Source organism: Microbispora sp. ZYX-F-249, from assembly GCF_039649665.1.
GTDB classification, from domain to species: Bacteria; Actinomycetota; Actinomycetes; order Streptosporangiales; family Streptosporangiaceae; genus Microbispora; species Microbispora maris.
This window is the reverse complement of the sequence record NZ_JBDJAW010000030.1, coordinates 1-56,321: the sequence shown is the minus strand read 5'-3', so window position 1 is coordinate 56,321 and position 56,321 is coordinate 1. Positions and strand designations below refer to the sequence as shown.

Here is a 56,321-nt window from a genome sequence, read left to right as displayed (position 1 = left end):
CAGCTCCGTTACGTGGTCGCCACTGCGGAGCACCGCACCATGACCGATGCCGCCAGATCGCTCTATATCGCGCAGCCCGCGCTGTCCCGCGCGATACGCGACCTGGAACGCGAACTCGGAATGACGCTTTTCGCGCGCTCGGGCCGCGGGGTCGTCGTGACGGCCCAGGGACGCCGGGTCGTGAAGCTGGCCCGCGAGGCCCTCGACGCGGTGGCCGAGATCGAGGCCCTCGCGACGCAGGGCAACTCCTCCGGCGCCGAACTGCGGATCGCGTCCACTCCGAGCCTGGAGCCCGGTCTCGCCGGGCGCCTGCTGCCCGCCTACGCCGCGGAGCATCCCGGGATCCGGGTGCACATCGTGCGGTGCGAGGGCCGGGAGGGGGTGGTCAGCGCGGTCCGCGAGCAGCGCGCCGATCTCGGGCTGACCGATCTCCCGGTGCCCACCGACCTGGTGAGCCACCCGCTCGAACGCCAGGAGATCGTGCTGATCTCCCCGCCCGGCCTCGACCTGCCCGATCCCGTCCCCGTGGCCCGGCTGGACGGCATGCGGCTGGTGCTGCCCGCCCCCGGCAGCCCGCGCCGCAGGGAGTTCGACCAGATCTTCGCCACGTACGGCGTCCGCCCGATCCCCGCCGTCGAGTCCGACGAGCGCCGGGGCTGGCTGCGGGCCGTACGGGAGGGGCGGGCCTCGCTGCTGTGGTACCGGAGCATGGCTGAGCAGGCGGCCAGGGCCGGCCTGGTGGTCCGATCGCTGGATCCCTCACTCCGGAAGATCATCGCGGTCGTGCACGCCCGGCGGCGGCTGCCCGCGATGGCGCAGGACTTCGTGGCCCTGGCCGAGGGCGGCTCCGCGGCGTGAGCGTATGCCCGCGTTTTGGACCGTTCCATCGGCGTGGGCGTCCGGCGGGCACGGATCGGACGACTCTCACCTAGTACGCTGGCGGGCGATGTCCACTACGCCGATGCCCGCCGAGGCGCCCGGCCCTCCGTCCGTCCTGCGCCTGCGCGGCCGCGCCTTCGGTCCCGGTGACTTCGCGGTCATGGCCGTGGTCAATCGGACCCCCGACTCCTTCTACGACAGGGGATCGACCTACGCCTTCTCCGCCGCCGTGGACGCCGCCTCCCGCCAGATCGAGGGGGGCGCGGACATCGTGGACATCGGCGGCGTCAAGGCCGGTCCCGGCACGGAGGTCGACCCGGCCGAGGAGATCCGCCGCGTGGCCGAGGTCGTCGCCGCGGTGCGCGAGCGGCACCCCGGCGTGATCATCAGTGTCGACACCTGGCGGTCGGAGGTCGCCAAGGTCGTCGCGGAGGCCGGGGCCGACCTGCTCAACGACACCTGGGGCGGTGTGGACCCCGAGCTCGCCGAGGTCGCCGCGGCGTACGGCATCGGCCTGGTGTGCGCGCACGCCGGGCGGGTGGAGCCGCGCACCCGGCCCCACCGCATCGCGTACGACGACGTGGTGGCCGACGTGATCACGTACACGACGGACCTCGCGGAGCGGGCGGTCGCGGCGGGGGTCCGCCGCGACGCGATCCTGGTCGACCCGGCGCACGACTTCGGCAAGAACACGTGGCACTCGCTGGAGGTCAGCAGGCGGCTCGGCGAGCTGACGGCCACGGGGTGGCCGGTGCTGGTGGCCGTCTCCAACAAGGACTTCGTCGGGGAGACCCTGGGCGGCCTGCCCGTGGAGGATCGCCACGCCGGCACGCTGGCGACGCTCACCGTGTCGGCGCTGCAGGGCGCCCGGGTGTTCCGCGTGCACGACGCGGCGAGCGCCCGTACGGCTCTCGCGGTGGTCTCCCGCCTCGGCGGCGCGCCCGCCTGAGCGAGGTGCCTCATCTCCGCGGGCGGCGGAGGCGTGCCGAGACGGAGGTCAGCTGACCTCGCGCTCCGGTCCCGACCAGGTGTCGCACGAGCCGGGCCTGCCGCTGCGCCATCCCCTCTCGAACCAGCGCCGCTGTGTGCTCGGGCGGCCGTGGTCACGCACCCACTGTGCGGGGAGCCGGCCGGTGTAGAGGTCCTGGAACCGCGTCAACGGCGGCAGGCCGCCGCGCGCCGCCTTGAGAGCCACTCCGGACAGGCACTCGGCCTGGAGCTCGAGCCGCCGGCTGTCGAGGTCGATCGCTCGTTTGGAGGCGGATTCGGACCGGAAGTCGGCGTAGTCGAGGATGTTCGTCATGTACTGCACGTGATGCCCGTACTCGTGGGCGGTCAGCTGCGCCGCCCACGCCGCCCCCCACGGTCCGATGACGTCCCGGGGCACGAGGATGTAATAGGTCGAGGTGAGCGGGCAGTAGGTGCCGGAGGCGCCCTTGGCGGGCATCGTCCCGCACTGGGGATCGCGCGTGTGGTGCCGGACGTACCTGCGCCGGGGCGGGGAGTAGAAGACCCGCACCGCGGCGAACTCGCGCGTCCAGACGCGGTCCAGGCAGGCCGACGCCGATCCGAGGTACCTCTTCATCGAGCCCCAGTGGTCCGGCTTGATCGCCGGCATCTCGCAGCGGGCGCTCGTCCGCGGCGCGGCGTATAGCGGGCTTTCGAGGGCGGCGCTCTCACCTGTGGGCACCGAGACCAGCCGGGGCCCGGACGGCGCCGGGGGCGAGGGTGAGGCGGGCGCCGGCGACGCGAGCGCCCCGGTCGACGGTGCGGCCGGCACGGGGGTCGCCCTGGCGGTGGGATCGGCGATGCAGGCCGTCGCGAGAAGACAGACCAGGAGCAAGGGGGGATAGCGTCGCATTGTGGGCAAATGGTAGCTGCGTCCGGCGACGAGAAGATCCCGCCGGAGGGGACTCCAGGTCGCCCGGAGGGCTCGCGCGGTCCCGGTCGCGCTGCCGGAACGCCGGACGTTTCCGGAGATGTGACAACTGGACCGGTTGTCAGGCTCCTCCGTACCATTGGCCCGTGCGGCTGAACGTCCTCGGGCCCATGGAACTCGTCGTGGACGGGCAGGCCGTACCGGCCGGACCGCCGAAGCAGCGAGCCCTCCTGGCTCTCCTCGCGATGCACGCCGACCGCGTGCTCCCCGTGGACCTCCTTGCGGACCGGCTGTGGTCGGGCAACCCCCCGCCCAGCGCCCAGGGGAGTCTGCAGGTCTACGTCTCCAACCTGCGCCGCCTGCTGGAGCCCGGCCGGCGGCCGGGTGCGACCTCGGCCGTCCTGGTCAGCGCCGCCGACGGGTACGGCCTCATGACCGGGGGGCTCGGCCTCGACACGAGGGACTTCGAGACGCTCGCGTCGGCAGGGGCCGGCCATCTCGCCGGGGGACGGCACGAGGTGGCGGCCACCGCCCTCGCCGAGGCGCTCGACCTGTGGCGAGGCGACCCGTACGCGGACGTGCGGTCCGAGGAGTGGGCGCAGCCGGAGATCGGCCGCCTGGAACAGGTGCGGCTGGACGCGGTGGAGGGGCTGGCCGCGGCCCTGCTGGAGCTCGGCCGCCACACGGACGTGGTCGCGCTGCTGGACTCGTTCGTCCGCGAGCATCCCCTGCGGGAGCGTGCCTGGGAACTGCTGGTGCTGGCCCACTACCGGGCGGACCGGCAGGCGGCGGCCCTCGAATGCCTGCGCCGGGTGCGCGAGGTGCTCGCCGGGGAGCTCGGCATCGACCCCGGGCCGCGGCTGCGGGGGCTCGAAAGCGCGGTGCTGCGCCAGGACCCCGCGCTGCTCCCTCCGCAGCCCCCGCAGCGGCCTTCGGCGCGGTCGCCGAAGGAGACGACGGTGCGCAGGGCTCCCGAGCCCGCGGCGCAACAGCCGGTCTTCGTCGGCAGGCAGAGCGCGCTGGAGTTCCTGTACGAGGCGGCCGAGGCGTCGTCCGCCGCCGGGCAGGTCGTGCTGGTGGACGGCGAGCCGGGCGTCGGCAAGACGAGCCTGCTGAAGCGGTTCCGCGCGACCGCCGACGTGCCCGTGGGCTGGGGGTCGAGTCCCGACCACGAGACCGCGCCCGCCCTGTGGCCCTGGGAACGGGTGCTGTGCGACCTCGCCGCCGCGGCCCCGGAGGCCGCCCTGCCCGGCGAGGTGAGCACGTTCCTGTCGGGCGGCGTGGAGGCGATCCCGGCGTCCGACGCGCAGGGGGCGCGGCTGCGGTTCTTCGAGGCGGTCGGCACGTTCCTGGCCGGCATCGGCCCGGTGATCGTCGTTCTGGAGGACATCCACGCGGCCGACGACGCGACGCTGCGGCTGCTGGTCCACGTGGCGTCCACCGCCCGGCCGGGCCTGCTGCTGGTGGCGACCTTCCGGCGGCACGAGGCGTCGGCGCTCACCGGCACGCTGTCGGCGCTGTCGCGGCTCGGCGCGCGCAGGTTCGGGCTCGACGGGCTCGCCACCGAGGAGGTCCGCGCGCTCGTCCGGGAGTTGTCCGGCCGCGACCCGGGCAGCCGCAGGGCCGAGGAACTGCGCGGGCGCACCGCCGGGAACCCGTTCTTCCTCGCGGAGCTTGCCCGGGCGGGCGAGGAGCTGCCGCGGGGCGTGCTGGACGTCGTGCTGCACCGGGTGGCGGGCCTGGGGGAGGAGGCGGCCCGTGTGCTGGAGCTCGCCGCGGTGATGGGTGACGAGTTCGACGCGGGCGTCCTGGCCCAGGTCGCCGGTGTCACGGTCGGCGACCTGCTGCCGCCGCTCGACGCGGCCCTCGACGCGGGGCTGATCCGGGAGTCGTCGTATCGGCTGGGCGGGTACGAGTTCGCCCATGCCCTGGTGACCGACGCGCTGCTGTCGCGCCGGTCGCGGCTGTGGCGGGCGCGGGTGCACGAGCAGGTCGCGGGCGTCCTCACCCGCGTCCACGGGGACCGGGACGACCGGGCGGCCGTGATCGCGCGGCACTGGCTCGCGGCCGCGGAGCTCGGCGTGGACAACGCCCGCATGGCGATGGACTACTCCGCCCGCGCCGCGCGGGCGGCCCTGCGGCGGCACGCGCCCGACGACGCGGCCATCTCGTGGCAGGAGGCGCTGGCGGCGGCCGAGCCGGCGGGGGCCGGCGCGGCCGAGCGGTTCGAGCTCGCCGTCGGGCTGGCCGGGAGCCGTTACGCCGCCGGGCGGTTCGACGAGGGTTACGAGGCGGTCGAGCAGGCGCTCGACCTGGCCGGCGCCGACCTGGAGAAGGCGGTAAGGGCCGCCGACATCGCGATGGGGCACGGCGTCTGGGTGCCGTTCCGCTACGGCCTCGACGTGGCCGCCCTGCGGGAGGCGATGGACCGGGCCGTGCGCGAGCTGCCCCCGGACACGGCCGCGTGGGCGACGGCGCAGGCCGTCCGGGCCGTCGTGCACGCCCAGACCGGTCACGAGGACGAGGTCGACGCGGTCTCGTCGCGGGCCGTGGCGGCGGCCGAGCGCGTGGGCGACCCCGCCCTGCTGCGGCGCGTGCTCCACCTGCGGCTGCTCGCCATGCAGGGACAGGACTTCATCGAGCAGGTCGCCGGGACCGCGCGGCGCCTGCTGGCCGAGCCGGACCTGTCGTCCCAGCTCAGGGTGATCGCGCAGCTCCACCTCGTCGCCCACCACGTCGAGCACGGCAGGGTGGGGCAGGCCCGCGCGCTGCTGGCGGAGACCGACGCGCTGCTGCGCGACCTGCACAATCCCACGCTGGCGCTGCAGGCGGCGATCGCACACGTGGGTCTCGACCTGTTCCAGGGGGTGCCGGACCCGGCTCGCCACTTCGAGCCCGTCAGGGCGACGCTGTCCTTCTCCGACCTCGCGTACTTCGAGGTGGGCATGCTCGCCGTGCGGGCCGAGACGCTCATCCAGGAGGACCGCTTCGGCGAGGAGGCGGAATGGGTCGAGGAGATGTTCCGGCGGACGGGCATGGCCGGGCTCGGCTACGTCCTGGCGTACGCGCTGGCGGACCGGGGCGAGCACGAGCGCGCCCGGCGGCTCCTGCGTGAGACCCCGCTGCCGCCGCGCGACTACCACTGGGCGATGGCCGCCATGTGCCGGCTGCACGCGGCGATCCGGCTCGGCGAGCCGGACATCGTCCGGGAGGTGTACGACGCCTTCCGTCCCTTCGCCGGGCTGCTGCACGTGAGCGGCACCTGCACCACGATCGACGGCGCGTACGACGGCCACATGGGCGAGGCGCTGCTGGCGCTGGGGGACCGCGAGGGGGCCCGGGCCCACCTACGGGAGGCGGTGCGCCTGCTGGAGCAGGCGGGCGGGGGCTACTGGCTGGCAAGGGCCCGCCAAGCCCTCGACAAGTGCACGTAGGGCCGGGTCGCTCAGTCTGTTGCCGACACGTTCGACACGTGAGGAAACAGACCGATGATCACACCGGAACACCTGACCGGCTTCCTGATGATGCACGCCGGTTTCCGCGCCGAGTTCGGCCGCCTGGCCGAGGCGTGCGCGAACCCGCGTGACGACGCGCACGAGGAACTTCTGGAGGAGCAGCTCGCGCTCGTGCTGGACATGCTGCACGCCCATCACTCGCACGAGGACGCCGGCCTGTGGCCCATGCTCGCCGAGCGTGCACCGGAGGCGGCGGAAGCGCTGAGCGAGCTGGAGTCCGAGCACTCCGCGCTCGATCCGCTCATCGCGGCCGCCGCCGATCGCGGAGTGCCCCTGGCCGGGCGGGCGCGCACTCTGCGCCGGCTGCACGAGCTCGTCAACGAGCACCTCGACCACGAGGAGCGGACCGCCGTGCCGCTCATGCTCCGCCACCTCACCGTCGAGGACGTCGAGGCCGACAAGCGCCGGGCGCTGGACGACTTCGGCCGCCGCCGGGTCCCCCTCGTCTTCGGCTGGCTCGCCTCGAGCGCGGACGCCGACCTGCTCGCGAGGTCGTACGCCGACCTGCCCGCCGTGGCGCGGCTCCTGTTCCGCCTGTTCTGGTGGCCGGCCTACCGGCGGCGCTACAGCCGCCTGTACGGCGCCGCCATCCCCGCGAGCGCTGTCCTGGAGTCGTGATGACCGCATCCGCACCGATCACGTGGCCGCGCGAGGCCGCCGAGCTCTTCGGCCGCGCCATGGTCTGCGAATACGCCTCGCTCACCCGCGTCGGCCGGCCCGTCACCTGGCCCGTCACGCCGTACATCGGCGCGGCCGGCACGCTCGATGTGAGCACCGGGCTCACCTACCCCGGCAAGGCCGAGCGCGCCCGGCGCGACCCGCGCGTCGCGCTGCTCTTCTCCAGCGCCGGCGCGGAGGGCACGGGCAGCGGGCTCGATCGGCCGCCGATCGTCCTGGTACAGGGCCGGGCGGCCGTACGCGACGCCGATCTGCAGGCCGGCACCGACCGGTACGTCCGCGAGTCGCTCGCCAAGACCGGCGCCGGATTCGCCGGGATGCCGTGGTTCCTGGTGAAGCGGCTGGGGTGGTATTTCGCTCGCATCTGGGTGGAGGTCACCCCCGAGAGGATCGTCTGGTGGCCCGAGGGCGACCTGTCCGGGACGCCCGAGGTCTGGACGGCCCCCGGAGGCCTCGCGGTCCCCGCCTCCGACCCCGCCCCCGCGGGTCCCCGGCTGCCGGGCCGATCGGCCCCGCCGCCGGACTGGCGGCTCTTCGCCGACCGCGCCGCCCGCCTGGGCGAGCCCGTCGTCACGATGGTCGCCGGCGGCATGCCGCTGCCGGTGCGCGTCCGCTCGGCCGCACGGACCGAGGCCGGCTTCGACCTGCGGTTGCCCGCCGGGGTCGAGGCGGCGCCCGGGCCCGTGTGCCTGACCTTCCACCGGCACGGCCCGGGCATGGAATGGCAGGAGAACGTGGTGCTCGTCGGGACCGCGACCGGAGCGGACGACCGGCTGAGCGTGCGGGTCGAGCGGGCCCTGAACGACTGGAGCCTGTCCGGCGACCGCCGCGAGCGGATCCGGTCGTTCCTCGGGCAGGGCCGCATGCTCAGAAAGCGCCTGAAGGCCGAGGCCGCGCGCCGCGGCCAGCCCGTCCCCCGCGTCCGCCGCCCCCACCCGTGACGGCCCGCGGCGGGTGCGGCCGGCGTCGGCGGGCGATGTCATCCGTGCAGCGGGACGCTCCATTCGAGGTGGGCGCCGCCGGTGGGAGGTGAGGTGACGGTGAAGGCGCCGCCGAGTCGTTCGGCGCGGTCGGCGAGGTTGCGCAGGCCGCTGCGGCGGCCTTCGGGCGGGATGCCGACGCCGTCGTCGTGGACCAGGAGGGTCAGGTGCCCGTCGGCGGCCTGGACGGTGACGTCGGCGCGGCGGGCCTTGGCGTGGCGGACGAGGTTGGACAGGGCCTCGCGGAGCACGGCGAGCAGGTGTTCGGCGACCTCGGGGGGCACGTCGTTGTCGAGGCGGCCCTCCAGGCTGAGGCCCGGCATGAAGCCCAGGTGGCCGCGCGCGCCTTCGACCAGGTCGACGATCTGGGCGCGCAGGCTGGGCGCGGTGTCTTCGCGGGGAGTCTGCAGGGCGAAGATGGTCGAGCGGATCTGGCGGATGGTGGTGTCGAGTTCGTCGATCGCGTTCTGCAGGCGGGAGGAGGCTTCGGGGCGTTCGACCAGGCGCACCGCGCTCATCAAGGTCATGGCGACGGCGAACAGGCGCTGGATGACGACGTCGTGCAGGTCCTTGGCGATGCGGTCGCGGTCTTCCAGCAGGCCGAGTCGTTCGGCGTCGCGGCGGGTCTCGGCCAGTTCCAGGGCGACGGCGGCCTGCCCGGCGAAGGCGTGCAGCGTCCGTAGTTCGGACTGGCTGAACGGCATCCGTCCCGAGCGTTTGACCAGGGCGAGCACCCCGCGCACGGCTCCCAGCGCACCCAGCGGCACGGCGCCGGCCGGGCCCACCGGCGGGTCGTCGGCCCAGACCAGGCGCACCTGGTTGTGGTCGAGATCGTCCAGTGCGAGCGGTTCACCGCTGAGGAACGCCCGGCCGGCCAGGGACCCCTCGACCGCGACCTCGTCGCCGACGAGACGGACGCCCGGCTGCCCGTCCTCGGCCGGCGCGCCGTCCTCCAGCGCCACGTGCAGGGTGTCGCCGTCCTTGCCCGGGAGCAGGATCGCCGCGGCGTCGGCGCCGGCCATCTCACGGGCCCGCCGCGCGATCAGCGTCAAGACCTCCTGCGGCTCGCCCCCGGACAGCAACCGCGTCGTGATGTCGGCCGAGGCCTGCAACCAGGTCTCCCGCCGCCGGCTGTCCTCGTACAACCGCGCGTTCTCGATCGCGACACCCGCGGCCGTGGCCAGGGCCACCACGATCGCCTCGTCGTCCTCGTCGAAGTCCCCGCCGCCGCGCTTCTCGGTCAGATACAGATTGCCGAACACCTCGTCGCGCACGCGGACCGGCACGCCCAGGAAACTGCCCATCGGCGGATGCCCCGGCGGGAAACCATAGGACTCGGGGTGCTCGGAGATGTGCGACAACCGCAGCGTCTGCGGCTCCTTGATCAGCAGGCCGAGCAGGCCCAGCCCGTGCGGCCAGTGCTCGATCCGGGCGATCTCCTCCTCGCTCAGCCCCACCGGCACGAACTGGATGAGCGTGTTCTCCTCCCCGATCACGCCCATCGCCCCGTAGGTCGCGTCCACCAGCGTGGCGGCGGTCGCCACGATCCGCCGCAGCACCACCTCCAGGTCCAGATCGCTGCCGATCGACACGACCGCCTCCAGCAGCGCGTGCACCCGATCACGCGTGGCCAGCACCGCCTCCAGACGCGTCTGCAACTCGGCCAGCAGATCGTCCAACCGCATGCTGGGAACCAGCGACCGCTGCTCGTTCTCCCTCATGCCCCAGAGTTTGGCAGCATCGGCACACCCGTGCCCACCCCCGGCGGACCCGGGGCGTTCACCGCGGCCAGGGCCCTCCTACGGCGAGAGGCGGCTCAGGCGTACAGGACCGACAGGAACCGGACGAGGACCGCCTCGCGGGACGCGGCCGGCAGCGCGTCGAGCACGGCGTTCACCACCGCCATCCCGGGCTGCCCGGTCGCGGTGAGGTCGATCCCCACCGACGCGGCGAGCTCGGCGAACGTGGCGTCGTCCAGCGCGTCGAGGTCGAGGGACGCGATCAGCTCGGGCAGCCCCTCGGGCACCTCGGCAGGCCCCCGCTTCCGGGCGGCCTCGGCCGCCTCCGCGATCACCTCCAGCATCGCGTCCACCCCGGCCAGCGTCACGCCGGTGACCGTCACGTGGATGTTGGCCGGGATCCCGGCGTACGACAGCTGCGGCTGGAGGAACCAGCCGAGCCGGCGCGCCTCGTCGGCGAGCACGAAGACGTCCACCTCGGCGGAGCCGGCGATGGCGACCAGCGCGGCCTCCGGCTCGCCGAGCACCCGCAGACCGGGGATCTTCCCTACGCCGTCGGTCAGCCTCCGGGTCGCCTCGAGCGTCCTGCGGCCGAGCTCCAGGTAGCCCTCCCGGCCGAGGGCCTGCAGGGTCGCCCAGGCGCCGCCCAGCGGCCCCGCCGAGCGCGAGCTCTGCACGGTCGCGTTGATGATCGTGTAACCGGGCCAGGCCGCCGAGGCGAAGTAGGCCCGGCGGCGCAGTTCCGCGTCGCGGAACAGCAGCACCGACGCCCCCTTCGGCGCGTACCCGAACTTGTGCAGGTCGCAGGAGATCGAGGTGACGCCGGGCACGCTCAGGTCGAAGGGCGGGATCGCGGCCCCGGCCTCGCGCAGCCACGGCAGCAGCCAGCCGCCGACGCAGGCGTCCACGTGGCACGGCACGCCGCGCGAGGCGGCGAGCGCGGCGACCTCCTCGACCGGGTCGACGACGCCCTGCGGGTAGGACGGCGCCGAGACCACGGCCAGCGCGGTCCGGTCGTCCAGCGCGTCCTCGAACGCCGGGACCGAGGCGCGGTAGCCGGCCGGGTCCACCGGGACCGGCACGATCTCCATGCCGAGGTAGTGCGCGGCCTTGTGGAACGCCGGGTGCGCGGTGACCGGCAGCACGACCCGGGTGGCGCCGGGGCGGGCGTCGCGGGCCGCCTTCACCGCCAGCATGATCGACTCGGTGCCGCCGCTGGTGAAGATCCCGGGCGCGCCGGGCCGTCCGAGCAGCTCGGCCACCGCCCCGACGACCTGGCGCTCCAGCGCGACCATGCTGGGGAAGGCCGTCGGGTCGAGCATGTTGACCTCGAGCATCTCCGCGTACGCCCGGTGCGCGGCCTCGTGCACCTCCGGCAGGCCGGTGTCGTAGACGTAGGCCGTCACCTTGCCGCCGCGGACCGGCAGGTCGGCCGCCTTCAGGGCGGTGAGCTCGGCGAGCAGTTCGGCGACGGGCCTGCCGTGGTCGGGAAGCATGGAACTCCTCAACGTGCCAGGGGGATCCGGACGACGGCGCGCAGTCCGGGGGAGGCGTCCTCCAGATGGACCGTACCGCCGTGGGCCTCGACCGTGGTGCGCACGATCGCGAGACCGAGCCCGGCGCCGCCGTCGTCGCGGCTGCGCGCGTCGTCGAGCCGGGTGAACCGGTCGAAGACCCGCTCGCGGTCCTCCGGCGGGATGCCCGGCCCGTCGTCGGTGACGGTCAGCTCCGCGACCGCCCCGTCGGCGCGCACGCCGATCCGGACCGTGGACGCCGCGTGCCGCAGGGCGTTGCCGACCAGGTTGGCGAGCACCCGCCGCAGGTCCAGGGCGTCGCCCACCACGACGGGAGACGGGCCGGGCCCGAGGTCGAGGGCGAGGCCGTGCCGCTCGGCCGTACGGCGGGCGAGCTCGGCCAGGTCGACCGGCTCCCGCCGGCCCAGGCGTCCCTCGTCGAGCCGGGCGAGCGCGAGCAGGTCCTCGGCGAGCCGGGACAGCCGGAGGGTGTCCTCGAGCACCCCTTCCGCCGTCTCCTTCCAGTCCTGCCCCTCCGGGTGGCTGAGCGCGACCTCCAGCTGGAGCCGCATGCTCGCGAGCGGGCTGCGCAACTCGTGCGCGGCGTCGGAGACCAGCGCCCGCTGGCGCGCGTCGGCCTCCTCCAGCCGCCCGAGCATGTCGTTGAGGGTGGTCGCGAGCGCGTGCACCTCGTCGCGGGCCTCGGGCACCGGCAGCCGCCGCGACCGCGCGGTCGCGCCCACCTCGGCCGCGCCCCGCCGCAGCAGCGCGATGGGCCGCAGCGTGCGCCCGACGACCAGCCACGAGACCGCCGCCAGCAGCGCGAGCAGGAGCGGCATGCCCGCGATCAGCACGTGCCCGGTGGTCACCAGGCTGCTCTCCACCTCGGCGAACGAGCGCGCCACGATCACCGTCACGCCGCGGTCCGCGCCGAGCACCCGCACCCGCAGCGTCCCCGGCAGCGCGTACGGCCGGCCGTCCAGGAAAAGGGGCTCGCCGGCGCGTACGGCGGCCTCCCGCGCCGGCGCAGGCAGCAGGGGGACCAGGCGGTCGGTGTTCGGCGTGGCGTCGACGACGCGCCCGTCCCGGTCGAGCACCTGCACGATCGTGTTGTCCGCCGAGACGACGGGATCGGACAGCCGGTCCGCGTCCGACAGCGCGACGATCTCACGCGCCCGCTGGTAGACCTGGTCGTCGATGCGGCGGACGAGCGCCTCGCCGAGCACCGCGACGAACACGTACGCCGACACGGCGAGGGCGAGCGCCAGCACGGCGGTCGCGGCGGCGGTCACCCGGAACCGCAGGCTCTGCCGCCGCCACCACGTCACGGGGCGCGCGAGGACGGCGGGATCGGGCAGGCGCACGGGTCAGCCGCCGTCGCTCGCGAGCCGGTATCCGGCTCCGCGCACGGTCTGCAGGGCGGCTCGCCCGAACGGCGTGTCGATCTTCCGGCGGAGATACCCGACGTAGACCTCGACCACGTTCGGGTCGGTGTCGTAGGTGTCCCACACGTGCTCCAGGATCTCCGGCTTCGACACCACCTCGCCCGGCCGGCGCATCAGATACTCCAGCAGCGCGAACTCCCTGGGCGTCAGCTCGACCGGCTCCTCGCCCCGCGCGACGTGCCGTGCCGCGGGGTCGAGCGACAGGTCGCCCGCGCGGAGCACGGCGGGCCTGCGGCCGCCGCCCCGGCGCAGCAGGGCCCGGAGCCGGGCCACCAGCACGACGTACGAGAACGGCTTGGTGAGGTAGTCGTCGGCGCCGAGGTCGAGCCCGTCGGCCATGTCGTACTCGCCGTCCTTGGCCGACAGCATGAGGATCGGCACCCAGTTCTCCTCCGCGCGCAACTGCTTGCACACGTTGTAGCCGGACAGGCCGGGCAGCATGATGTCGAGCACGACCACGTCGTAGTCGCCGACGCGGGCCAGGTGCAGGCCCTCGTGGCCGTCGTGCGCCAGGTCGACGGCGAAGCCCTCCGCCTGCAGCCCGCGGCGCAGCGCCGCCGCCATCCGCCGCTCGTCCTCCACCACCAGAACCCGCATTGCCCCAGTGTGGCCCCTTTCGCCGGTGCGGGTGCGGCGTGCCTGAGAGGCCTCTCAGCCCGTCTCAGCGTCGGCACAGGATCGTCCCGGCAGTCTTCGAGTCGTCAGGTTTCCGCCCATAGTGGGAGATGTGAGATGGCGAAGAGAGCCCGAGCCGTGAAGTGGGGAGTGCCGGTGGCGGCGGTGGCCGTGGTGGCGGCGGCCGTGGGGACCGGCCCGGTGATCGCGGCGGTGCGCAGCGACCCGTCGCTGCCGGACCGCACGGCGGAGCAGTTGCTGACCGAGGTCGCGCGCACCTGGCAGCACGGCCGCATGCCGCAGATGTCCGGCACGATCGTCGAGACGGCGTCGCTCGGCCTGCCCGCGCTGCCCGGCCTGTCGGGCCTGTCCGGGCCGCCCGGGCCGGCCGGGGCCTCGCCGTTGTCGCTGCTGTCGGGGTCGCACCAGCTCAAGATCTGGTACGCGGGGGAGAACCGGTTCCGCCTCATGCTGCCGGGGGAGATGAGCGAGACCGACGTCATCGCGAACGGCGACACGGTGTGGCTGTGGGACAGCGCCGCCAACAAGGCGACCCGCCTCACCGCCCCGGCGGCCACCGGCGGCAGGCCGGACGGCGCGTTCCCGGCGCGGCCTTCGACGCCGTTCAAGACGCCGTTCAAGACGCCGTTCAAGACGCCGTTCAAGACGCCGTTCGAGACGACGTTCGAGACGCGGTTCGCGACGCCCGAGCAGGCCGCGCGGCAGGCGCTGGAGGCGGCCGGCGCCGACACCGCGATCGGCGTCGGCGAGAACGTCACGGTCGCGGGCCGCGCGGCCTACCAGCTCGTGCTGACGCCCAAGGCGGCGGACTCGCTGATCAAGGACGTCCGGGTGGCGCTCGACGGTGAGAAGCTGATGCCGCTGCGCGTGCAGGTGTACGCGAAGGGCGCGGCCGAGCCGGTCTTCGAGGTCGGCTTCGAGTCGTTGTCGTTCACCGCTCCCGCCCCGGAGAACTTCTCCTTCACGCCACCGCCCGGCGCGAAGGTCGAGGAAGGGACGGCCACGCCTCCCGCCGGGCACCGGCCGGAGGCGGCGGCCGAGGCCCGCGACCGGGGCCGCGTCGCCGGGTCGGGCTGGGACAGCGTGCTCGTCACGTCCCTGCCCGACGTGACCGCCGGGCGGTCCGGCGAGCGGTCCGGCAAGCGGGACGGAGAGGGGGACGGCGTGGATCTCGCCGCGCTGCTCGACGGCGTGCGCTCGTCGGCCACCCCGGTCAGCGGGGCGTGGGGGAGCGGCAGGCTGCTGCGCACCAAGGTGGTGTCGATCCTGATCACCGACGACGGCCGCCTGCTCGCCGGCGCCGTCACCCCGGAGGCCCTCTACCGGGCGGCGGGTGAGAAGAGGTGACCGGGCCCACGCACCGCGGACGGACGTCGCGGCGGACGGCCGGGTGGACGTCACGACGGACGTCATGGTGGACGCGGTGACGGTGGGCACGCGCGCGGGGGCGCTCCGGGACGACGCCGGGGCACCCTCGCCCTCCTCAGGGGGCGCGGGCGCGCACGCCATCGTCACGTCCGGTCTCACCAAACGCTTCCGGGGCGGCCAGGTGGCGGTCGACGACGTCGGCCTGGCGGTGCCGCGCGGCGCCGTCTACGGCTTCCTCGGCCCCAACGGCTCGGGCAAGACCACGACGATCCGCATGCTGCTCGGCCTGGTCGCCCCGACCGCCGGCACATGGTCGCTGCTCGGCACGCCCATGCCCGCGGGGCTGGCGCGGGCGCTGCCGCGCGTCGGCGCGGTGGTCGAGGGGCCGGCCTTCTATCCGTACCTGTCGGGCGAGGCGAACCTGCGCCGCCTCGACGCGGCAGGCCCGGGGGCCGACCCGCGTACGGCGCGGGCCAGGATCGGCGCGGCGCTGGAGCGCGTCGGGCTGACGGCGGCGGCAGGCAAGCGCTACCGGAACTACTCGCTCGGCATGCGCCAGCGCCTGGCCATCGCCGCCGCGCTGCTGGTCCCGAGGGAACTGCTCGTGCTGGACGAGCCGACCAACGGCCTCGACCCGCAGGGCACCAGGGAGGTGCGCACGCTGATCAGGAGGATCGCCGAGGACGGCACGACCGTCTTCGTCTCCTCCCACCTGCTGAGCGAGGTCGAGCAGATGTGCACCCACGTCGGCGTCATGCGCACCGGCAGGCTCGTCGCCCAGGGGCCGATCGCCGCCCTGCGCGCGTCCGGCGGACAGCCGCGCCTGCGCGTGGAGACCCCGGACGCCGGCACTGCGGCGGCCGTGCTGTCCCGCGCCGGGCTGCGCGAGGTGCGCGCCGGGGACGGCGAGGTGACGGCGGTCGCCGGCGAGGAGGCGCCGGAACGGCTCTGCGCGCTGCTCGTCGGCGAGGGCGTGGCCGTACGTGGGTTCGGCGTGGTCCGGCCCACGCTCGAGGAGATCTTCGTGGGGCTGACGGGGGAGGGGTTCGATGTCGGTGCGTGAGAACGCGACAGCGGTGTCCGAGACGGCGCCCGGGACGGCGCCCGGGACGGCGCCCGAGGCGGTGTCCGAAACCGTGTCCGAAACCGTGTCCGAAGCCTTGTCCGGGGCCCGGCCGGGGGAGGAGGAGCGACCGTCCGCCCACGCCGCGGCGCCCGCACCGGGCGGGCCGCCGGCGGGAGGGACGACGCGGCATCTGACGAGGCTGCTGGCCTCCGAGATCGGCCTGACGTTCCGCCGACCGCGCAACCTCGCGATGCTCGGGGTGCTGGCCGTGGTGCCGGTGCTGGTCGGCGTCGCGGTGCGGGTCGCGTCGGGCGAGGACGTGGGCGGCTCGATCGTCGGGCAGATCGCGGGCAACGGCCTGATGCTGACGTTCGCCGCGTTCGTCGCGATGATGCCGATCGTGCTGCCGCTGACCGTGGCGGTCGTGGCGGGCGACGCGATCGCCGGCGAGGCCGCCCAGGGCACACTGCGCTACCTGCTCGTCGCCCCGGCGGGCCGCACCAGGCTGCTCGCGGTCAAGTACGCCAACATCGTGGTCTTCTGCCTCGCGGCGTGCGCGGTGGTGGCGTTGTCGGCGCTGGCGGCCGGGCTGCTGCTGTTCCCGGCCGGGCCGGTGACGCTGCTGTCCGGCACGACGATCCCGGCGGCCGGCGCCCTGCTGCGCGTGGGGGTGGTCGTCCTGTACGCCGCCGCGGGGATGGCCGCGCTCGGCGCGGTCGCGCTCGCGGTGTCCACGCTGACCGAGGCGCCGATCGGGGCCGTGGCCTCGAGCGTCGTGCTGGTGGTGGTGAGCCAGGTCCTGTCCGCGATCCCGCAGGTCGCGGCCGTGCGGCCGTTCCTGCTGACCTCCTGGTGGAGCGCGTTCGACGGGGCGTTGCGGGCGCCGGTGGCGTTCGACCAGATGGGACAGGGGCTGCTCGTCTTCGCCGCCTACGCCCTCGTCGCCGGCTCCGTCGCCTGGGCGCGCTTCACGAGCAAGGACATCACGGCGTAAGTGCTGCCCTTTACCGTTCTTTGTCGCTAGTGTTGCCGCGGACCTCTCACCCAAGGCGGTGTTCATGCGGCACTTCTTCGGGCTGCTCCTGGGCGTTGTCGTCGCGGCGGCTCTGCTCCTCGGCGGCGGATGGGCCTCTCAGGAGGCGGTCCGGGGAGCGGCCCAGAGCATCGACCCGGCCAAGGACACCCGCATGCTGATCGCCCTGGGCGTGATGGCCGTCGTGGGCCTGCTGCTCGGGCTGGTGCTGGTCGGCCGGGTGTCCCCGCTGGCGGCGTTCGTCCCGTCGATGGCGCTGCTGGCCTGGACCGTGGTCTACGTCCTCGACGTGTCGCGCGCCGCGAGCCTCGTGCCCGCCGGGCCGTCGGTGCAGGCCGAGCTCCTGCAGGCCGGCCGGGGCATGCTCACGCTGCTGTCCACCGGCGTGTACGGCCTGCTCGGCGTCGCGTTGTTCCTGCCGGTGCTCATGCCGTCCCGCTGGGCCGGTCGCGAGCGGGAAGAGGAGCAGGAGGAGGAGTACGAGGAGTCCCTCGGCTTCTGAGATAGAGGTCGGCCACCACGTCCTCGATCGACGCGCGTTCCGGCACCGTCGCGCGCAGGTCGTCCACCGTGCCGTCGAAGGCGAGCCGGCCGTGGTCGATCAGCAGCACGCGGCGGCACAGCCGCTCCACGTCGCCCAGGTCGTGGGTGGTCAGCAGCACGGTCGTCCCGCGCTCGGCGTTCAGCCGCCGCAGGAAGTCGCGCACTTCCGCCTTGCTGACCACGTCGAGCCCGATCGTCGGCTCGTCGAGCACCAGCACGGCGGGATCGTGCAGCAGGGCGGCGGTGATGTCGCCCCGCATCCGCTGGCCCAGGCTGAGCTGGCGCACCGGCGTCCGCAGGAAGGCGCCCAGGTCGAGCAGCTCGCACATCTCGTCCAGCCGCTCCCGGAACACCTTCCGATCTACTTTGTAAAGGAGCCGGACCAGTTCCAGGCTGTCCCGCAGCGGTAGGTCCCACCACAGCGTGGTCCGCTGGCCGAAGACGACGCCGATCCTGCGGGCGAGAGCCGTACGCCGCCGGGAGGGGTCGAGACCGGCCACGGTGACCCGGCCCGACGTCGGGGTGAGGATCCCGGTCAGCATCTTGATCGTGGTGGACTTGCCCGCGCCGTTCGGGCCGAGGAAGGCGGCGAACTCCCCGGCCGCGATGCGGAAGGACAGGTCCCGTACGGCGTGCACGACCCGGCGGCGGACCGTGAAGGTCCGGCCGGCCCCGTCTGCCTCGATCACTGGTCAGCTCCCCGTCGATCGGTAGCGGCGGATCCCCGCACGCCAGGCGAGCGCGGCGACGGCGGCCAGCGCGAGCGCGGCGGCGGGGGACAGCAGGCCCGTCCAGGACGGCAGTCCGAGCGGGTCGGGCCGGCCGAGCACGTACAGGCCCGGCTGCCAGTTGACGAACGCCAGGGGCAGCACGAAGGTCAGCCCCCGGACGATGCGGGCGTCGTAGACGCTCAGCGGATACTGGTTGAGCATCGCCCCGCCGTAGGTGAACGCGTTGGCCACCTCGGGGGCGTCGGTGAGCAGGAACTGCAGCGCGCCGCCCAGCGTGAACAACGCCGTGAAGATCACGATCCCCGACGCCACCATGACGGGCACCATCCAGACGCGGCCGATGGGGATCTCCAGCCGCGCCAGGGCCACGCCCAGCACCACGGCGGCCTGCGCGGCCCGGCCGATCCGGTGCGGGGTGAAGCGGTCGGCCGCCACCTGCACGAAGAGAGACGCGGGCCGGATCAGCATGACGTCGAGGGTGCCCGCCCTGATGTGCCGGCTGATCCGGTCGACGTTGCCGAACAGCATGTCGGCGAGCGCGAAGGCCAGCTCCGACGCGCCGTACAGGAACATGACCTCGGCCAGGCCGAAGCCGGCCAGCGTGTCGGTGTTGGCGAAGATCACCCAGATCACCGCGATGTCGAGGCCGCCGACGACGAAGGCGCCCGCCGTCGTGAGCGCGAAGGAGAGCCGGTACTGCGCCGCGGCCCGCGTCCAAGCCCAGGCGAGCAGCGCGTACGTCCTGATCACGACCGCTCAGCCACCCTGGATCACGACCTTCCTGCGGGCGGCGCCGGTCATGAACGCGCCCAGGGTCAGCAGGACGGCGGCCCACAGCGCCTGGAAGCCGAGGGCGCGGGCGGGCTCGGCCGTGCCGAGGTAGACGTCGGCGGGCACCTGGGCCATCGCCGACCACGGCAGCGCGCGGGCGAGCTCGCCGAACCACCCGGGAAAGATCGTCAGGGGCAGCATGAGCCCGCTGAAGAACGTGGTGAGCACCATCGACAGCGTCGCGAGGCCCCGGTCGTCCAGGATCCAGCACGTCGCCAGCGCGATGATGTACCGCCATCCGAAGCTCACCACCACGCCGAGGGCGACGCTCGCGAGGAACGCGGCCGGCGCGCGCGGGGCGACGATGCCGAACAGCAGCGCGCCGACGAGGGCCGGCGGCGCGCCGCGGACGACGAACAGGTACGCCGCCCGGCCGAGGTCCTCCGACAGGCACCAGGCCTGCAGGGACGCCGGGCGGACCAGGTCGAGCGCCACGTCGCCGCTGCGGATGCGCTCCGGCAGGTCCAGGCCGCCGCCGAACAGCTGCATGGGCCCGATGAACGCCTGCGTGAGGAACGTGAAGGTCACCGCCGCCGCGACGTCGTACCCGCCGAGCCCCGGCCGGGCCTGCCAGAGCGCGATCAGCACGTACGCGCGGAGCACCCCGAAGACGGTGTTGGTGAAGGCCCCGGCCAGTGCGGCGCCCCAGTAGGTCGCGTGCCTGCGGAAGCCGTACCAGGCGAGCCGCGGATAGAGGGAGACGGCGGCGCCGTGGCCGGGGATCACCGGTCGGCGAGGCGGCGGACGAAGCGCAGCCCCGACCACACCTCGTCCACGGCGCACACCTTGTTGTCCACCAGGCCCTCGCCGAGCCCGAAGGCGCGGACGACGTCGCCGGACAGATCGGTGGCGACGCCGCTCGCCTTCTTGGGCCAGCTCACCCAGAGCCCGCCGTCCCGGGCCAGGCGCTCGCGCGCCCGCGGGAACGCGGCCGTCAGGGTGGCCTCGTCGGGGCAGAAAATCACGATCACGTCATACGGCGCGGGATTTCCGTCGTCCTCTTCGTCGCCGTCTATACGGATATTTTGCGGAGCGTTTACCAGCAACACCCGGTGGCCGGGCTTGACACCCAGCTTCCGGGGCAGCGGAGCCGCCGAATATCCATGCATGGGTGCCTCATGACCTCCGGTCGTTACCTGCTCGTAACACCCCTGTAAGGGGAGTGAAACATGCCAACCGGTAGAACGGATGACCTAATGGGGAATGTCCCTTTTGGGAGGCTTGCATGGAGCATGAGCTGAATGTAGACATCCGTCCGGAATATCCGGTCAGCTGGCAGGCCGCCGCGATCAACGGGGTTCTGCGGGGCACCATGAAGCCGATCTCCACCATTCTCGTGCGCAACACCGCGGGGATGGCCGTCGCCAGCCGCATCATCTGCCTCGGAGAGCGGGTTCCCGGCATGCTCCCCAAGCACGTGTCCATCGTTCCAGACGGATTCGGCTCGTGCACCGGGGAATGGGTGCACGGCGGGACCGGCCTGGACGAGGGCAAGGTGGTGCTCTACTTCCACGGCGGGGCCTACTTCGTCTGCTCCCCGGCCACCCACCGGCCGATCACCTGGCGGCTGTCGGCCGTGGCCCGCCGCCCGGTGTTCTCGCTCGACTACCGCCAGGGGCCGGTCCACTCCCTCGCCGAGTCGCTGACGGACGCGCTCCAGGCGTACGAGTGCCTGCTCGGTCTCGGATACGCCCCACAGGACATCGTGCTGGCCGGGGACTCCGCCGGAGGTCACCTCACCCTGGCCACGCTGCTGTCCCTGCGCGACCGCGGCATGCCCCTCCCCGCCGCCGGGATCTGCCTGTCCCCCTGGGCCGACCTCAGCTCCAGCCGCCGCCGCGTCAACGTCTGGGCGGACCCCATGCTCCCCGCCGGCCGTGTCGACTGGCTCGCCCGCCGCTGGACCGACGGCCTCGACTGCTTCGACCCCCTCGTGTCCCCCGTCTACGGCGACTACACCGGCATCCCCCCGCTGATGATCGTCACCGGCTCCACCGAGGTCCTGCGCGACGAGGCCCGCCATGTCGCCCTCAGCGCCCGTGAGAACGGCGTGCAGGTGACCTACGAGGAGTGGAACCGCATGCCGCACATCTTCCCCCTCCTCGCCGACGTCCTCCCCGAGGGCCGCCTGTTCTTCGATCACGTCTCCCGCTTCCTCGACGCCGTCGACGTCCACCGCTCCGCCGCGGGCGCCGAGGCCGCGTAGGGGTCATTTTGGGGTTAATGGGACCAATGTGACCTGGGGTTTCTCCGGCTGACCTTACCTAGAGGTGCCATTGGGCTTACCTCTCATGCCGCTTGGCGCTAGTTGAGCGCGTGGCGCGTTCCAACCGGCCACAGTGGCTGTGCGGCACTTCGAGAGAGGTAGCTTCCGTATGGCACGTGGCGGAACGGCCTTCCAGAACGGCATGCCTCCCGGTGTGCGCCCGCTGACCGTGGGCGACCCGGTCGTCGTCGGGCGCTACCTGCTGCTCGGCCGGTTGGGCAGCGGCGGAATGGGCGTGGTCTACCTGGCCGAGCATCCCGGCGGGGGGTACGCCGCCCTGAAGACGCCGCATCCGATGCACCTGGGCGACCCCACGCTGCGGGCCCGGTTCGCGGAGGAGATCGCGCTTTCCCGCCGCGTGACGCCGTTCTGCACCGCCGCCGTCATCGAGGACGGCTTCGACGGCGACCGGCCCTACCTCGTCACCGAGTACGTCCCCGGCCCCGCGCTCTCGCAGGTCGTCGCCGCCGGGGGGCCGCTCACGCCCGACCTCGCGTACGGCGTGGCCCTCGGCACCGCCGCCGCGCTCGTGGCGACGCACGAGGCCGGGCTGGTCCACCGCGACCTCAAGCCCGGCAACGTGCTGCTGTCGCCGCGCGGGCCGTTCGTCATCGACTTCGGGATCGCCCGCGACCTCGACGTCGCGATGGCGCACACGCAGGCCGGGCAGATCATGGGCAGCCCGGGCTGGGTGGCGCCCGAGCGGCTGCGGGGCCACCACGCCATCCCCGCCTCGGACGTCTTCTCCTGGGGCTGCCTGGTCGCGTTCGCGGCCACCGGGCGGCATCCGTTCGGCGCCGGCGACCTCGACGTGCTCACGCGGCGCATCCTGGTCGAGGAGCCCAGGATCGACGCCGTGCCGAAGCCGCTGTGGGACGGCGTGGCGGCGGCGCTGCGGCGGGAGCCGGCCGACCGCCCCGACGCGGCCCGGCTGCTGGCCTTCCTGCTCGCCGCGGGCGGGGTCCACGCGGCGGCCGACCCCCGGCGCGCGGTGGCCGCGGTGCTCGACGAGATCTGGCAGCCCGTGCCGTACCCGGCGGGCACCGCCCCCGGCCGGGCGGCCGTACGCGCCGCGCGCACCCAGGCCGGCGCGGCGCGGGGAGCGGCACCGGGAGTGCCGCAGGAAGTGGCACAGGCGGCGGCACAGGGGGCGGCACAGGGCAGGGTGGCCCGGCGCCGCGCGGCGCGCTCGGGGGCGCAGATGTCCCACGCGGGCTTCACCGCGCTCGCCACCGTGACGATCGCCGCGATGACCGTGGTCGCTGCGGGCACCGGGGCGGCCCGCATGGAGAGCACGGCGGATCCGCCGCCCGCGCTGCCCGTGGTCGTCCCCGGCGAGGACGGCGCCCTGCCGCCGCAGGACGTGCCCGGCACCTCGCGGCCTCCGGTGGTGCCCATCGCGGACGCCGCCCGGCCGAGGGTGACCGTGACGGCCACCCGGACCATGCCGCCGCCCGGGCCGGCGACCCCGGACGGCGAGCCGACCACCACGGCGCCCTCGCCGCCGTCGGCCGGGGTGACGCTGCGCCCACCGGCGGACGGGCACTGCGGCACCGGGCGGCCGAGGGACTGCCGCCCTGCCCGTCCGTCCCCGCAGGCCCAGTCGGGACAGTCCGGCCAGCCCGGGCACTCCGGCCAGCCGGGGCACCCCGGCCAGGGGCATTCCCCGGCGCCGTCGACGGGGGTCACCGCCGAGCCGCAGTGGGGGGACGGGGAGTCGCCGCCGCCCAGCCCGGCCCCGCCGCCGGTGAGCGAGTCGCCCGGTGTGGTGTCCGTTCCGGCGCCGTCCATCCCCTGATACGCGGTCGTGAGCAGACGCGTTCATGCAGCATGCTGGGTGCCCATGGACGTGATGGACGCAGCTCTCGAACTCGACGACGTGACCGTCCGCGTGGTCGGCCGGACCCTGGTGACCGGGGCCGACTGGCGGGTGGAGCACGGCCAGCACTGGGTGATCCTCGGCCCCAACGGCGCCGGGAAGACGACGATGCTCTCGGTCGCCGCGGCCGTACGCCACCCGAGCTCGGGGACGGCCACGGTGCTCGGGCGGCGGCTCGGCCGGGTCGACCTGCGGGAGCTGCGCCGGAGCATCGGACTGGTGGCGGCCAGCCAGCGGCTCGTGGACGAGTCGCTGCTGGAGGAGGAGGGCGCCACCGCGCTGACCGTCGTGCTCACCGGGCACACCGCGACGAGCGCGCCCTTGTGGGACCGGTACGGCGACGAGGAACGGGATCGGGCCCACCGGCTGCTGGCCGACCTCGGCTGCAAGGACCTCGCCGACCGGCGCTTCCAGGTGTGCTCGCAGGGGGAGCGGGCCCGGATCCGGGTGGCGAGGGCGCTGATGGCCGACCCGGCGATCCTGCTGCTCGACGAGCCGTTCGCGGGCCTCGACCTGCCGGCGCGGGAGGACCTGATCGAGGCGCTGGAGGACCTGGCGCGCACCCGGCAGGGGCTCACGACCGTGATGGTCACGCACCACCTGGAGGAGGTGCCGGCCACCACCACGCACGCGCTGCTGATGCGGGACACCCGCATCGTCACCGCCGGTCCCGTGGACGAGGTGCTCACCGGTCCGAACCTGTCGGACTGTTTCGGCCGGCGGCTGCGCATCGACTCGCTGGACGGCCGCTGGTACGCCCGCGCGCTGCGCGTCTGACCCCCGCGCCGGGCACGGCGAGGCCCCGCCGCCGATCCGTCAGACCCCCGCGGGGGTGGCCTGCGGATCGGCGGCGGGGCCGCCGTCGACCTGGGTCCGCTGTGGTCAGTGAGCCCCGGCGAACTGTGCCTCCTCCGTCGAGCCCTTCAGGGCCGTCGTGGAGGAGTCCGGCGCGATGGCCGTGCTGACCAGGTCGAAGTATCCGGTGCCGACCTCCCGCTGGTGGCGGGTGGCGGTGTAGCCGAGCCGTTCGGCGGCGAACTCGGCCTCCTGGAGCCCGACGTACGCCGTCATGCCCTCCTCGGCGTAGCCGCGGGCCAGGTCGAACATCGAGTAGTTCAGCGAGTGGAAGCCGGCCAGGGTGATGAACTGGAACTTGTACCCCATGTGGCCCAGCTCGCGCTGGAACTTGGAGATCGTCGCGTCGTCGAGGTGCTTCCTCCAGTTGAACGACGGCGAGCAGTTGTAGGCGAGCATCTGGCCGGGGTACTCCCGCTTGATCGCCTCGGCGAACTCGCGGGCCACGTCGAGGTCGGGCGTGGAGGTCTCCATCCACAGCAGGTCGGCGTACGGCGCGTAGGCCAGGCCACGGGCGATGCAGGCGTCGACGCCGTTGCGGACCCGGTAGAAGCCCTCGGCGGTCCGATCGCCGGTGCAGAAGGCGCGGTCGCGGGGGTCCACGTCGCTGGTCAGCAGCGTCGCGGCCTGGGCGTCGGTCCGCGCGATGACCAGAGAGGACACGCCCGCCACGTCGGCCGCGAGGCGGGCCGCGTTCAGGGTCTTGATGTGCTGGCCGGTGGGGATCAGCACCTTGCCGCCGAGGTGGCCGCACTTCTTCTCCGAGGCGAGCTGGTCCTCCCAGTGCACGCCCGCGGCGCCGGCCGCGATCATGGCCTTCATCAGCTCGAACGCGTTGAGCACGCCGCCGAATCCGGCCTCGGCGTCGGCCACGATGGGTGCCAGCCAGTGCGGGGCGGCCTCGTCGCCCTCCGCCCAGCTGATCTGGTCGGCCCGCAGCAGCGCGTTGTTGATCCGGCGGACCACGGCGGGGACCGAGTTGGCCGGGTAGAGGCTCTGGTCGGGGTAGGTGTGGCCGCTGAGGTTGGCGTCGGCCGCCACCTGCCAGCCCGACAGGTAGATGGCCTTGAGGCCGGCCTTCACCTGCTGGACCGCCTGGTTGCCGGTCAGCGCGCCCAGCGCGTGGACGTAGTCCTCGTGGTGCAGCAGGTCCCACAGGCGCTCCGCGCCGAGCCGGGCCAGCGTGTGCTCCTCCTGCACCGAGCCGCGCAGGCGGACGACGTCCTCGGCCGTGTAGGTCCGCTCGACGTCGCTCCATCGCGGATTGGTGTCCCAGTCCTGCTGCAGCCGCTGGGCGGCGGCGGTGAGGCGATCCGACATCTCCGGTCACTCCCTTGTTGCGTACGTTGTCGTCACCTGGGGCTTGCTTCCGAGTTTGTGTCGATATCAAGACACTCACAAGGCGGCACCTCTCGAAAGAACGTCAAAACTTCTGTTGGAAGCAAGACTGGTGGGTATTTAGCGGTGAAGAAACGCGAAGTTTTCGATGTGGACTAGACCAATCCGCGTGAGGTGGATCACGTACTGCTGGAAGAAGCGCCGATTTTCCGCATAAGATCGAGTCATGACCTCCGTCCTGGGCGAAGAACCGCTGTCTTTGACGCACGAGCTCGATCTCCTGGCCTTCGGCCAGCGGCTCAAGCACCTGCGCAAGCAGCGCGGTCTCACGCTCTCCGAGCTCGGCGACCGCGTCGGGCGCGCGCCCAGCCAGCTGTCGCTGCTGGAGAACGGCAAGCGCGAGCCCAAGCTCTCGCTGCTGAAGTCGCTGGCCGCCGCGCTGAACGTGCCGGTGGAGGAGCTGCTGCGCAGGCAGGCGCCGAACCGGCGGGCCCAGCTCGAGATCGCCTTGGAGGAGGCCCAGCGCGACCCGCTCTACGCGGGGCTCGGGCTGAGCCGGCTGAAGGTCTCCGCCCGGGTGCCCAACGACGTGCTTGAGCACATCCTCGGCCTGTTCGAGGAGCTCAAGGCCAGGGAGGCGAAGGGCACGGCCACGCCGGAGGAGGCGCGGGCCGCCAACGCCGAGCTGCGGCGCAAGCAGCGCGAGCTGGGCAACTACTTCGAGGAGATCGAGAAGGCCGCGGCCGAGGCCCTGACCGCCGTCGGCTACCGGACCGGCGCGCTGTCGGAGAGCACCGTCCAGGCGCTGGTGTCGCACTTCGGGTTCACCGTGCACACCGCGCCCGACCTGCCGCGTTCGGCGCGTTCGGTGACCGACCTGCGCAACCGGCGCATCTACGTCAAGCGCCAGCAACTGGGCATGCACACCCCGCGTACCGTGCTGCTGCAGACGCTCGGGCACATCGCGCTCCAGCACCACAAGCCGCGCGACTTCGCCGACTTCCTGCGCCAGCGGGTGGAGGCCAACTACTTCGCCGCGGCCGTCCTCGTCCCCGAGGCGGCGGCCGTGCCGTACCTGCGGGAGGCCAAGCAGGACAAGGCGCTGTCGGTGGAGGACCTGCGCGACGTGTTCGCGGTGTCGTACGAGATGGCGGCGCACCGGTTCACCAACCTGGCCACCCGCCACCTCGACCTGGTGTGCCACTTCGTCCGCAACGACGCCGGCGGGATCATCTACAAGGCGTACGAGAACGACGGGATCGTCTTCCCCGCCGACGAGCAGGGCGCGATCGAGGGGCAGCGGCTGTGCCAGCAGTGGTCGGGCCGCCAGGTCTTCCTCTCACCCGACCGGTTCTCGCTGTACTACCAGTACTCCGACTCGCCCACCGGCACGTACTTCTGCGTCGCCCACGTGGACCCGTCCCAGGAGAAGGACTTCGCGATCACGCTGGGCGTGCCGTACCGGGAGTCGCGGTGGTTCCGGGGGCGCGAGACCACCCACCGCACCAAGTCGAACTGCCCGAACGGCGAGTGCTGCCGCCGCCCCCCGGCCGAGCTCGCGCAGCGCTGGGAGGGCTACGCCTGGCCGTCGGCGCGCGCCAACTCCCACGTGCTGGCCGCGCTGCCGCCCGGGTCGTTCCCCGGCGTCGACGAGGCCGACGTGTACGCGTTCCTGGAGCGCCACGCCGCCCACGGCTGAGCCGCCGGCGCAATGGCGCTCAGCGCGATGGGCCGGCTTCCCGGCGGCGGTCTTCGCCACATCGGGCGAGAGCCGGCACCACATGTCCGGGTGGCCGGTGCGGAGCCGGCGCGGCGACGCCTCTGACGTCTGCCGGAGGCCGGCGCCGTCGGTTCCCGACGGCGCCGGTCGTTCCCGCCGGTGCTGGTCGGTCTCGACGGCCGGATCAGTTGCCGACGGCGGCACGGACGAACGCCACGAGGTGCTCGCGCAGCGCCTCGCGTCCCTCGGGGGTCGCCGCCTCCTCACCTACCGTGATCCGGGCGAGCTGTGGCATGACGCTCGGCCACATCGCCATGCCCACCAGCGAGAACACCATTCGGGCGACAGAGTCGTCCGGCTCCCGGCCGAGGCCCTCGGCGAGCGACTCGGTCTTTGACCGGCACTTGTCCACCCGGAGCTCCTGGCCGGGCAGCAGGTCGTCCTCACCCCTGTAGTGCAGCGCCTCCCACATCAGCAGGCGTACCAGGTCGGGGTGGGCGGAGTAGAAGTCGAAGAGGTTGCCGACGTAATCCGCCGGGTCCTTGCCCGGCATCGCCACCGCCGCGGCGACCTCGTCGAGCGCCGCCTTGATGACGGTGTCGAACAGCTTCTCCTTGCTGCCGAAGTGCCCGTAGATCCGCTCCTTGTTGACCCCGGCGCGCTCGGCGATGCGGTCCACCCGGGCGCCCGCCACGCCGTACGCCGCGAACTCCGTCCGCGCGGCCTCCAACAGGGCGGCCTTGGTGGCGGCGGTGGGGTCCTTGGCGTTTTTGCGGGGCGACATCGGCTTCCTCCGTGTTCACGAACGGGCGGGGGCTCAGGGACGGACCCTCAGCATACTCATCCTGCCACCAACCAGTTGGTTGACATCCAACTGGTTGGTTGGTTACCGTCGCCGCCATGGACATATCGACTTCCGTCGTTTCCCCACCTGCGGCACCGGGGGCACCGGACGCCTCTGCGGCATCATCCGAGACGTACGGGCCGACGTGGCGCACCGTGGCCGCGTTCGTGCCGGCCGGGCTCCTCGCCACCGGGCACCTCTATGTCGTGATCCCCCTGCTGACGCATATGTCGGCCGACTGGGGCGCACCCACCGCCGTCCTCACCTGGCTCGTGAGCGCCTTCGGTCTCGGCTACGCGGGCGGCTTCCTGCTGTTCGGCCCGCTGTCCGACCTGTACGGCAGGCGCCGCGTGATGACCTGGGGCATGGCGGCCACGGCGGTGACGACCGCGCTGGTCGCGCTGAGCCCCGGCCCGGGGGCGGCGCTCGCCCTGCGGGTGGCCGAAGGCATCACCACCGCCGTCTTCGCCCCCACCGCGTTCGCGTACATCGCCGAGCGCGTCGAACCCCGCCGCCGGGCCGTCACGATGACCGCCGTGGTCAGCGCGCTGTTCGCCTCGGCTGTGGTCGCGCAGCTCGCCGCCAAGGCGCTCGTCGACCTGCTCGGGTGGCGGCCCGTCTTCCTGCTCGGCGGCGCCGCGTTCGCCGTCGTGGCCCTGGTGCTGCGCCGGGTGATGCTGCCCGACGCCGACCGGCGTGCCGGAGCGAACCCCTACGCCGTCGTCCCGGCGCTGCTGCGCAACCCGCGCCTGGTGCTGGTGTACGCCGCGACGCTGACGATTCTCGGCGCGTTCGTCGCCCTCTACACCGCGTTGCAGCTCGAGGGCCCCGTGGGCATCGCCGGCGATCCCTCCGCGCTGCTGACGCTGCGGGCCACCGCGTTGCCGGCGATCGTGGCGATCCCGTTCGCCACGCCGTACCTGGCCCGGATCTCCCCGGCCCGCAGGGCGGCGCTGGCCGTCGTCATAGCCGCAGTGCTCGCGCTGGTGGTCGGGCTGGCCGCCCCCGGTGTCGCCGCTCTGGCGGTGCTGCTGGCCGTCTTCGCCTTCGCGATCGGCGTCGCCGCTCCCGCCGTGATCGAGACCGTGGGCCTGCTGGCCGGTCCCGCGCGGGGCACGGCCGTCTCCCTGTTCACCTTCTTCCTGTTCACCGGAGCCAGTATCGGCCCGGTCGTGGCCTCGGCCGCCGCGCCGTACGGCTTCGCCGGCCTCATGTACGGCGTGGCGGGGGTGCTGGCGCTCGGAGGGGGGCTCGTGCTGATCGCCTCCTCCGGCCGCCGCATAAGGTGATGCCAGTGAAGCCGGTGGACAGGGGGAGGACGGGCGTGCTGCCTGAGGTGGAGGCCTGGCTGAGTCGGCGTACCTCGTCGGCGGCCGACTGGCCGGCCCGCGCCCTGCTGTCCGCCAAGGCGGACGCCTCGATCTCGGTGGTGCTGCCCGCGAGGAACGAGGAGGAGACGGTCGGGGAGATCGTCTCCGCCGTGCGCCGCGACCTCGTCGAGGCCGTGCCGCTGGTGGACGAGCTGGTCGTGATCGACTCCCGGTCGTCGGACGACACGGCGGCCCGGGCGTTACGCGCCGGGGCGAAGGTCTTCGCGCAGGACGAGATCCTGCCCGAGCTGCACGAGCCGCGCTACGACGGCAAGGGCGAGGCGCTGTGGAAGTCCCTCGCGGTGACGACCGGCGACCTGGTGGTGTTCGTCGACGCCGACCTGCGCGAGTTCCGGACCTCGTTCGTGACCGGCCTGCTCGGGCCGCTGCTGGCCGACCCCGCGGTCGGATACGTGAAGGCGTGCTACGACCGGCCGCTGCTCGGCGCGGCGGAGCCGAACGCCGGGGGCAGGGTCACCGAGCTGGTCGCCCGGCCGCTGCTCAACCTGCACTGGCCGCTGCTCGCCGGGTTCGTGCAGCCTCTGGCGGGTGAGTACGCCGGCCGCCGCGCGGTGCTCGAACGGGTGCCGTTCGTCACCGGGTACGGCGTGGAGCTGGGGCTGCTCATCGACCTGCTGGACCTGGTGGGGCTCGACGCGCTCGCGCAGGTCGACCTGGGCCGCAGAGTCCACTCCCACCAGTCGACGGAGGCGCTCGGCGGGATGGCCGGGCAGATCATGCACACCGCCTGGGCGCGGCTGGAGCGCCATCACAAGGTCGTTCCGCTGCACGAGCCGTCCACGCGGCTGGTCCAGTTCGAACGCGGTCCCGCCGGGCACCGCCCGCTGACGCGGCACGTCGGAGTGGCCGAGCGCCCGCCGATGGCCACGGTCCCGCAGTACGCGTCCCGGTTGCGCTGACCGGCTCCCGCCGAGGTGTTACCGTTGGTAACACTTAAGGAGAGGAGAGCCTGAGATGACCTTCTGCCCCGAGCTGAACGACGACGTCCGCGAGGTGCGCGACTGGGTCCGCGAGTTCGCCAGGGACGTCGTCCGCCCGGCGGGTGCGGAGTGGGACGAGCGTGAGGAGACGCCCTGGCCGGTCATCCAGGAGGCCGCCAAGATCGGACTGTACTCGCTCGACTTCTTCGCACAGCAGTGGTTCGAGGAGTCGGGGCTCGGCCTGCCCGTGGCGTTCGAGGAGTTGTTCTGGGGGGACGCGGGCATCGGCCTGTCGATCGTGGGCACCGGCCTGGCCGCCGCCTCCATCGCCGCGAACGGCACCCCCGAGCAGATGGGGGAGTGGCTGCCCCAGATGTTCGGCACTCCCGACGACGTCAAGCTCGGGGCGTTCTGCTCCTCCGAGCCGGACGCCGGCAGCGACGTCGGCGCGATCAGGACGCGGGCCGTCTACGACGAGGCCAAGGACGAGTGGGTCGTCAACGGCGTGAAGACCTGGGCCACCAACGGCGGCATCGCCAACGTCCACGTCGTCGTGGCCTCGGTCGACCCGTCACTGGGCACCCGGGGCCAGGCGTCCTTCGTGATCCCGCCCGGCACCCCGGGTCTGTCCCAGGGGCAGAAGTTCAAGAAGCACGGCATCCGCGCCTCCCACACCGCCGAGGTCGTCCTGGAGGACGTACGGGTGCCGGGGCGCTGCCTGGTGGGCGGCAAGGAGAAGCTCGACGAGCGGCTCGCGCGGGTGCGCGCCGGCGCGCGCTCGGGCGAGCAGGCCGCGATGCGGACCTTCGAGACCACCCGCCCCCTCGTCGCCGCCATGGCGGTCGGCGTCGCCCGCGCGGGCTTCGAGTACGCCCGCGACTACGCGCGCGAGCGCGAGCAGTTCGGCCGCAAGATCGGGGAGAACCAGGCCGTCGCCTTCCTGCTGGCCGACATGGCCACCCGCGTGGACGTCGCCCGGTTCATGACGTGGCGGGCCGCGTGGATGGCCCGGCACGGCCGGCGGTTCGAGCAGGCCGAAGGCTCGATGAGCAAGCTGGTCGCGAGCGAGACGGCGGTCTGGGTGACCGAGCAGGCCATCCAGATCCTCGGCGGGGCCGGCTACACCCGCGAGCACCCGGTGGAGCGCTTCCACCGCGATGCCAAGATCTTCACCATCTTCGAGGGCACCAGCGAGATCCAGCGCCTCATCATCGGCCGCTCCGTCACCGGCCTGCCCGTCCGCTGAGGGGCCAGTCATATGAGTGAGGAGCAGGCCACCTGGGCCAACCGGGTCCGTGGCCTCGTGCTGGGCCTCGCGCTGGGCGAGAGCGTGAGCCGTGACGCGGTGCCGGCGTCGGGGCCCATCCGGACGGGAGTCAGTACGCAGCTGGCGGCCTTCACGATCGACGGCGTCATCCGGGCGTCGGTCCGCGCGGCGCACAGGGGCATCTGTCACCCGCCGTCGGTGGTGTGGCACGCCTACTGACGTACGGCGACCCGCGCGCGTACGAGGCGACGGCGGCTGTGGTCCTGACCGGGCGGTGCCTGTCCACGCGTTCCCTGGACGAAGCGGCGGAGCCCGATGACGGTCTGCTCCGGCCGCCGGAGGTGGGGACGTTTCTCGATGAGGCTCGTGCGGTCCTCGCCCATGCGCGGGAAACTCCCCGGCAGAAGGCCCGGCTGGCGCGGATCGCGCCCGATGCCACCGCGCCCTCCGCTTTCCTCGGCGGCTTGTACGCCGCGGCGTCCTGCTCCGAGGCGACCGAGGCGATGGAGGCGCTCACCTTCGCCGCCGCGGCGCCCGACGCCGATTCCGTCGCCGCCGTCGCCGGCGCCATGCTGGGGGCACTGCACGGCGCCGGCGTGTGGCCGGTCGAGCTCCTCAGCAGGCTGGAGTCGACCTGGGTCATGGACACCCTCGCACGCGACCTGGTCGCGGAGGTGACCGACAGCCCGAGCGGCAGCGAATACACGCCTCCGGAGGACCCGTTCTGGCTCGACCGCTACCCGGGATGGTGATCTCGCCGGGTTACAGGGCCTGCGGTCGCCGTGGTCAGCGGGCTGGCTCGCCGGTCAGGAACTCGTTCAGGGCCGCGATGATGACCTCCCGGGACTCCGGACGCGCGAGGGCGGCCGGCTGGAGCGAGGGGTATTTCGCGTAGCCGGCGGATTCGAGCTGATCGCGGAGGTGGCCCGATCCCGGGAGGACGCCGAGCCTCTCGGCGAGCCGTGCCATGCGCTGTCGTGATGCGCCGTGGTTGTGCATGGACCCGAAGTTGACGGCCATCACGGACTTGGCCGGGCCGGTGTAGATGCTCCATACGGAGGCCTTGTCGGAGCCGAGGTTGAACCAGGCGGTCACCGACGGATACTCGCCGTCGCCGAAGTAGTACTCGTCAAAAGACGGATGGCTCTCGGCGTGACGGTAGACGGCCAGCAGCGTGTCGCGCACATCGGCAGGGCAGAGCTCCTCGAGGGCCTCGAGGAAGCCGGGCTCGTCCCACGTGCGCTTCACGCGGGAGCCGGCGGCCTGTCCCGCCCCTGCTGCCGAAGGGGCGCCGCGCATGTCGCTCGGGCCGTCGGGGTTCGGAGCGGGAAGGGTGTCGCCGAGGGCCAGCTGGATGGCGATGGCCATCGTCTCGAGCCAGTCGATCGTCGCCGCAGCCTCGTCTGCGGTGATCGGGGCCTTCTGCCCGGGGCGTACCGGATCGTGGTCCGCGGTGTGGGCGATGTTGTTCCTGCGCCAGGCGATCTCCCGCAGCCTCGTACGGACGCCGTCCGCGGTGATCGGATTCTTCGCGTCCTGTCCGGTCAGGACCTCGGCGACTCTCACCCAGAGGTTCACCGTGCTGACGTGCGCGAACCCTTCCTTGATCTTCTCCGGGTTCTGGAAGGTCATGAAGGCGAAATGACGCTCGAGATGCCCGCGGAAGGCGTTGCCGAGGTCTTCCTTGCGGTGGTGGATGTCCTCGAACAACTCCACAGGGATGCTCAAGTTGTTGAACTTGTGGGGGCGGGGCTCTCCCGGGGTCAGCGCGAGGCCCACGGCCCGGTCGACGATCTCGCGCGTGACCCAGTGGTCGAGGGCCGCCACGGCCTGGGTCCAGGCCGCGCGGTAGAGGTCGGTGACGTCGAAGGAGCCGACCGCGAGTTGTTCCAGGTTGCGGCCCCCGTCCACGAGCTGCCGGGCGTACCCGAGGTTCTGCTGGAACTGCTCGAACGCGGCAGGAGTCGGGTCGGGCGCAGGCGTGGGCTCGGGGCCGCCCGCCGGGGGCAGGACGACGCCGGCCTGGGCGAGCATCGTGCGGAACCGGTCGGCGGTGACGCGCCGCCGCGGGTCGGCCCGGCCGGCGTGGTCGAAGGTCAGGCCCTCCTTCTCGAGCACCTCACGCGGATCATCGGTCCGTTCCGGGTCCAGCCAGCGGAACTGCGGGGAGATCAGCCCTCCCGACTGCAGGACCCGATGCGCATGGCCCGTGTCGGCGGTCTCGGCCATGAAGCCCCCCACCGACTGCGCGGACATGCCCACCAGGGCCGCCAGGTCGCCGTACGTGGTCCAGTGGCCCGGTTCCAGACGCTCCAGGGCCTCCAGGACGACGTTCCAGCGGGGGTCACTGTAGACACGACCCTGCGGCGGCAGCCTCCTCGCCCGGTACTGACGCGCCAGTTCGCGGTAGAGCTCGGTGCCCTCGAAGTCGTCGAGCGCGCGGACACCGGCTTCGGTGATCGCCCAGCCGTTCCGTTTGGTCATCCAGCCGAGCGACGCGGCCTCTCCCGTGCGGAAGCCCAGTTGCGCCCACCACCGCGCCTGGCCGTGCGCGTTGGGCCCCCGCAGCTCCGGGGGTATCGTCACTCTCCCTTCGACTTCCTTGCGAACCTCTTCCGGTCGCAGCGGCCGCCCTGCCTCACGCAGGAGCTCGAGCGTGGTGCGGAGGATGGGAGAGATCTTGTCGGCATAGGCCATCGGGGGGATTCCTGCCTTTCAACTGTCGCCCCCGGCAGGATAAACAAGCGCCCGGCGAAAATCCCACGTCTCACGTAACCCTCACCTCTCCGGACGGCGGGTGAAACAAGGGCGTACGGGTAGGAAGGGGGACCGGGGCCGGGGGAGCGTGGGGAAGCGGCCGATGACGACGGCGTTCATCCTGTGGGGAGGCGGCAGCCTGGGAGCCGCGCAGGTCGGCATGCTCCGCGCGCTCACCGCGCACGGGATCCGCGCCGACATGGTGGTCGGCGCGTCGATCGGGGCGCTCAACGGCGCCTACTACGCCGCACGCCCGGATGCGGAGGGCGTGGAGGAGCTGGCCCGGCTGTGGCTGTCGGTGAGCAGCCACGACGTGTACCCGGTGAGCGGGCCCGACGTGCTGCGCGCTCTCGCGGGAAACCTGCCCTTCCACCCCGTGCGGGGAGCCCTGCAGGCGCTCGGCGTGCTCAACTACACCTTCCCGCTGAACCCCGCCACGCTGGCCGCGGCGATGCTCGGCCGCCGCAACTACCTGTTCGACAACTCCTCCCTGCGGCGGTTCCTCGAACGCATCCTGCCGATCCGGCAGCTGGAGGAGACGCGGACGCCGTTGTCGGTGCTCACCGCGGATGTGCGGACGGGACGGCCGGTGATCCTGTCGCGAGGGCCCGCGCTGCCGGCCCTGCTGGCCAGCACCGCGATCCCGGCCCTGTATCCCACCGTGACGATCGGGGACCGGATGCTCATGGACGGCGGCGTCGCGGACCTGACCACGCTGGACTACGCCGTGGACGCGGGCGCCGACGAGGCGTACCTGCTGGCGCCGGGCTTCTCCTGCCATCTGCCGGCGGCCCCGTCGACCGCGATCGCCATGGCCCTGCACGGCTACAACCTGCTCAGCGAGCAGCGCATCAGCGCCTCGATCAGGCAGAACACGCGCCGGACCCGCCTGCACGTGCTGCCGCCGCTGTGCCCGGTCGAGGTGCTGCCCGTCGACTTCCGCGGTACGGCCGACATGATCGAGCGGGCGACCCTGTCGACCACCCACTGGCTGGAGCGGCGCGAACCGCACCCCCGGCTCGCCCGCCCGCTGGGTCCCCCGCACGAGGAGGACCACCGGCACCGGCCCGGGCTAATCCAGTTGTGACGGGCGCCCGCGCGGCGCTTTCATGAACGGGACCACAGCCTGGAGAGGAGACGACGGTGAGACGTGCGGGGGCGTAAGGGACCCAGGCCGGGCGCGGCGGCCCGCGCCGGTGACGGGCTCAAGTTGCACCGTCGCCCGGTCCGGGCGGACGGCCGCGACTACAACGTCATCACCCTGCGGCCGGGGTCGCGGGCCCGGTTCTCCACCAACCGCTTCCACGAGACGTGGCACATCCTCTCGGACGTGCACGGCGCCCGCCTGCTGGGCAGGCTGCTGTGGGGCCTGTCCTTCCAGCGTCTGCCGGGCACCGCGGTCGTCATCGACCGGCCGCACCTCGACCCGAACCCGTTCGACGCCGAACCGGCCGATCCGATCGTGCTGGTCCCGGCCCATCTGACGACGCTGAAGCGGCAGGGGGTCCGCGAGCTGCTCCGCCGGCTCGCGGCTCGGGCGCCCTCCGCCGGCACGGTCCGCTGGCATACCTGGGGCCTCGACGCCGAGCTGACCCGTACGCGTGAGCGCGTCCGCGAGTGCCGGGAGCTGCGGCGGTGGCCCGCCTGGGAGCCGCCGGCCGCCGACCACGGCGCCGCCGTGGAACGGATCGGCGGCGCGCTGGTCTTCCGTGCCCCGCCGGCGCGCCTGCGCGAGTGGGCCGTCGACGTCGCCATGCTGGGCGACGACGCGCGCCACGGCATGGATTACGTCTATCTGGAGGCGTCGGACAGCCCGTTGCGCTGGGGCGACGGCGAAGTGCAGATCTTCCCCGACTTCCGGCGGCGGGTCGCCGTCGCCGGGATCGCCCGTCGCGAGGTCCTGGCGGATCTCCCCGAGGGTTCGGCGCCCGCCGATGTCAACGCCCGGATCTGGCGTCACAACACCGCGGTCCGCGCCCGCGGCCTCCCAAGGATTGTTCGCGGATGAAGTCGCGTTCCGATTCGGCCGGCGGGACGGCTTCCGGTTCAGCGCCCGATCCCCCCGGAGAGGGTACGGATCACCTTCCCGACCATGCTGTTCGCCGGCACGTAGCCGAAATGGCGGGAGTCCACGCTTTCATCGGGGTTGTCGCCGAGGAGGACCAGGCACCCCGCCGGGACCAGGGTCTCCCCCGCCCGCCGGGGCACCGAGTCGGGGACCGGATCCCCGGGGACGGCGGCGACCCGCTTGACGATCCGGCTGACGGTGTCCTCGGCGCCCGGGGGCCACGCGGACCGGCCGCCCATGTCGGCCAGGCGGAGCCGTGGTTCGCGGTGCTCCTCCCGGACGGTCCTCCCCGGTAGGAGCGTCGGCCCGTCCTCCGCGACGACCGCGATGTCGGCCACCACGATGTCCCCCGGGCGCACCCGGTCGCCGGGCAGGCGCCGTACCAGCACCTTGTCACCGGACCGGTAGGTGGGGTGCATGCTGGTGCCCAGGACGTCCGCCGCCAGCAGGCTCCGGCGCGCCCAGACCATCGCGGCGGCGACGGCCGCGAGCGGCAGGATGACAAGGAGGAGCGGACCGGTCACCGCGTGGCCCGCTCGGGAAGGGCGTCCAGGTAACCCTCGGCCTGCATGGAGAACAGGCTCGCGTAGACGCCGCTCAACGCCATCAGCTCCTCGTGGGTGCCTCGCTCGGCCACGACCCCCTCGTCGAGCACGACCAGTAGGTCGGCGTCGCGCACGGTGTTGAGCCGGTGCGAGATGAGCACGTTGGTGCGGCCCGTCCGGAACTGCCGCAGCTTGTGATGGATCTCGTACTCCGCCTCGGCGTCCAGACCGGAGCTGGGCTCGTCCAGGATCATCAGGTCGCGCCCGGACCGCAGGTGGGCGCGGGCCAGCGCCAGGCGCTGCCACTGGCCTCCGGACAGGACCACCCCGGCACCGTCGTCGGCGCCCCCGACGTCGTCCCCCTGGAAGAACAGCCGGGACAGCAGGGTGTCGTAGGAGCGGGGCAGCCGCTCGACGAACGTGTGCGCCCCGGCCCGCTCGGCGGCGGCGACGATCCGGTCGCGGTCGCTCACGTACGCCAGGTCGCCCAGGCCGATGTTCTCCGCGGCGGTCAGGTCGTACTCCATGTAGTCCTGGAAGACCGCGCCGATGCGGGCGCGCAGCTCGGCCGGGTCCAGTTCGCGCAGGTCCACGCCGTTCCACAGGACGGCGCCGCGCTCGGGATCGTACATCCGGCACAGCAGCTTGATCAGAGTGCTCTTGCCGGCGCCGTTGCGTCCGATCAGCCCCACGGTCCGTCCGTTCGGGATGGTGAGGTTCAGGCCGCGCAGCACCCAGGGGTGGTCGGGGGAGTAGCGGAACCACACGTCCTTGAAGACGATGCCGTGCTCCAGCGGGGTGATGGCCGCGGGCGGGGAGGCGACGGGCAGGTCGGGCCCGGCGGCGACGACCCGGAGGTAGTGGTCGAACAGCATCAACTGCTGGTGGAAACCGGCGACGGTGTGCACCAGCGACGTGGCCGCGCTCTGCACGCCGCCGACCGCGGCCACCAGCAGGGAGATGTCACCGATGCTGATGTCGCCGCCGGCCGCGGCCAGCACCGCCCAGAACAGCGTGCCGCTCGCCACCGCGGTGCCGAGCAGGCCGATCAGCGCCTGGGCGCTGATCTGGCGCAGGTCCATCCGCCGGTTCTCGACGTTGGACCTGCGCCGCTGGGTCGTCATGCGCTCGCGCAGGTAGGCGCCGATGCCGAACAGCCGGATCTCCTTGGCGGCCTGGGTGCTGGTGAGCAGGTCGCGGAAGAACATCTCCCGGCGTTCGATGGGGCTCAACCGCCACGACAGGTCCGCCCGGCTGCGGGCCAGCCACATCTCGGTGGCCAGCACCGGGACGGCCGAGGCCAGGATCACCACCGGTATCCAGGGGGAGATGACCAGCAGCGAGCCGAGGAAGCCCAGGCCGGTGACGACGGAGCTGACCGTCGACAGGATGGCCGAGACCAGTACGCCGGGGGTGCTGCCGCCGTGCTGCATGGCCATCTGGATCCGGTTGAGGAAGACCGGGTCCTCGAACCTGGCCATCCCCACGAACCGCTCGGTCGCCGTGAACAGGCGTTCCTGGGCCAGGAGTCCGACGCGGCGTTCGGTCTCGCGGGAGGCGTACTGGGTGAGATTCGGGATCAGGCCCGTCGCCAGGCCGGCGGCGGCGAGTCCGACGGCTTTGCCGAGCACCGCGCCGGGCTCGGCTCCGGCGATGATGTCGTCCAGCACCAGTTTGGTCAGCCACGCCGTCACCACCGGCATCGGCGCGGTCAGCAGGGTGAGCGCGACGAACACCGTGGTGAACCACGGGCTGGCGCGCCAAGTCAGCCGTAACGCTTCGACGATCCCGCGCATCGATCAGACCTTTTCCAGGGCGATCGCCACATCCTGGATCAGCGTGCCCGAGGCGCGCACCACACCGCCGGGCTCGATGATCCCCAGCGCCGGGTATGCCGTGGTCCCCAGCGACGTGGAGAGCGGGCCGCCGTGGGTGTCCTCCACCACCACGGTGGCGACCGGCTTCAGCAGCTCGGCCTTCTCCTCGGCGCCTTCGGCGCCGATCACCAGGGCCAGGACCCGCTCCCGCCCTCCGGGGAAGGCCGCGGCGAACTGGAGGAACTCGGGGAACCGCTCCTCACACGCGGCGCAGCCGACCGAGAACGCCGCCACCAGCGCGGAGGTCTCATCGAAGAACGTCTCATCGACCGGCGCGCCGTCCACGGTGGTGGTGCTGAACGCGCTCGTCCGCTCCCCCGCCACCCGCATCACCGGCGGGAAGTGATTTCCCGGCATGAACCTGGAGGGGTTCGCCAACAGCTCGTTCTGGGTCCGCAGCCGCCGGGCCATGCCCAGGGTGAGGACGGTGTTAAGGACGCACAGCACGCCGACGGCGACGACGAGCACCGCCACGATGTTCAACACGACAACCCCCAAGTTCAACGGTCATGTCGCCGCTCTCGGCGACGGATCAGGCAAACGGCTGGAACAGTTCGGCGATGTCCTCGGTGAGCAGCACCAGGCCGGCTCCCAGCAGGCCGGCGACCGTCGCCGTGAAGACACCGATCGGCTCCAGGGCCGGCGAGGTGGTGCCGAAGGCGAGTACCGCCCCGGTCGACGAGGCGGCCAGCAGCACGCCGTTCCGGATGAGCTGAGCCGGTCCCACCGGCGTGGACGAGCTGCCGAAGCAGTTGCAGGCCACCCGCCGCCGGGAGCGCACCGCCATCGTGATGGCGGCCGTGAACGCGGCCAGCAACGCCATCGCGATCACGAACCCCGCGCCGACCGTGGTCGGGACGGCGAGCAGGAGGGCCGCGGTGAGCTCACCGGCGATGACCGCGGGCGGCACGAGTGCCCGCGGGATCAGCGGCACCTTGGGCGCCAGCTCCCCGGCGGCGCTGCGGAAGGAGGTGTACGCGCTGCGACTTCGCACCTTGCTCACCGCCGACGCCACGAAGACCGCGCCGATCAGAAGGCGGCAGCAGACCAGGACATACTCCATCAAAACCCCTAATCCGATAAGGGCGCCGCGACTTTTCCCCGTTCGCGACCCCCTGTTTCCTCCCGCGTGCCCGGGAGCGGTCAAGGCGCCGTGACCGTTTCACCGGTCACGGCACCCTCTGCGCGTCGGAGGGCTCCCGAACCCGGTCAGCCCCGGACCGTCAGGTCATCCGGCCCGATCAGGGGCAGGTGTTGTACGGCGTGTTCACGCACGGGCACGGGTACCAGGGAGTGAAGTCTCCGTACCGGCCGTATCCACCGCAGATCGACGTGCCACACGGCAGGGTCTGCAGCACGGTCACCGTGCTGCCGCACCTCTTGACCTGCTTCAGGCCGGTGGTGGGATAGGGGTTGCCGGGGCACTGGTACAGCTCCCAGGCCACGCTGCACGGCGCCGCCTCGGCCCGGGTCGAGGGGACCAGGCGCTCCAGCATTCGGTCGGCGAGCGACCGGACGGTTCCAATCACAATTGGCCTTCTCTCTTCCGGCGGCCCCCTCGCGGGAGCCGAACTGCTGCGATACGGCCAACGTAGGGATCATGCGCATGGAACCGGCATGGCTGGAGAACACGACGCAGGGGTGAACGTGGCCACCGGGTGACCCCGCGTGGCACAGGGCCTCCCGTCGCCGCCGGCATGTCGAGCGGAGCGGGTGGCAGGGGGCGCGGTGCGGGTTGCGCCGACCTGCGAACCACCTCTCGCCTGGGCAAGTACGATCGACCCGTGACCGAAATGACCGAAACGACGCCAGGCTGGCTCGCCCCCGACGAGATCGAGTCGGTGCGTGGCCGGATGCCGATCCTGTACGTGGACGCCGTGCCGGTGCGCGTGGACGACACGGGCACCGTGACCCGCGTCGGCCTGCTGCTGCGGATCGGCGCGGACGGCACCGTGAGCCGGGCGCTGGTGTCCGGGCGGGTGTACTACCACGAGCGCATCCGCGACGCCCTCCTGCGCCACCTGGAGAAGGACCTCGGGCCGGTGGCGCTGCCGAGCGTGCCGGTCTCGCCGACGCCGTTCACCGTGGCGGAGTACTTTCCCACTCCGGGGGTCACGCCGTTCCACGACCCTCGGCAGCACGCGGTCTCCCTGGCCTACATCGTCCCCGTACGCGGTGACTGCCGGCCCAGGCAGGACGCCCTGGACCTGGAGTGGTTCACGCCGGAGGAGGCGGCCTCCCCGATCGTCCAGCAGGAGATGACCGGCGGCCAGGGCGTGCTGCTCAAGCAGGCCCTGGCCCACGTCGGCCGCCTGACCTGACGGGGTCATCCCTCCGCGAAAGTGGGGCCGAGCGCCCGCGCCAGCCGTTCCAGCCAGTCGCCGGCGGCCCCGGTGACGTGCGGATACTCGGCGCGGAACTCGTCCCAGTCCACCTGCAGGGTCCGGACGGTCTCCGGGCCGAACCGGCTCGCCGGGCGCTCGCGGAGCGCGTCGCGCAGAACCGCGTCGAGGAGGCCGCGGGGGAGCCGGACGCGCTCGGCGAGCAGGACGGCGTCGTAGAGGTCCTTGCCCTGCGGGTAGTCGTCGGTGGCCAGCCAGAGCAGCTTCCAGGCCAGCGACAGCTCCGGGGAGGCGGCCAGGACCGGCGTGGGCTCGCCCCCGCCGGTGCGCGGGATCAGGGCGAGCCCCGGCGGGACGGGCAGGCGCTCGTTGAAGGTGAAGTCGAGCTGCACGGTCCCCGGCGGAAGGTCGCCGGCCCGCCAGACGAACACCAGGCGCCGCCCGGGGACGCGGTCGTAGGTCCAGATCTCGTCCGTCGCGACGTCGCCCGGGTCGAAGGTCACCGCGCCGTCGGCCGGCCCGGCCACGGCAGCGGCGATGACGCCCTTGAACATCGCGGCGGTGAGCGGGCTGTCCATGTCCACGGTGGGCGGGACGACGACCCAGTCGAGATCGCCCGGCTCACGCGCCTCCCCGCCGACCCACGCCTCGAGCAGCAGACTGCCGCGCAGCACGAGGTTCTCCTGCCAAGAGGATTCGGCGACGACCCGGACCAGGTGGTCGATCGCCCGGCGCCGGGCACGCCGCCACCCGCGCCCCGTCTCCGGATCGTCGAAGACCGGTTCGCCGGCCCGGAAGGCCCGGTCGAACTGCTTGAGCGCCGGATCGAAGATGGGCGGCTGGCGGATCCCCGGCCGGTTCACGACCGGCAGGTAGGTCTCCGGGAAGTCCGGCGTCCCGCGAGGCGGGACGGTGACTCCCCCGGGGAGGGAGACATACGGGAACCGCTCCCAGCTCGACGTCATCTCTCCTCGATCCAGCCGTGGTCGGCACCGGGGTTGTCGTCGTGGACGACGAACTCGCGTTCGGCTTCGAGCACGGCGTAGCCGTGCCGTTCCAGGTCGGCGAGCAGCGCCTCGAAGCGCCGGCCGGCCGTGGACAGAGCGACACCCCGGCACCGCTGCGTGACGAACCGCTCGTGTGAACCGTCGTCGCGCCGCCGGCGGGCGTTCCGGGACACGTGCGCGCCGTGGGTCACGGCGAGTTCGGTGAGGGGCGTCAAATCTCCCCGCACGGCGACCTTGACGTGATGCTCGAAGTAGCGGCCCGGCATGGTCGCGGCGGCCTCGGCGGTCCGGGGGACGTCCTCGTTCCAGGGCGCCGCCTCGATCTTGACCCGGAGCACGGGAAACCCCTCGTCCCGTAACCGCGCGGCCCGGGTGGCCGCGGCCGTCATCTGCTCGCCGAGCGTGCCCGCGCCGCGGACGGTGAGCATCGGCTGGGAGCGGACCGTCCCACGCTCGAGCACGATGTGGGTGAACTTGGCGTCGTTCTCCCGCGCCCAGGCGGCGAGTGGCGCGACGTCGTCGGCGGCCACCGTCAGGTGGATGTCGAAGACGCCCCTGAACTCCGGGCCGCTTACGGGCACGCGCCCGATGCGGGGGGAGTGTGGCATGACGACGACCATAACCGAGCGCACGGGCGTGCGGCATCGCGATAACCGAGCGCACGGGCGTGCGGCATCGCGATTAAGCCGGCCGTACGGCCGCCCGCCTCACCGCAGGGACGCCGGCTCGTCCCAGCGGCGGGGGCCGGGGCGCTCCAGCAGGATCGTGTCGACGAGCAGCTCCAGCAGCAGGCGGTCGTACGCGTCGCCGACCCGCCGGTGCCGTTCGCGGCCGGCCTCGACCCGGGCGGCGACCACGGACCGGCCACCCGGCATCCGGCCGAAGCGGGCCTCGTAGATCTGGTGACCAGTACAGCTCCGGTGCAGGTGCAGCGTGTCGCCCTCCATGTAGGCGGACCACCGGTCGTCCATGCCCACGGGCCGGTGGCCGCGCCGGATGACCGCCCAATCGTCGTCGCTCCACACCCGCTCCGGCGGCGGCCGCCCACACAGTGAACGGCACGGTGTCGTGCGCCGCCGTCTTCCGGCCGTTGCCCACGGCGCGGGCCGCGAGCAGGGGATCGGCGACCGGGAGCAGCCGCCGGGCCGCGCCGATCCCGTCCCGTACGCCGCCGGGCGGTGTGTGGTCCAGCACGGCGTCGAGGAAGCGGCCGGGGGACAGGTCGGCCTCGGACGCCGCCACGGCGACGGCGACGGCCACCGCGATCGCCCAGTCTGGCACAGGCAGGCGGGCGGCGCCCCGCTCAGGCGGCGCCGACGACGGCGGCGAGGGCGGGCGGCAGCGGATAGGGCCGTTCCACGGGCGGCGCGGTGGCGCCGGCCCGGATCGCGCCGAGCGTGTCCGTGATGTCGGTGATGGACACGGTCCACTGGTCGACGTAGCGGTCGACGGCCTCCCGCGACAGGCCGATCTGGATCGACCGGTACGGCAGCGGGTTCAGGCGGGCGTCACGCTCGGGATCCCACTGGATCCGGACGGGGCTGTCGCGGAGCCGGGCGGCCCACATGGCGCGGTCGTCGCCGGGACCGGGATGGCTGGGACAGGAACGGGCGAGCGCCCATTCGAAGCCGTCGCGGGTGATCTCGACGGCGAGCACGCGGGTCTGGCCCGGCTTGGCGGCCCAGCCGCTGCGGTACATCATCCAGTGGAACGACGGCTTGATCCAGGTCATCCGCTCGCGTTTGAACGGCGGCACGAACCGTTGCGCGGCGACGGCTCTGCCGGCGATGGCCGGATCGTAGGCCTGGTAGACGGTGACGGCCTCCTCGGTGTAGGCGGCACGGATCTGCCGGTAGGGAACGCTCATGCCGCCGAGTGTCCCCACGCCGCGCGGGAGCGGGCAACCGGTTATCGCCGCGACCGGCGGAACTCCGGTCGTGCCGCCCCCCGGGCCTCCCGTGTCCCCGCCGATCGCCGACGGGGGCCGGGGCCGTACACGGCCGGCAGGTGACGGGTCAGGACGAGTGCGGTGAGCAGACCGGCGAGCGCGCACACGCCCGGCCAGCCGGCCGCGCTCCAGACGCGCACGCCGAGCCAGGAGCCCGCGCTGCCGCCGAGGTAGGCGCAGGTCATGTAGGCCGTGTTGAGCCTGCTGCGGGCGTCGGGACGCAGGGCGTAGATCCGGGCCTGGTTGGCGACCATGCCGGACTGCATCGCGACGTCGAGCAGCAGTGTGCCGGCAACCAGCGCGGCCAGCCCCCCGGCGCCGCCGAGGGACCCGGCGGCGAGCATCGCGGCCGACAGCAGGACCCCGAGCATGCAGACCAGGTTCACCGGATCGGGTCCATGGCGGTCCACCAGCCGGCCGGCGAGGGGAGTGCACAGCATGGTCGCCGCGCCGACCAGGGCGAGCATCCCGACGGCCTGAGCGCCCAGCCCGTACGCCGGGCCGGTGAGGAGGAGCGCCAGGCAGGTCCATACGGCCGAGAACCCGGCGAAGACGGCCGCCTGGTAGGCGCAGGAACGGCGCAGATCCGGCTCGGTGCGGAGCAGGCGCAGCGGTCCGGCCAGGAGCGCGAGGTACGGCCGGCGGGCGGACGCGGTCGTGACCGGCCCCTTCACCGGCCCCCTCACCGGCCCCTTCACCGGCTCCTCCACAGGCGCCGTCACCGGCACCGTGACGGCCAGGGCCGCCGCCAGGAGCAGCGCCAGGGCCGCGGCCACCAGGTACGGAGCCCGCCAGCCCAGCCATTCGCCGAGGGTTCCGCTGAAGGTCCGGGCCAGCAGCATGCCGCCGGTCGACCCGCTCAGCAGCGTGCCGATCACCGCTCCCCGGCGGCCGGGGGCGGCCAGACCGGCCGCCAGCGGGCCGACGACCGGCGCGGCCACGGTGGTCAGGCCGACCAGGGCACTGGCGGCGACGAGGGACGGCAGGGCCGGCGCGCTGCCCGCGGCGAGCAGGCCCAGGCCGGTCAGGGCGAGCAGGGCGACGAGGAACGGACGGTGCGGCAGACGGTCACCGAGCGGGACGAGCAGGACGATCCCGGCGGTGTAGCCGGCCTGGGTGGCGGTCACCACCAGGGCGCCCGCGTCGGGGGCCAGACGCAGCCCGGCCGCGACCAGCGGCACGATGGCCTGCGGGAAATAGACGTTGCCCACGGCCACCGCGCAGGTCACGGTCAGGATCGCGAGCACCGGGCGGCTCATGCGCCGGCCCCCGGCCCGCGCCGCGCGGGATCGGGCCCCGGCTCCCGCGCGCCCACCTGCCCGGCCGGGATCGGCCACGCCGCCGGGCGCCGGAGTTGCCCGGAGCCGAGAGCGGGCCGACGTGCCGGAGGGCGGGTCGTGTCACCCGCGGTCGCGGCGGTCGCGCCGGCGTCGATCGCCGTGGGTCGTTCGAGGAATGCGTGGATCACGGACAGAAGTTCACGCCACGGGTCTTTCGCCGCCAATGGATGTAGCCTCGAGCTTAATGATCAGCTTTGTGCTCGGGGTCGAGGACCTCGCGGACACGAGGTTCGCCCTCTCGCCGTTGACCGAGACGGTGCTCAGCCTGCGGGTGCTGCGCGACCCGGGCCTGTCCGCGATGCACCTGCCCTGGCGCAGGTCCGTTCTCGGCAGGCTCGGCGGGCTCGACACCGGCCTGCTGATGTCCCTGGTCGCCAGGAGGTTCACCGTCCCCGACTTCCTGACCCCGAGGCCCGCCACCTTCGCCCCGCACTTCGAGGAGGAGCTGGCGGTCGTCGGCCGGACCCCTCCCGATCTGGTCCGCCGCGACCTGCTCGCCGCGCACGCGCCGGATCCGCTGCCCGAGCCGCTGCGCGACGCGGCCGCCGCCGCCGACGCGCCGGTCGTACGGCTCCGGGACGCCGTCTGCGACCTCCTGGGACGCTACTGGGAGATCGCAGTCCGGCCGATGTGGCCGCAGATGCGGCTGGTGCTGGAGGCCGACATGACCTACCGGGCGCGGCAGCTCGCCGTGGGAGGCGCCCGCCTGCTGTTCGCGGGCATGCACCCGAACCTGCGCTGGGACCACGGCGTCCTGCACGTCGACAAGATGATCGGCAGCTTCCGCGTCGCGGCGGCCGGCCGGGGACTGCTGCTCGTGCCGTCCGTGTTCGCGCACAAGCCCGCGCCCCCGGTCCTCCCGGAGGAGCCTCCCACGCTGGTCTATCCCAGCCGCGGCGTGGCGACGCTCTGGAACCCGGCGCCCGTGGCGGACGAGACCGCTCTCGTGTCGCTTCTCGGCGCGCCGAGGGCGAGGCTGCTCGGCCTCCTCGGCGAGCCGCTGCCCACCGTCGAGATCGCCCGCCGCCTCAGGGTCACCCCGAGCGCCGTGTCCCAGCACCTGCGCGTGCTGTACGCCACGGGCCTGGTCACCCGGGCCCGCGACGGGCGGCAGGTGCTCTATCGGCGCAGCTCCCTGGGCGACCGGCTGGCCGGCGCGACGAGCGGCCGTTCAGTGACGTGAGGTCAGCGCCCGGGAGAGCACCTTGTGCACGTAGGTGTTGGGGTGCTTGCCGGTGAACAGGGTGGACAGGGGCCCCTGGGCCGTGACCGGCACATCCGCGCCGGTGTGCCCGGTGGTGGTCCAGTCCATGACGAACGTGAGATCGCTGCCGTGGATCGGGAACGGACCGTCCTCGGTCGACGGGTCGCTGCCGCTCTCGTCGCTGCCGGAGGTGTCCTCCACGGTGAGGCCGCCGCAGTCGTGGTCGCCCGTGACGACGAGAAGCGTGTCGGGGTGCGCGGCCACGTACGCCCTGGCGACCTTGACGGCCTTCTCCAGGGATGCCATGGCCTGGAGCACGCGGGTGCCGTTGTTCTCGTGCGCGAACTCGTCGATGCCCTCCTCCTCGACGAAGAGGAAGAAGCCCTTCTTGTTGGTGCTGAGGGTGTCGAGCGCCTTCCTGGTCATGGTGGCCAGGTCCACGGCCGGAGCGTAGACGTCGCCCTGGCCTTCGGGCCGCTGCTGGAACATCTCCTCGTTGCCGAACAGGCCCAGCAGCTTTCCCCGCTTCGCCCGGGCGAGCTCCTTCGCGGTGGAGACGTACTGGTAGCCGGCCCGCTTGGCCTGGTCGATCAGGTTGCCCTTGGTTCCCTTGCTGGCCTCGCCGGGATCCTCGGCGGGCTTGTCGGGCCACGCGCCGGGGGTGCCCGCCGGGAGCCACCAGTCCTCGCCGCCGCCGAGGATGACATCCGGCTTGCTGACCGCCAGGTACTGCCGCGCGATCTCGTCCTGGGCCGCCCGGTCGGCGGTCCGGGAGAACCACGCGGCAGGACTGGCGTCGGTCACCTGAGCCGTGGTGACGAGGCCGGTGGACTTGCCCGCCGCCTTGGCCTGCAGGCCCAGGATCGGCAGCGGCTTGCCCTTGACGTCCACGCTGATGGCGCCGTTGTAGGTCTTGGTCCCCGTCGCCCAGGCGGTGGCCGCCGCGGCGGAGTCGGTGACAGCGCTCGCGGGGTCGTGCGGACTGGTGGTCAGCTGCCCGGAGACCGGAAGCCTGTCCATGGTGAGCTGTCCGCCGAGGCCGGTCAGGTAGAGCCTCGCGGCTTCACGATGGGCCGCGGACATGCCGTCACCATTGATGAAGATCACGCTGCGTGCCCGGCCGCCGCCGTGGTCGGAGGTGGCGGCGTTCGCGGACGGAACGGAATCGAGGACCGCGCCGACGACCGCTGCCGTAGCCACAGCCGTCGTAGGAGCAAGCAGCCGCAGCAGACGCTTGCGGGAGGAACCCATATAGAACCCCCAAGTGACTATCCGTTGGCAAGACGGGGATATTACGGGCAGAAAACCATCACCAGGTGAACGTGGCCCGGCACCATCCTTAACCACGCCGGACCAGGTCTCCCGCTGATCGCGATATCTGTTCACGCGGCATAAACCCTTCATTGTCGCGATGCACACCGTCCCGCATCCTTAGCGGAGCTAACTTTCTCGCTGCCGTACCGATCGCCGAACCTGCGACCGGGTGACGGCTGCCGAGGAAGGACACGGATGCAACAAAGCGACGAACACAGGAGCCCGGCAGTCCGGGCTCGCGGGATCACGAAGTCCTTCGGTGATGTGGTCGCACTCGACGGCGTCGACCTCGACGTGGCGTACGGGCAGGTCCACGGCCTGGTCGGCCCGAACGGCGCGGGCAAGACGACGCTCCTCGGTCTGCTGCTGGGCTTGGCGGTCGCGGACGGCGGTCGCCTCGAGATCCTGAATACGCCGGTCGGGCGGACGCTCGCCGTCCCCGACGGCGTCGCGGGCTTCGTGGACGGACCCGGGCTCTATCCCTCGCTCACCGCGCGCCAGAACCTCTCGGCCCTGGCGTCGCTGGGACGGCACGACGCCGGTGGCGCCACCGGCGTCGGCGACGCGCTGGAGCAGGTCGGGCTCACCGACGTCGCCGACGACCGTGTCCGGGGCTTCTCACTGGGGATGCGCCAGCGGCTCGGGCTGGCCGCGGCGCTGCTCACCAAGCCACGGCTGCTCGTCCTCGACGAGCCGGCCAACGGCCTGGACCCCGCGGGCAAGCACCACGTGCACCGCGTCATCACCGGCCTCGCCGCGGACGGGACCGCGGTGGTCCTGTCCAGCCATCGCATGGACGACCTCGCCGCGCTGTGCTCCGAGGTGACCATCCTCGCCACCGGACGGGTCGTCTTCTCGGGCCCGGTGAGCAAGCTCGCCGCCGAGAGCGGCGAGCTCGACTACCGGCTGCTCACCTCCGACCCCGCGGCCGCCCGCCGGCTGGCGTCGGAGACCCCCGGGCTCCGCGTCGCGCCCGGCCGCGACCCCGCCCGGCGACTCGACGCCGGCGTACTCGTGGTGCACGGGCCCGTGCCGGCCGTCGACGAGCTGGTCGTACGGCTGGTGCGGGCCGGCGTGGCGCTCCGGGAGCTGGCGCCCGTGGTGACGCCGATCGAGGCCGCGTTCCTCAGCCTGACCGGGACCGTGCCTACGCAGACCGACGGGGAGGACCTGCGATGACCGCGACCGTCACCCGGCCCCCGGCCGGCGCACGGCCGGCGCCCGTGCTGCCCGGCTACCGGTTCGAGCTGGCCAAGCTGCTCTCCCAGTGGCGCATCCGCCTGCTGCTGCTCGCCTGCTGGGTCGCTCCGGCGGCCTTCGTGGCCGCCGTGAGCCTGCAGAGCTCGCTCCCCGCCGACACGGTCTTCGGCCGCTGGATGAACGTGACGGGCTGGGCGGGGGCGCTGGTCGTGCTCGACTTCTCGTGCACCTGGGCGCTTCCGCTGCTGACGGCGCTGGTCGCCGGTGACGTCTTCGCGGCCGAGGACCGGCTGGGCACCTGGCGCCACCTCCTCGTGGCGGTCCGCTCACCGAGACGGATCTTCGTGGCGAAGGGCCTCGCCAGCCTGACCGTGCTCCTGCTGCTGGTGGCGGGGCTGGCCGCGTCGGGCGTCATCGGCGGCCTGGTCGCGGTCGGCAACCGGCCGCTCGCCGGCCTGGACGGCCATCTCCTCCCCCCGGGGGACGCCGCAGCCACGGTTCTGCTCGCCTGGGTGTGCGTGCTGGCGCCGACGGTGGCGTTCGCCGCCGTCGGGCTCCTCGGCTCGGTGGCCCTGGGCCGCTCGCCGATGGGGCTGCTGATGCCCGCGCTGCTCGCCCTGGTGCTGCAGCTCGCACAGCTGCTCCCGCTGCCGGTGGCGGTGCGTACGGCCCTGCCGAACGGCGCCTTCATCGCCTGGCGCGGGCTGTTCACCGGCCCGGCGCAGACGGGCCCCCTCCTGGCCGGTCTCGCGGTGAGCCTGGTCTGGGCGGTCACCGCCACCGGGCTGGCCTACCGGCTGTTCCTGCGCCGCGACTTCACCGACCTCGCGTACGACGGGTCGGGCCGGCGGGTCGTCGTGGCGGCGGTCCTGCCGCTGGCCGCGCTGGTCGTCCTCACCGTGGGCGTGATCGCCGTCACGACCCCGGCCACGGGCTCGGGGATCGAGAAGGGGAAGCTGCAGGACTCGCTCGCCACGGCGTACGCCCATCTCTATCGGCTGCAGACGCGGGAGCTCCATCGTCCCGACGTCACCGAGGCGCAGATGGGGGCGTCCGCGTCCTGCGACAAGGGTGGTTCCCGGGTCCTCGACCGGGGACCGGGCAACGACTGGCGGTGCGTCGTGACCTGGCACCTCCCGGGCGCGGGCGCCGTCGGCTCCGCCGTCTACCAGCTCGACGTCACCGCGGACGGGCGGTACGTCGCCGACGGAGACGGACCCAAGGAGGTGAACGGCTACTTCCAGGTGCGCACCCCGGCCGGGGACGCACCCAACCCCCTCTGGCAGTTCGACGGGAACGTCGACCTGCTCGCAAGCACCCCGAAGGAATGATCCATGCACGTCATGCGTCAGCGCGTCGCGAAGGTCCCCCGCGGGCTCCTCACCGGACGCACCGGAAGGCGGACCCGCCTCCTCGCGGCCGCCACCGCCGCTCTCGTCGTCACCGGCGGCGGCATCGCCTACGCGTCCACCGACGGATTCGGCACCCAGCAGGTCGGCCAGACCACCCCCAAGGGCCTGGTCGTGTCGAGTGACCAGTACATCGACCCCATCGGCGAGCGCCTCGTCATCGCCAACGGCAAGATCATGTCGTCCTCGGTCAGCCCGGACGGCACCCACCTCGCGGCCTCGATCACGGACGGCGGGCTGGCGCTCGCCGTCGTCGACCTCGAGAACTGGAAGGTGCAGCAGCTCATCGGCAACAACGCGGCGGCGAACCTGCGCATCAGCGGCAACGACGTGGGCCAGGAAGGCCCCACGTACTCGCCGGACGGTTCGCAGCTGTGGCTGGGGCGGGCCGACGGCTACACCAGGTTCACCGTGAACCCGGACGGCAGCCTGGCCGACCCGGTGAACATCACCATCGCCGCGCAGGGCTCGAAGCGCGCACTGGTGGGCGAGGCGGTGTTCTCGCCGGACGGCAAGACTGTGTACTCGGCCGTCAACGGCCAGAACCGGGTGGTCGCCATCGACGCCGCGACCGGAGCCGTTCGGCAGAGCTGGGCCGTGGGCAACGCCCCTCGGGACATGATCATGGTCGGGACCAAGCTCTACGTCAGCAACGAGGGCGGCCGCCCGGCCAGGCCCGGCGAGACGACGATCAACTCCTACGGCACCCAGGTGCCGGCCGACCCGGACACCGGCGCCACCACCACCGGCACGGTCAGCGTCATCGACCTGGCGAACCCGTCCGGCGCGCCCGCGAGCATCGACGTGGGCCTGCACCCGACCGCCCTGTACGCCAAGAACGGGGCGCTGTTCGTCACCAACACCGCGACCAACGACGTGTCGGTCATCGACACGTCCACCGACACGGTCGTCCAGACCATCGCCACCCAGCCGTGGCCGCAGGCCTCCGTGGGCTACGAGCCCGACGCGGTGACGCTCACCGACGACGGGCATCTGCTGGTCACTCTCGGCCGCGCCAACGCGGTCGCCGTCTACCGCTACACGACGCCGCAGGAGCCGGTGAGCTACGTCGGCCTGCTCCCGACGGACTACTTCCCCGCGGAGATCACGACCGTCGGTGGCGACGTGCTGGTCTCCAACACCCGTGGCATCGACGCCCGCCGCCCCACCACCGCCGCCGGGCACGGCACCCACGACACGACGTCGAGCCTGCAGCGGTTCACGCCGCCGGACGACAGGGAGATCGCCAAGTACACGGCCAAGGTCTTCGCGCAGAACGGCTGGGGCAAGAACGACGTCAAGAAGGCCGAGGGCAAAAAGCAGAAGGCCGTGGCGGTCCCGAAGCGTCTCGGGGACCCCTCGACGATCAAGCACGTCTTCCTGATCGTCAAGGAGAACCGGACCTACGACCAGATCTTCGGTGACATCCCGCAGGGCAACGGCGACCCGTCGCTGGCCCAGTACGGCGAGAACGTGACGCCGAACCAGCACGCGCTGGCACGTCAGTTCGGCCTGTACGACAACACCTACGACATCGGCACCAACTCGGCCGAGGGCCACAACTGGCTGATGCAGGCCGACAACCCGGAGTACACCGAGTCCTCGGCCGGTGAATACCTGCGCAGCTACGACACCGAGGACGACGCGCTCGGCCACCAGCGGACCGGCTTCCTGTGGACCGGTGCGCAGGCGGCGGGCAAGACCGTGCGGAACTTCGGTGAGTTCCACCAGTTCCTCGCCAAGCCGTCCGGCGCCACCTGGCAGAACCTGTACTGCGACACCAAGAACATGGAAGCCACCGGGGCGAACACCGCCTACACCCTGAACTCGTCCTCGCCGATCCCGTCGCTCGACGAGGTGTCGGTGCACGGCTTCCCGAAGTTCGACACCAGCGTCCCGGACATCTACCGGTACGAGATCTGGAAGCGTGACTTCGAGGCCAACGGGCCGGCCAACCTCAACATGTTCTGGCTGTCCAGCGACCACACCGGCGGTCCGGTGAACGGGGCCGCCCAGGTCGCCGACAACGACCTGGCCGTCGGCAGGATCGCGGACAAGATCTCGCACAGCGAGTACTGGAAGGACTCGGCGATCTTCGTCGTCGAGGACGACTCCCAGGCCGGCACCGACCACGTCGACGGCCACCGTGCCCCGATCCAGATCATCAGCCCCTGGGCCAAGCACGGCACCGTGGACAGCCGCTACTACACGCAAATCACCATGATCCGCACCATCGAGCAGATCCTCGGGATCCAGCCGATGAACCAGAAGGACAGCGCCGCCACCCCGATGACGGCGGCATTCACCGACAAGCCCGACTACACCCCGTTCACCGCCCTGCCGAACCGCACGTCGCTGACGCTGGGGCTGTCGGGCTCCACCCTGCCGTCCTGCGGTGCGGACACCCCGGCGCCGCAGAACCCGGCCGCCGCGGCGGCGCCGTCGGCGAAGGTGCCCGCGGACAAGCAGGAGATCGCGAAGAAGTGGGGCGCCTGGAAGGCGCACCAGGCGTTCAACGGGCCCAACGCCAGGGCCGACTCCGGGAACCCGGAGCAGATGAACCGCTTCTCGTGGTACGAGGCGCACGACTACAAGAAGCCCTACCCGGGTGACGGCGAGATCTACGCGCCGGACCGGGTGCCGGGCGCCTACATCCCGTCGTCGGACAACGACGGCTGACGCGGGCCGATCGCACGGAGGGCCCCTGACCGGCGTCACCGCCGGCCAGGGGCCTTTCCCGCCCCCGCACGGGGCGGGAGACCGGCCGGGGCCGCGTACGCGGGTGGCCGGGTCAGCGCCGCGCGTGCGCGCCGCCGGCCGTCCTGGCGCCCAGGAGCTCGGAGAAGAGGTTCTCCCACAGGGGCATCACGTTCTCCGGCGCGTACTCCATGGCGGTCGCCGCGGCGGCGGCGCCCATGCGCAGCCGCAGGTCGCGGTCGGCGATGAGCCGGTTGAGGGCCGCGGCCAGGGCGTCCACGTCCCCGCAGGGCACCAGGACGCCGTCGGTCCCGTCGGTGAGCACGTCGCCGGGGCCGGTCGGGCAGTCGAACGCCACGATCGGCAGCGCGTGGGTCATCGCCTCGATCATGACCATCGGCAGGCCCTCGAACCGGCTGCTCAGCGCGTAGATCGAGGCCCGGGCGAGCTCGTCGTCGAGGCGGTCGGTCCGGCCCATGAGCGTCACGTGCCCGGACAGGCCGTGCTCGCCGATCAGCGCGCGCAGGGCGGCCTTCTTCGGGCCGGTGCCGAAGACGCGCAGGCGCCACTCCGGATGTTCCTTGACCACCTGGGCGAACGCCGGGAGCAGCAGGTCGAAGCCCTTCTGCTTGACCAGGCGTCCCGCGGCGACCACCACGGGATGCTCCTGCCGGGACGGCGTCTGGTTCACCGAGTGGACCGCGTTCGGGATCCGCACGATCCTCGCGCCGGGCAGCGCCTGCTCGTACTCGCGCTGGTCGCTGGCCGTCAGCACCGTGACCGCGTCGAACGCTCCGTAGTGCCGGACGATCTCCGCGCGCAGCGTCGCGGGATAGGTGCCGAGGTTCATGTGCTCCTGCGCCACCCGCACGACGTCCTTGGAGGCGCGGCGCGCGGAGATCAGGTTCAGCGCCGGGCGGGTGGTCACGAGCACGCCGTCGCGCAGGGAGGAGACGTAGTCGATGACCGCCTTCTCCACCCGTTCGGTGAAGTAGCCCGCGGCGAACTCGCCGTACGGCACGATCTTGCCGCGCAGCCGCCGCCACACGCGGCGGCCGAGGGAGTCGGCCCGCACGCCGGCCCGCTGGTCCACGAGCGTGGTGAGGGCGACGGCGGGATGCAGCCGGAACTGCGGCTCCTCACGGCGGCGCACCACACTGACGATCTCCACGTCGTGGCCGAGCGCGGCCATCGCGTTCGCCTGGTTGACCACGGTGCGGATCGTGCCGCCCATGCCGTAGGCGTGCAGGAGCATGTATCGGATCCTCATCCGCGGCCGCCCTCCTCACGGGGCAGGTAGCCCCAGCTGCGGCAGATCGGTTTGAGTGGATCGGGTATCTCGTCCGGCCCCGGCAGGTCGCGTCCCGGCTGGACCGTGCCCGACCGGATCTTGTCGCTCCAGTCGCCGAGGCCCTTCTGCACGACCTTCTGCTCGCCGTACGCCAGCATGCCGGGCTCCCACTCGACACCGAGGAACTCGCAGATGGCGCGGGTCGTCTTCTCCGGCTCGGTGGTCAGGTCCTCGTAGCGGACGGTCAGGCCGGTGAGGGCCTGCTTGGCCCGCTGCACGGCCTTCATGTAGCGCAGCGCGTCGGCGGCGGCCTCCTCCCGGGTGCGCTTGACGGGGTCCGCCTCGTACCAGGACGCGGCGATGGACGCGGGGTGCCGCAGCAGGAAGACGAACCGGGCGTCCGGCCAGCAGGCGGCGATCCTGGCGTACGCGAAGGCGTTGGCGGGGGTCTTGTCCACGATGGTCCGCTTGCCGCTGCGTACGAGCTCGCGGTGGAGCACCCGGTCCCAGAGCATGTGCTCCAGGTCGGCCTGGTTGTGGCCGAGCGCCTCCATCGCCTTGCGGGCCAGCGGCGTGCCGAATCCGACGGTCAGCCGCCGGACGTGCAGTTCATGCGGGGCGTGCAGATCGGGATGGGCGTTGAGGATCGACCGCAGCAGGGTGGAACCCGACCGCACCGGGGACATGACGAACACCGGAGCGACCAGGAGGCGGTCGGCGCGCGGATCGGCCGGTGGGCGCACCAGTTCCTCGGGCGCCGGAGCCGGCGCGGGGGGCTTCGACGACGGCGCGGCGGGCCGGACACGGGTGAGCTGGACCCCTGTGAACTTGACGAGTGCGCCGTTGATCCTCCGCTGCCATGTCATGGCCCGCGAATCTACCGGTGCTTCCGGGGAATTCCCTGAGAATCAACCCCCCGTTCACCTGTGACCCCAGCACTGTCACCAGGAGATCTGCCGCCGCGGGGTGGTCAGCCACCGGCGGGCCGCGTCCAGGTGGGCGTCGCCCAGACCGTCCCGGGGGTCGACGGCGACGACCAGGAAGTCGCCGACGCCCGGATGGCCGTGCAGGTACTCCAGATCGGCCGGCCCGAGGTCGTCGTCGAGCCACACGAACGGCCGGCCGCGGACGTACTCCGCGACGTGCCAGGTCTTGAGGTTCACCCCGTGCGGGCGGGGAGGGTCGCCGTCGATCGGGACGACGGGCAGCGGGGGCAGGCCGATCTTGGGTCCGATCTCCTGGTTGGCGCGCTCGCCCCAGGTCGTCGCCCAGGTCAGCGCCACGCCGGTCTCCCGGCGCAGCGCGATCAGCTTGGCGCCGTGGCGGGGATCGAGCAGCAGCCGGAACCCCTCGCCCTCCACCACGCACTCGAACCGGCGGAAACGCGGCGAGGAGCGCCGTACGGGGTTGAGCACCCCGTCGACGTCCAGCAGCAGCAGCGCGCCGTCCATCACACGGCCATCATCTCGCCGCCGGCGTCGCCCCTCCACCCGGCGTCCAGGTCCGGAAACGCGAACCGGATCCGGCCGGACATGTCGTCCGAACCGGATCCGGTGTGGTCGCCAGGGATCAGGTCCCAGAGATCAGGGCCCAGGGATCAGGCCACAGAGGTCAGGCCCTGGTGCAGGTGAGGGTCGGGGTGGCCGCGCTGCCGTTGGCGGTGAAGCCGAAGGTGGTGGTCGCCCCGGACGCGACGGAGCCGTTGTAGGGGGCGTTGCGGACGGTCACGCTGGAGCCGGACCCGCTCTGCGTGCCGTTCCACAGGCTGCTGATGCTCTGTCCGCCGGGCCAGGTCCAGTTCACCGTCCAGCCGTTGAGCGCCGCGCCTGCCTTGACGGTGACCTCGGACTGGAAGCCGCCGGGCCAGGAGTTGACCGTACGGATCGTCGCGCTGCATCCGCCCGGCTCGGGCGAGGTGCCGGGGGAGGTGCCGGGCGACGGGCTGACCGGCGGGGTCGGGCTCGGGCTGACCGGCGGGGTGGGGCTGGGCGAGGTGTTCGGGCCG

52 protein-coding genes (1 of these 52 running past the window's edge) are annotated in these 56,321 nt (G+C 72.8%); 25 read left to right on the top strand and 27 right to left on the bottom strand.

Annotated elements, in window-relative coordinates:
• Positions 1 to 858, top strand: the 3' portion of a protein-coding gene (locus AAH991_RS29085; RefSeq protein WP_346229111.1) for a LysR family transcriptional regulator. The gene continues 12 nt to the left of window position 1, outside the view; the window shows 858 of its 870 coding nt (coding positions 13–870); the start codon falls outside the window, past its left edge; it ends in the stop codon at positions 856 to 858.
• 88 nt (positions 859 to 946) lie between these two features.
• Positions 947 to 1,828, top strand: coding sequence for a dihydropteroate synthase (gene folP / locus AAH991_RS29080; RefSeq protein WP_346229110.1), 882 nt, complete (start codon positions 947 to 949; stop codon positions 1,826 to 1,828).
• Positions 1,829 to 1,876: 48 nt separating this feature from the next.
• Here folP and AAH991_RS29075 read toward each other — a convergent pair whose 3' ends face one another.
• Positions 1,877 to 2,740, bottom strand: a complete 864-nt coding sequence (locus AAH991_RS29075) for a neutral zinc metallopeptidase (protein ID WP_346229109.1) — start codon at positions 2,738 to 2,740, stop codon at positions 1,877 to 1,879.
• A gap of 164 nt (positions 2,741 to 2,904) precedes the next feature.
• Here AAH991_RS29075 and AAH991_RS29070 point away from each other — a divergent pair, with 164 nt between their 5' ends.
• From AAH991_RS29070 to AAH991_RS29060, 3 genes are read left to right on the top strand one after another with little or no spacing between them, the layout of a single operon-like run.
• Complete coding sequence (locus AAH991_RS29070; protein WP_346229108.1) at positions 2,905 to 6,192, top strand: ATP-binding protein; 3,288 nt, start codon at positions 2,905 to 2,907, stop codon at positions 6,190 to 6,192.
• Between the two features lie 54 nt (positions 6,193 to 6,246).
• The gene (locus AAH991_RS29065; RefSeq protein WP_346229107.1) at positions 6,247 to 6,891 is read left to right on the top strand and encodes a hemerythrin domain-containing protein; all 645 of its coding nucleotides are present in this window, start codon (positions 6,247 to 6,249) and stop codon (positions 6,889 to 6,891) included.
• Positions 6,891 to 7,892, top strand: a complete 1,002-nt coding sequence (locus tag AAH991_RS29060) for a pyridoxamine 5'-phosphate oxidase family protein (RefSeq protein ID WP_346229106.1) — start codon at positions 6,891 to 6,893, stop codon at positions 7,890 to 7,892. Before AAH991_RS29065 ends, AAH991_RS29060 begins: the two co-directional genes overlap by 1 nt.
• A gap of 38 nt (positions 7,893 to 7,930) precedes the next feature.
• Here AAH991_RS29060 and AAH991_RS29055 read toward each other — a convergent pair whose 3' ends face one another.
• From AAH991_RS29055 to AAH991_RS29040, 4 genes are all read right to left on the bottom strand, one after another.
• Positions 7,931 to 9,652 (bottom strand): sensor histidine kinase, encoded by a 1,722-nt coding sequence (locus AAH991_RS29055; RefSeq protein ID WP_346229105.1) that lies wholly within the window; start codon positions 9,650 to 9,652, stop codon positions 7,931 to 7,933.
• A gap of 95 nt (positions 9,653 to 9,747) precedes the next feature.
• Positions 9,748 to 11,166, bottom strand: coding sequence for a pyridoxal phosphate-dependent decarboxylase family protein (locus tag AAH991_RS29050; RefSeq protein ID WP_346229104.1), 1,419 nt, complete (start codon positions 11,164 to 11,166; stop codon positions 9,748 to 9,750).
• Between the two features lie 8 nt (positions 11,167 to 11,174).
• The gene (locus AAH991_RS29045) at positions 11,175 to 12,548 is read right to left on the bottom strand and encodes a sensor histidine kinase (protein WP_346229103.1); all 1,374 of its coding nucleotides are present in this window, start codon (positions 12,546 to 12,548) and stop codon (positions 11,175 to 11,177) included.
• A 3-nt stretch (positions 12,549 to 12,551) separates the two neighbouring features.
• Positions 12,552 to 13,226, bottom strand: coding sequence for a response regulator transcription factor (locus AAH991_RS29040; protein ID WP_346229102.1), 675 nt, complete (start codon positions 13,224 to 13,226; stop codon positions 12,552 to 12,554).
• A gap of 135 nt (positions 13,227 to 13,361) precedes the next feature.
• Here AAH991_RS29040 and AAH991_RS29035 point away from each other — a divergent pair, with 135 nt between their 5' ends.
• The 4 genes from AAH991_RS29035 to AAH991_RS29020 all read left to right on the top strand — a co-directional run bounded on the left by AAH991_RS29035 (position 13,362) and on the right by AAH991_RS29020 (position 17,234).
• Complete coding sequence (locus tag AAH991_RS29035) at positions 13,362 to 14,612, top strand: LolA family protein (RefSeq protein WP_346229101.1); 1,251 nt, start codon at positions 13,362 to 13,364, stop codon at positions 14,610 to 14,612.
• Positions 14,599 to 15,696 carry an ABC transporter ATP-binding protein gene (locus AAH991_RS29030; protein WP_346229100.1) on the top strand — a complete coding sequence of 366 codons (1,098 nt, stop codon included), beginning with the start codon at positions 14,599 to 14,601 and terminating at the stop codon, positions 15,694 to 15,696. Before AAH991_RS29035 ends, AAH991_RS29030 begins: the two co-directional genes overlap by 14 nt.
• 85 nt (positions 15,697 to 15,781) lie before the next feature.
• Positions 15,782 to 16,693, top strand: coding sequence for a DUF2705 family protein (locus AAH991_RS29025; protein WP_346229099.1), 912 nt, complete (start codon positions 15,782 to 15,784; stop codon positions 16,691 to 16,693).
• 64 nt (positions 16,694 to 16,757) lie between these two features.
• Positions 16,758 to 17,234: a hypothetical protein gene (locus AAH991_RS29020; protein ID WP_346229098.1), complete on the top strand. Its 477-nt coding sequence runs from the start codon at positions 16,758 to 16,760 to the stop codon at positions 17,232 to 17,234.
• On the opposite strand, the gene AAH991_RS29015 is transcribed toward AAH991_RS29020, so the two are convergent.
• From AAH991_RS29015 to AAH991_RS29000, 4 genes are read right to left on the bottom strand one after another with little or no spacing between them, the layout of a single operon-like run.
• Positions 17,158 to 17,964, bottom strand: coding sequence for an ABC transporter ATP-binding protein (locus AAH991_RS29015; RefSeq protein ID WP_346229097.1), 807 nt, complete (start codon positions 17,962 to 17,964; stop codon positions 17,158 to 17,160). The genes AAH991_RS29020 and AAH991_RS29015 overlap by 77 nt on opposite strands.
• Positions 17,965 to 17,967: 3 nt before the next feature.
• Positions 17,968 to 18,756 carry an ABC transporter permease gene (locus AAH991_RS29010; protein ID WP_346229096.1) on the bottom strand — a complete coding sequence of 263 codons (789 nt, stop codon included), beginning with the start codon at positions 18,754 to 18,756 and terminating at the stop codon, positions 17,968 to 17,970.
• Positions 18,757 to 18,762: 6 nt separating this feature from the next.
• Positions 18,763 to 19,563 carry an ABC transporter permease gene (locus AAH991_RS29005; RefSeq protein ID WP_346229095.1) on the bottom strand — a complete coding sequence of 267 codons (801 nt, stop codon included), beginning with the start codon at positions 19,561 to 19,563 and terminating at the stop codon, positions 18,763 to 18,765.
• On the bottom strand, positions 19,560 to 19,802 hold the full coding sequence (locus tag AAH991_RS29000) for a hypothetical protein (protein ID WP_346229094.1): 243 nt from the start codon (positions 19,800 to 19,802) through the stop codon (positions 19,560 to 19,562). The genes AAH991_RS29005 and AAH991_RS29000 overlap by 4 nt, the downstream gene beginning before the upstream one ends.
• 260 nt (positions 19,803 to 20,062) lie before the next feature.
• Between AAH991_RS29000 and AAH991_RS28995 the strand changes: the two genes are divergently transcribed.
• The 3 genes from AAH991_RS28995 (at position 20,063) to AAH991_RS28985 (ending at position 23,759) form a co-directional block, all read left to right on the top strand.
• Positions 20,063 to 21,043 carry an alpha/beta hydrolase gene (locus AAH991_RS28995; protein ID WP_346229093.1) on the top strand — a complete coding sequence of 327 codons (981 nt, stop codon included), beginning with the start codon at positions 20,063 to 20,065 and terminating at the stop codon, positions 21,041 to 21,043.
• A 169-nt stretch (positions 21,044 to 21,212) separates the two neighbouring features.
• A complete protein-coding gene (locus AAH991_RS28990) occupies positions 21,213 to 22,901 on the top strand; it encodes a serine/threonine-protein kinase (protein WP_346229092.1) in 1,689 nt (562 codons plus the stop codon).
• Positions 22,902 to 22,946: 45 nt separating this feature from the next.
• Complete coding sequence (locus AAH991_RS28985; RefSeq protein ID WP_346229091.1) at positions 22,947 to 23,759, top strand: ABC transporter ATP-binding protein; 813 nt, start codon at positions 22,947 to 22,949, stop codon at positions 23,757 to 23,759.
• Between the two features lie 105 nt (positions 23,760 to 23,864).
• Here AAH991_RS28985 and aceA read toward each other — a convergent pair whose 3' ends face one another.
• A complete protein-coding gene (gene aceA / locus AAH991_RS28980) occupies positions 23,865 to 25,157 on the bottom strand; it encodes an isocitrate lyase (RefSeq protein WP_346229090.1) in 1,293 nt (430 codons plus the stop codon).
• A 244-nt stretch (positions 25,158 to 25,401) separates the two neighbouring features.
• Here aceA and AAH991_RS28975 point away from each other — a divergent pair, with 244 nt between their 5' ends.
• Positions 25,402 to 26,874 (top strand): helix-turn-helix domain-containing protein, encoded by a 1,473-nt coding sequence (locus AAH991_RS28975; protein ID WP_346229089.1) that lies wholly within the window; start codon positions 25,402 to 25,404, stop codon positions 26,872 to 26,874.
• 205 nt (positions 26,875 to 27,079) lie between these two features.
• Here the strand turns inward: AAH991_RS28975 and AAH991_RS28970 are convergent, their stop codons facing one another.
• Positions 27,080 to 27,679 (bottom strand): TetR/AcrR family transcriptional regulator, encoded by a 600-nt coding sequence (locus AAH991_RS28970; RefSeq protein ID WP_346229088.1) that lies wholly within the window; start codon positions 27,677 to 27,679, stop codon positions 27,080 to 27,082.
• 215 nt (positions 27,680 to 27,894) lie between these two features.
• Here AAH991_RS28970 and AAH991_RS28965 point away from each other — a divergent pair, with 215 nt between their 5' ends.
• The 5 genes from AAH991_RS28965 to AAH991_RS28945 are packed head-to-tail and all read left to right on the top strand — an operon-like array spanning position 27,895 to position 32,069.
• The gene (locus AAH991_RS28965) at positions 27,895 to 29,028 is read left to right on the top strand and encodes an MFS transporter (protein ID WP_346229087.1); all 1,134 of its coding nucleotides are present in this window, start codon (positions 27,895 to 27,897) and stop codon (positions 29,026 to 29,028) included.
• A 35-nt stretch (positions 29,029 to 29,063) separates the two neighbouring features.
• Complete coding sequence (locus AAH991_RS28960) at positions 29,064 to 30,029, top strand: glucosyl-3-phosphoglycerate synthase (RefSeq protein WP_346229086.1); 966 nt, start codon at positions 29,064 to 29,066, stop codon at positions 30,027 to 30,029.
• Between the two features lie 55 nt (positions 30,030 to 30,084).
• A complete protein-coding gene (locus AAH991_RS28955; RefSeq protein WP_346229085.1) occupies positions 30,085 to 31,296 on the top strand; it encodes an acyl-CoA dehydrogenase family protein in 1,212 nt (403 codons plus the stop codon).
• Between the two features lie 12 nt (positions 31,297 to 31,308).
• Entirely contained in the window at positions 31,309 to 31,536 is a 228-nt protein-coding gene (locus AAH991_RS28950) for a hypothetical protein (RefSeq protein ID WP_346229084.1), read from the top strand.
• Entirely contained in the window at positions 31,521 to 32,069 is a 549-nt protein-coding gene (locus AAH991_RS28945) for an ADP-ribosylglycohydrolase family protein (protein ID WP_346229083.1), read from the top strand. Before AAH991_RS28950 ends, AAH991_RS28945 begins: the two co-directional genes overlap by 16 nt.
• A gap of 34 nt (positions 32,070 to 32,103) precedes the next feature.
• Here AAH991_RS28945 and AAH991_RS28940 read toward each other — a convergent pair whose 3' ends face one another.
• Positions 32,104 to 33,903, bottom strand: a complete 1,800-nt coding sequence (locus AAH991_RS28940) for an MGMT family protein (RefSeq protein WP_346229082.1) — start codon at positions 33,901 to 33,903, stop codon at positions 32,104 to 32,106.
• A gap of 274 nt (positions 33,904 to 34,177) precedes the next feature.
• Here AAH991_RS28940 and AAH991_RS28935 point away from each other — a divergent pair, with 274 nt between their 5' ends.
• Both AAH991_RS28935 and AAH991_RS28930 read left to right on the top strand, forming a co-directional pair.
• Positions 34,178 to 35,161 carry a patatin-like phospholipase family protein gene (locus tag AAH991_RS28935; protein ID WP_346229081.1) on the top strand — a complete coding sequence of 328 codons (984 nt, stop codon included), beginning with the start codon at positions 34,178 to 34,180 and terminating at the stop codon, positions 35,159 to 35,161.
• 63 nt (positions 35,162 to 35,224) lie between these two features.
• Positions 35,225 to 36,082 (top strand): hypothetical protein, encoded by an 858-nt coding sequence (locus AAH991_RS28930; protein WP_346229080.1) that lies wholly within the window; start codon positions 35,225 to 35,227, stop codon positions 36,080 to 36,082.
• Positions 36,083 to 36,120: 38 nt separating this feature from the next.
• Here the strand turns inward: AAH991_RS28930 and AAH991_RS28925 are convergent, their stop codons facing one another.
• The 5 genes from AAH991_RS28925 to AAH991_RS28905 all read right to left on the bottom strand — a co-directional run bounded on the left by AAH991_RS28925 (position 36,121) and on the right by AAH991_RS28905 (position 40,093).
• A complete protein-coding gene (locus tag AAH991_RS28925; protein WP_346229079.1) occupies positions 36,121 to 36,666 on the bottom strand; it encodes a S26 family signal peptidase in 546 nt (181 codons plus the stop codon).
• On the bottom strand, positions 36,663 to 38,483 hold the full coding sequence (locus tag AAH991_RS28920; protein WP_346229078.1) for an ABC transporter ATP-binding protein: 1,821 nt from the start codon (positions 38,481 to 38,483) through the stop codon (positions 36,663 to 36,665). The genes AAH991_RS28925 and AAH991_RS28920 overlap by 4 nt, the downstream gene beginning before the upstream one ends.
• 3 nt (positions 38,484 to 38,486) lie before the next feature.
• The gene (locus AAH991_RS28915; protein ID WP_346229077.1) at positions 38,487 to 39,050 is read right to left on the bottom strand and encodes a thioredoxin domain-containing protein; all 564 of its coding nucleotides are present in this window, start codon (positions 39,048 to 39,050) and stop codon (positions 38,487 to 38,489) included.
• 46 nt (positions 39,051 to 39,096) lie between these two features.
• Positions 39,097 to 39,627 carry a MauE/DoxX family redox-associated membrane protein gene (locus tag AAH991_RS28910; RefSeq protein ID WP_346229076.1) on the bottom strand — a complete coding sequence of 177 codons (531 nt, stop codon included), beginning with the start codon at positions 39,625 to 39,627 and terminating at the stop codon, positions 39,097 to 39,099.
• A gap of 178 nt (positions 39,628 to 39,805) precedes the next feature.
• Positions 39,806 to 40,093: a hypothetical protein gene (locus tag AAH991_RS28905; protein ID WP_346229075.1), complete on the bottom strand. Its 288-nt coding sequence runs from the start codon at positions 40,091 to 40,093 to the stop codon at positions 39,806 to 39,808.
• A gap of 255 nt (positions 40,094 to 40,348) precedes the next feature.
• Here AAH991_RS28905 and AAH991_RS28900 point away from each other — a divergent pair, with 255 nt between their 5' ends.
• Entirely contained in the window at positions 40,349 to 40,885 is a 537-nt protein-coding gene (locus tag AAH991_RS28900) for an NUDIX hydrolase family protein (protein ID WP_346229074.1), read from the top strand.
• Positions 40,886 to 40,890: 5 nt separating this feature from the next.
• On the opposite strand, the gene AAH991_RS28895 is transcribed toward AAH991_RS28900, so the two are convergent.
• The 5 genes from AAH991_RS28895 to AAH991_RS28875 all read right to left on the bottom strand — a co-directional run bounded on the left by AAH991_RS28895 (position 40,891) and on the right by AAH991_RS28875 (position 45,120).
• Positions 40,891 to 41,871 (bottom strand): nucleotidyl transferase AbiEii/AbiGii toxin family protein, encoded by a 981-nt coding sequence (locus AAH991_RS28895; protein WP_346229073.1) that lies wholly within the window; start codon positions 41,869 to 41,871, stop codon positions 40,891 to 40,893.
• Positions 41,868 to 42,521 carry a hypothetical protein gene (locus tag AAH991_RS28890; protein ID WP_346229072.1) on the bottom strand — a complete coding sequence of 218 codons (654 nt, stop codon included), beginning with the start codon at positions 42,519 to 42,521 and terminating at the stop codon, positions 41,868 to 41,870. The genes AAH991_RS28895 and AAH991_RS28890 overlap by 4 nt, the downstream gene beginning before the upstream one ends.
• 99 nt (positions 42,522 to 42,620) lie before the next feature.
• Positions 42,621 to 42,938, bottom strand: coding sequence for a lipocalin/fatty acid-binding family protein (locus tag AAH991_RS28885; protein WP_346229071.1), 318 nt, complete (start codon positions 42,936 to 42,938; stop codon positions 42,621 to 42,623).
• 278 nt (positions 42,939 to 43,216) lie between these two features.
• Positions 43,217 to 43,780 (bottom strand): DUF4291 domain-containing protein, encoded by a 564-nt coding sequence (locus AAH991_RS28880; RefSeq protein WP_346229070.1) that lies wholly within the window; start codon positions 43,778 to 43,780, stop codon positions 43,217 to 43,219.
• A gap of 41 nt (positions 43,781 to 43,821) precedes the next feature.
• Positions 43,822 to 45,120 (bottom strand): MFS transporter, encoded by a 1,299-nt coding sequence (locus AAH991_RS28875; RefSeq protein ID WP_346229069.1) that lies wholly within the window; start codon positions 45,118 to 45,120, stop codon positions 43,822 to 43,824.
• 265 nt (positions 45,121 to 45,385) lie between these two features.
• Between AAH991_RS28875 and AAH991_RS28870 the strand changes: the two genes are divergently transcribed.
• Positions 45,386 to 46,384 (top strand): ArsR/SmtB family transcription factor, encoded by a 999-nt coding sequence (locus tag AAH991_RS28870; protein WP_346229068.1) that lies wholly within the window; start codon positions 45,386 to 45,388, stop codon positions 46,382 to 46,384.
• Here AAH991_RS28870 and AAH991_RS28865 read toward each other — a convergent pair.
• Complete coding sequence (locus AAH991_RS28865) at positions 46,373 to 47,605, bottom strand: alkaline phosphatase (RefSeq protein WP_346229067.1); 1,233 nt, start codon at positions 47,603 to 47,605, stop codon at positions 46,373 to 46,375. The two genes, AAH991_RS28870 and AAH991_RS28865, sit on opposite strands and share 12 nt — an antisense overlap.
• 378 nt (positions 47,606 to 47,983) lie before the next feature.
• On the opposite strand from AAH991_RS28865, the gene AAH991_RS28860 reads away from it, so the two are divergent.
• From AAH991_RS28860 to AAH991_RS28850, 3 genes are read left to right on the top strand one after another with little or no spacing between them, the layout of a single operon-like run.
• The gene (locus AAH991_RS28860) at positions 47,984 to 48,898 is read left to right on the top strand and encodes an ABC transporter ATP-binding protein (RefSeq protein WP_346229066.1); all 915 of its coding nucleotides are present in this window, start codon (positions 47,984 to 47,986) and stop codon (positions 48,896 to 48,898) included.
• Positions 48,895 to 50,250 (top strand): ABC-2 transporter permease family protein, encoded by a 1,356-nt coding sequence (locus tag AAH991_RS28855; RefSeq protein WP_346229065.1) that lies wholly within the window; start codon positions 48,895 to 48,897, stop codon positions 50,248 to 50,250. Before AAH991_RS28860 ends, AAH991_RS28855 begins: the two co-directional genes overlap by 4 nt.
• A gap of 3 nt (positions 50,251 to 50,253) precedes the next feature.
• The gene (locus tag AAH991_RS28850) at positions 50,254 to 53,007 is read left to right on the top strand and encodes a bifunctional YncE family protein/alkaline phosphatase family protein (protein ID WP_346229064.1); all 2,754 of its coding nucleotides are present in this window, start codon (positions 50,254 to 50,256) and stop codon (positions 53,005 to 53,007) included.
• 112 nt (positions 53,008 to 53,119) lie between these two features.
• Here the strand turns inward: AAH991_RS28850 and AAH991_RS28845 are convergent, their stop codons facing one another.
• From AAH991_RS28845 to AAH991_RS28830, 4 genes are all read right to left on the bottom strand, one after another.
• Positions 53,120 to 54,295, bottom strand: a complete 1,176-nt coding sequence (locus AAH991_RS28845) for a glycosyltransferase family 4 protein (RefSeq protein ID WP_346229063.1) — start codon at positions 54,293 to 54,295, stop codon at positions 53,120 to 53,122.
• Positions 54,292 to 55,182 carry a sulfotransferase family protein gene (locus tag AAH991_RS28840; protein WP_346229062.1) on the bottom strand — a complete coding sequence of 297 codons (891 nt, stop codon included), beginning with the start codon at positions 55,180 to 55,182 and terminating at the stop codon, positions 54,292 to 54,294. The genes AAH991_RS28845 and AAH991_RS28840 overlap by 4 nt, the downstream gene beginning before the upstream one ends.
• Before the next feature lie 75 nt (positions 55,183 to 55,257).
• Positions 55,258 to 55,767, bottom strand: coding sequence for an HAD domain-containing protein (locus AAH991_RS28835; RefSeq protein WP_346229142.1), 510 nt, complete (start codon positions 55,765 to 55,767; stop codon positions 55,258 to 55,260).
• A gap of 160 nt (positions 55,768 to 55,927) precedes the next feature.
• A partial coding sequence (locus AAH991_RS28830) for a cellulose binding domain-containing protein (protein WP_346229061.1) occupies positions 55,928 to 56,321 on the bottom strand: 394 nt, incomplete at its 5' end.

Bases quoted from the DNA above. Each gene is read 5' to 3' on its own strand.
- folP (WP_346229110.1), top strand. From the start codon at position 947: ATGTCCACTACGCCGATGCCCGCCGAGGCGCCCGGCCCTCCGTCCGTC.
- AAH991_RS29075 (WP_346229109.1), bottom strand. From the start codon at position 2,740: ATGCGACGCTATCCCCCCTTGCTCCTGGTCTGTCTTCTCGCGACGGCC.
- AAH991_RS29065 (WP_346229107.1), top strand. From the start codon at position 6,247: ATGATCACACCGGAACACCTGACCGGCTTCCTGATGATGCACGCCGGT.
- AAH991_RS29060 (WP_346229106.1), top strand. From the start codon at position 6,891: ATGACCGCATCCGCACCGATCACGTGGCCGCGCGAGGCCGCCGAGCTC.
- AAH991_RS29055 (WP_346229105.1), bottom strand. From the start codon at position 9,652: ATGAGGGAGAACGAGCAGCGGTCGCTGGTTCCCAGCATGCGGTTGGAC.
- AAH991_RS29050 (WP_346229104.1), bottom strand. From the start codon at position 11,166: ATGCTTCCCGACCACGGCAGGCCCGTCGCCGAACTGCTCGCCGAGCTC.
- AAH991_RS29040 (WP_346229102.1), bottom strand. From the start codon at position 13,226: ATGCGGGTTCTGGTGGTGGAGGACGAGCGGCGGATGGCGGCGGCGCTG.
- AAH991_RS29035 (WP_346229101.1), top strand. From the start codon at position 13,362: ATGGCGAAGAGAGCCCGAGCCGTGAAGTGGGGAGTGCCGGTGGCGGCG.
- AAH991_RS29020 (WP_346229098.1), top strand. From the start codon at position 16,758: ATGCGGCACTTCTTCGGGCTGCTCCTGGGCGTTGTCGTCGCGGCGGCT.
- AAH991_RS28995 (WP_346229093.1), top strand. From the start codon at position 20,063: ATGGAGCATGAGCTGAATGTAGACATCCGTCCGGAATATCCGGTCAGC.
- AAH991_RS28990 (WP_346229092.1), top strand. From the start codon at position 21,213: ATGGCACGTGGCGGAACGGCCTTCCAGAACGGCATGCCTCCCGGTGTG.
- AAH991_RS28985 (WP_346229091.1), top strand. From the start codon at position 22,947: ATGGACGTGATGGACGCAGCTCTCGAACTCGACGACGTGACCGTCCGC.
- aceA (WP_346229090.1), bottom strand. From the start codon at position 25,157: ATGTCGGATCGCCTCACCGCCGCCGCCCAGCGGCTGCAGCAGGACTGG.
- AAH991_RS28975 (WP_346229089.1), top strand. From the start codon at position 25,402: ATGACCTCCGTCCTGGGCGAAGAACCGCTGTCTTTGACGCACGAGCTC.
- AAH991_RS28970 (WP_346229088.1), bottom strand. From the start codon at position 27,679: ATGTCGCCCCGCAAAAACGCCAAGGACCCCACCGCCGCCACCAAGGCC.
- AAH991_RS28955 (WP_346229085.1), top strand. From the start codon at position 30,085: ATGACCTTCTGCCCCGAGCTGAACGACGACGTCCGCGAGGTGCGCGAC.
- AAH991_RS28950 (WP_346229084.1), top strand. From the start codon at position 31,309: ATGAGTGAGGAGCAGGCCACCTGGGCCAACCGGGTCCGTGGCCTCGTG.
- AAH991_RS28935 (WP_346229081.1), top strand. From the start codon at position 34,178: ATGACGACGGCGTTCATCCTGTGGGGAGGCGGCAGCCTGGGAGCCGCG.
- AAH991_RS28920 (WP_346229078.1), bottom strand. From the start codon at position 38,483: ATGCGCGGGATCGTCGAAGCGTTACGGCTGACTTGGCGCGCCAGCCCG.
- AAH991_RS28910 (WP_346229076.1), bottom strand. From the start codon at position 39,627: ATGGAGTATGTCCTGGTCTGCTGCCGCCTTCTGATCGGCGCGGTCTTC.
- AAH991_RS28895 (WP_346229073.1), bottom strand. From the start codon at position 41,871: ATGACGTCGAGCTGGGAGCGGTTCCCGTATGTCTCCCTCCCCGGGGGA.
- AAH991_RS28890 (WP_346229072.1), bottom strand. From the start codon at position 42,521: ATGCCACACTCCCCCCGCATCGGGCGCGTGCCCGTAAGCGGCCCGGAG.
- AAH991_RS28880 (WP_346229070.1), bottom strand. From the start codon at position 43,780: ATGAGCGTTCCCTACCGGCAGATCCGTGCCGCCTACACCGAGGAGGCC.
- AAH991_RS28875 (WP_346229069.1), bottom strand. From the start codon at position 45,120: ATGAGCCGCCCGGTGCTCGCGATCCTGACCGTGACCTGCGCGGTGGCC.
- AAH991_RS28870 (WP_346229068.1), top strand. From the start codon at position 45,386: ATGATCAGCTTTGTGCTCGGGGTCGAGGACCTCGCGGACACGAGGTTC.
- AAH991_RS28855 (WP_346229065.1), top strand. From the start codon at position 48,895: ATGACCGCGACCGTCACCCGGCCCCCGGCCGGCGCACGGCCGGCGCCC.
- AAH991_RS28850 (WP_346229064.1), top strand. From the start codon at position 50,254: ATGCACGTCATGCGTCAGCGCGTCGCGAAGGTCCCCCGCGGGCTCCTC.
- AAH991_RS28845 (WP_346229063.1), bottom strand. From the start codon at position 54,295: ATGAGGATCCGATACATGCTCCTGCACGCCTACGGCATGGGCGGCACG.
- AAH991_RS28840 (WP_346229062.1), bottom strand. From the start codon at position 55,182: ATGACATGGCAGCGGAGGATCAACGGCGCACTCGTCAAGTTCACAGGG.
- AAH991_RS28835 (WP_346229142.1), bottom strand. From the start codon at position 55,767: ATGGACGGCGCGCTGCTGCTGCTGGACGTCGACGGGGTGCTCAACCCC.